Source organism: Agromyces intestinalis, from assembly GCF_008365295.1.
GTDB lineage: Bacteria > Actinomycetota > Actinomycetes > Actinomycetales > Microbacteriaceae > Agromyces > Agromyces intestinalis.
This window is the reverse complement of the sequence record NZ_CP043505.1, coordinates 2,957,821-3,012,979: the sequence shown is the minus strand read 5'-3', so window position 1 is coordinate 3,012,979 and position 55,159 is coordinate 2,957,821. Positions and strand designations below refer to the sequence as shown.

Sequence of the window (55,159 nt, the reverse complement as noted above, 5' to 3'; positions counted from 1 at the left end):
GCCGGCACCACGTCGGTCTCGGCGAGCAGGCGCTCGAGGTGGTGCGGCAGGAAGTTCGACACCCCGATCGAGCGCACGCGGCCGGTCTCGCGCAGACGCTCGAACGCCTTCCAGGTTTCGACGTAGCGGTCGCGCGTCGGGCTCGGCCAGTGGATCAGGTACAGGTCGACGTACTCGAGGCCCAGCCGTTCGAGGCTGCGATCGAAGGCGCCGGCGACCGAGTCGTAGTCGCCCTGATCGTCGTTCCAGAGCTTCGTCGTGACGTAGAGCTCTTCGCGGGGGATGCCGGACTCGGCGATCGCACGCCCCACCCCCTCCTCGTTGCCGTAGATGCGCGCCGTGTCGAGATGGCGGTAGCCGACCTCGAGGGCGTCGGTCACGATGCGCCGGGTCTCGTCGGGGTCGACCTTGAACACCCCGAACCCGAGCTGGGGAATGGAGTGGCCGTCGTTGAGCTGTACGCGGGGAACGGTGGATTCGGTCATCTGCTCATCCCATCACGCGGGTCGCGGCATCCGACAGCCCGTTCGCGGTGCGCGATCGCCCGACTGCAGCCGCCGTACGATGGAGGGCTATGCCCGCCGCGATCCCCGTGATCTCCTACCCTCCCGAGCTGCCGGTCTCAGCGCAGCGGGAGGAGATCGCGCGCGCCATCCGCGACCACCAGGTGGTCATCGTCGCCGGCGCCACCGGGTCGGGCAAGACCACCCAGCTGCCGAAGATCTGCCTCGAGCTCGGGCGCACCTCGATCGCGCACACCCAGCCCCGCCGCATCGCCGCTCGTACCATCGCCGAGCGGGTGGCCGAGGAGCTCGGCGACGAGGTCGGCGGTCTCGTCGGCTACCAGGTGCGGTTCACCGACCGAGTGAGCGAGTCGACCGTCATCAAGGTGATGACCGACGGGATCCTGCTGAACGAGATCCATCGCGATCGCGAGCTTCGCCGGTACGACACGATCATCATCGACGAGGCGCACGAGCGCAGCCTGAACATCGACTTCCTGCTCGGGTACCTGAAGCGGCTGCTGCCGCGGCGGCCCGACCTCAAGGTGATCGTCACGAGCGCGACCATCGACCCCGAGAGCTTCGCGAGGCATTTCGCGGATGCATCGGAGCGACCGGCTCCCGTGATCGAGGTGTCGGGGCGCACGTATCCGGTCGAGGTGCGGTACCGGCCGTTGGTCGCGGATGCAGGTGCATCGGATGCCTCGGACGACGATGAGGGAGCGGCCGCGGAGGACCGCGATGTGCAGCGGGGAATCCTCGACGCACTCGACGAACTCGACCGCGAGGCGCCGGGCGACGTCCTCGTGTTCCTGAGCGGCGAGGGCGAGATCCGCGACGCCGAGCAGGCGGTGCGCGCTCACACGACCCGGCGCGGCGCGGCCGGGCTCACCGAGGTGCTGCCGCTCTACGGCCGGCTGAGCTCGGCAGACCAGCACCGCGTGTTCGAGCCGTCGAAGGTGCCGGGGGTGCGACGGCGGGTCGTGCTGGCGACCAACGTGGCGGAGACGAGCCTGACCGTTCCCGGCATCCGGTACGTGATCGACGCCGGCACCGCGCGCATCAGCCGCTACTCGACCCGCTCGAAGGTGCAGCGCCTGCCCATCGAGCCGATCTCGCAGGCGTCGGCGAACCAGCGGTCGGGGCGGTCGGGGCGCACGAGCGACGGCATCGCGATCCGGCTGTACTCCGAGGACGACTACGACCGGCGGCCCGAGTACACCGACCCCGAAATCCTGCGGACGAACCTCGCCGCGGTCATCCTGCAGATGGCCTCGCTCGGGCTCGGCGCGGTCGAGGAGTTCCCGTTCCTCACGCCGCCCGACGCGCGCGGCGTGCGCGACGGCGTCGAACTGCTGCGAGAGCTGGGGGCGATCGACGATGGCGGGATCGAGCGGGAGGGGCCGCGCCTGACCCGGATCGGGCGCCAGCTCGCACGACTGCCGATCGAGCCTCGCTTCGGGCGCATGGTGCTCGAGTCGAAGGCGCAGGGCGTGAGCCGCGAGGTGCTCGCGATCGTCGCCGGGCTCACCATCCAGGACCCGCGCGAGCGACCGCTCGAGCAGCGCGAGCAGGCGACCGCCGCACATGCCCGGTTCGTCGACCCGACCAGCGACTTCCTCACCCTGCTGAACCTCTGGAACCACCTCGAGGAACGCCAGCGCGAGCTCTCGGGCAGCGCGTTCCGCCGGCTCTGCAAGGCCGAGTATCTGAACTACCTGCGGGTGCGCGAGTGGCAGGACCTGTACCGCCAGCTCGTGCGACTCGCGAAGCCGCTCGGGCTGCACGTGGCCGCTTCGACGGGCTCGGCGGGCGGGGTCGCGCCGAACCCCGACGGCATCCACCGAGCGCTGCTCGCGGGGCTGCTGTCGCAGCTCGGCATCCGCGACGACGCGCGCACCTCCTCGGGCCGCGGCGGGGCCGGGCAGGCCCGCGAGGCCGAGCGCAAGGGCCGCCGGCAGATCGCCGAGTTCCTGGGCGCGCGGGGTACCCGGTTCGCGGTCTTCCCGGGTTCTGCGCTCGCGAAGAAGCCGCCGCAGGCGCTCATGAGCGCCGAGCTCGTGGAGACCAGCCGCCTCTTCGCGCGGATGAACGCCGCGATCGACCCCGCCTGGGCGGAGCCGCTCGCCGGCCCGCTCGCCAAACGCTCGTTCAGCTCGCCGCGCTGGGAGCGCAAGCAGGGCGCCGCCGTCGCCGACGAGAAGGTCGTGCTGTTCGGCGTGCCGATCGTGCCGAAGCGGCGCATCCAGCTCGCCCGGGTCGACGCGGCGCTCGCGCGCGATCTGTTCATCCGCCACGCGCTCGTCGAAGAGGACTGGGACTGGAGCACGCTCGACCGGCGCGTGTTCGCGTTCGTGCGCCGCAACCGCGACCTTCGCCGTGAGCTCGGCGAGCTCGAGGAGCGGACGCGGCGGCGCGACATCCTGGTCGGTGACGAAGCGGTCGTCGCCTTCTACGAAGCCCGCGTCCCGGCCGACGTCACCGACACGCGCGCGTTCGAGCGCTGGTGGCGCGGCGAGCAGCGCCGACAGCCCGACCTGCTCACCATGACCGCCGCCGACCTGCTCGGCGAGGTGCCCGAGACCCGCGACGACGGATTCCCCGACCGGTGGAGGCAGGGCGACCAGACGCTGCGACTCGCCTACCGGTTCGAACCCGGCGCCGACGACGACGGCGTGACCGTGATCGTGCCGCTCGTGCTGCTGCCGCGCCTGGACGCGACCGGGTTCGACTGGCAGGTGCCGGGCCTGCGCGACGAACTCGTCACCGCGATGCTGCGAACCCTGCCGAAAGTGCTGCGCCGCCAGGTGGTTCCGGCCGCCGAGTGGGCCGCGAAGATCTCAGCCGAGCTGCCAGCGGGGCCCGAGGGCGGCGAGGCGCGCGAGCCGTTCGCCGACGTGGTCGCGAAGACGATCCGCGCGCTCACGTTCGCTCCGGTCGATCCGTCGGACTTCGACCTCGACCGGGTGCCGCCGCACCTGCGGGTGACGTTCCGCGCGGTCGACGATCGCGGCCGCACGGCCGGCAGCGACAAGGACCTCGCCGCGCTCCAGGCTCGGCTCGCGGATCGCGCGGGCAAGGCGGTCGCCGCGACCTTCGGCAGGTCGGATGCCGCGGCGGCGCGCCGCGACGGCGGGCGGCGCGGGCCCGTGGCATCCGACCTGCCCGACGACACCGGCGGGTTCACCGAGGCGACCGGTCGCACCGCGTGGGAGTGGGACGCGCTGCCGGCGCACGTCGACACCCGGCGCGGCGGCAACGTGGTGCGCGCGTATCCGGCCGTCGTCGACGACGGGGCATCCGTGTCGCTGCGGCTGCTGCCGACCGCGGAGGAGCGCGACCGCGCATCGCGACGCGGCATCCGCCGGCTGCTCGTGCTCGCGACGCCCTCGCCGGTCGCCTACGTGCAGGAGCACCTCTCGAACGAGGAGAAGCTCGCCCTCGCGGCGAGCGCGTACGCCGGGCCGCGGGCACTGCTCGACGACGCCCTGCTCGCGGTCGTGGACGCCGAGCTGCGCGCCCGGCACCCCGACGGGCTGCTGCGCACCCGCGCGGAGTTCGACGCCGTGCGCGATGCCGTCGCGGCGGTCGTCATGGACCGCATGTTCGAGACCGCGGCGCTCGCGGCGCGCATCCTGAAGCTCGCCCGCGAGGCCGACAAAGCGATCTCGAAGGCCGCGAGCCTCACCCTCATGTCGCCGCTCGCCGACGCGCGCAGTCAACTCGAATCGCTCGTTCCCGTCGGATTCATCTCGGCGACGGGGCTCGAGCGGCTTCGCCACCTGCCCCGCTACCTCGAGGCGATCATCCTGCGCGTGCGCAAGCTCCAGGGCGACCCCGGTCGTGACCGGCGATCGTTGACCGAGGTCGAGGAGGCGACGAAGGCGTTCGCCGACGCCGGCGGCCGAATCCCCATCGACCCCGACGCCGACCCGCGCCTCGTGCGCGCGAGATGGATGCTCGAAGAGCTGCGCGTCTCGCTGTTCGCGCAGGAACTGCGCACCGCGGAGGCGGTATCGATCCAGCGGATCCGCAAGGCGCTCAGCTCGTGAACCGCGGCTCGTAGGCGGGCGCGATCTCGGCGAAGCGGGCGTCCCACCAGGCGTCGTCGCGCTCGGCGTGCGCGATCGGGTCGTCGAGGTATCGGCCCAGCGCCTCGAGGTAGACGTGCCACCCGGGCCCGTACTCGGTGTCGCTGATCCCGTCGTGGCGCAGCACGAGCCGGGTGCCGCCGCCATCGGGCACGAGCCGGACCTCGAGCCGGGTCTCGTGCTCGCCGCGGACCTGCCAGGTCGTCGTGAAGCCGCGCGGCGGATCGCACACCTGCACGACGCCGACGCAGTAGACGTCGCCGCTGCTGCCGATCGCCTCCCACGTGCCGCCCACGCGGAACTCGCCGCGGTACGTCGCCATGAACCGGGCCAGCCGACCCGGGTCGGTGATCGCCTGCCAGAGCTCGTCGACGTCGGTGGCGTAGCGCTCTTCGAGCTGCAGTCGCCAGGTGTCGCCGGTGCGTTCGATGAGGCAGTCGTCGGGAGTCATGGTCGTTCCTTCCCGGGGTGCGACGTCGTGGTCGCTCGTCTGCGGTCGCGCGCGCCGCGTACGACCTCGGTGTGCAGCGCGTCGAGCGTGCGGCTCCACTGGATGCGGTACCGCTCGACGGCGGCGGCCGCGCGATCGACGCCGTCGTGATCGAGTGCGTACAGACGACGCGCACCGGCCGGCCTCGCGTTCGCGAAGCCCTGTTCGCGGAGGATGCGCAGGTGCCGAGAGACCGCAGGCTGCGTGATGCCGAACTCGGCGCGGATGGCGTCGACCACGTCGCCGGCGGGACGCTCGCCGTCGGCGAGCAATTCGAGGATGCGTCGGCGGACCGGGTCGCCGAGGACGTCGAGTGCGTGCACGGCCCAATCGTATCTGTTCATGCTTATATTTGTCAGGACTGATATCTTGGCCGCCCGATAGACTCGACGATCGTGGGAGGGTACGGCGAGCTGCTGAGGGTGCCGGGCGTCGCGCGCATCATCGCCGCACAGCTCACGGCACGGTTCCCCTCGGGGATGCTCTCGCTCGCGTTCCTGCTGCACGTCGAACGACAGATGGACTCGTACGGCGCGGCCGGGCTCGTGCTCGCCGCGACCTCGATCGGGCAAGCCGTCGCCGGCCCGCTCACGAGCCGGCTGATGGGGCGCCTCGGCATGCGGCCCGTGCTCATCACCACGCTCGTGATCTGCGCGGCCTCGGTCGTCGCGATCGGCGTCATCCCGCCGAACCTGGCGGCGTACATGATCATCGGGCTCATCGGGGGCCTCGCGACCCCGCCCGTGCAGTCGGCGGTGCGCACGATCTACCCGAAGATGGTGAACTCGCGCCAGCTCACCCCGCTGTTCTCGCTCGACGCATCGGCGCAGGAGATCATCTGGGTCGTCGGCCCCGTCGTCACGACCTTCGTGTCGACGCAGATCGGCACCATCTGGGGCATCCTGCTCGCGGCCGTGATGATGGTCGTCGGCGGCATCTGGTTCATCTCGTCGCCCGAGCTCGGGCGGGTGCGCATCCCCCGCTCGAAACGCCGGCTGGGCGCGGTGCTCGCCCGGCCCGCGGTGCTGCTCGCGACCGTCGTCGGGTTCCTGATGATCGGCGCGTGCGCCGCCGTCGAGGCCGGCGTGGTCGCGGTGTTCGGCCACGACGGCGCCGAGGCCGGCATCGTGCTCGCGATCTTCTCCATCGGCAGCCTCGCCGGCGGTCTGCTGCTCGGCCACGTGCAGATCGGCCCCTGGGCCACCGCGCGGCGCATGCTCATCGTGTTCGTCGGCATGTCGCTCGCGGCGTTCGGCATGAACCTGCCGTGGCTGTCGGTCACCCTGCTCATCGCCGGCATCGGCATCGCGCCCGCGCTCGCGGTGCTGTTCGCGATCGTGTCGGCCAGCGTGAAGTTCTCGGATACCGCCGAGGCGTACGGCTGGGTCGGCACCGGGCAACTCATCGGTGCGGCCCTCGGGTCTGCGCTCGCGGGCTTCCTCATCGATGGATACACCGCGGTCGGGGCGTTCTGGGCGGCGGCGGTGCTCGCCGGACTCGCGACGCTGGCGGGCGTCATCGGGCGCCGGTGGCATCCCGACCTGCGCGGCCGCGACGCGTCCCCGATCCCCGACACCGAGCCGGTGCCGCTGACGCCCAGCTGATCCGACGAGCTGAACAGGACGATACGGATGTCTCAGACCAGCGATCCCCTGCCCCTCGCGCCGCTCGTGAGCATGCACGACGGCCATCGCATCCCGCAGCTCGGGTACGGGCTGTACAAGGTGCCCGCCGACGACGCCGAGCGGCTCGCGCTCGCGGCCGTCGCAGCGGGCTACCGGCACCTCGACACGGCGACGCTGTACGGCAACGAGGAAGGCGTCGGCCGTGCCGTGCGTCGCGCGCCCGTGCCGCGCGACGAGCTGTTCGTCACGACGAAGGTGTGGAACGACGACCACGGCTTCGACGAGACGCTGCGCGCGTTCGACGCGTCCATGGGCCGGCTCGGCCTCGACGTGCTCGACCTGTACCTCATCCACTGGCCGGTGCCGTCGCAGGATCGGTACGTCGACACGTGGCGGGCGCTCATCCGGCTGCGCGACGAGGGCCGGGTGCGGTCGATCGGGGTGTCGAACTTCCACCCGCACCACATCGAACGGCTCGTCGACGAGACCGGCGTGGCGCCCGTGATCGACCAGGTCGAGCTGCACCCCTGGCTGCCGCAGCACGCGGTGCGCACGTTCGACACCGAACGGGGCATCCTGACCGAGGCCTGGTCGCCGCTCGCCCGCGGTCGCGTCCTCGGCGACCCGACCCTCGACCGGCTCGCCGCGAAGCACGGGCGCACGCCCGCGCAGATCGTGCTGCGCTGGCACGTGCAGCTCGGCAACGTCGTGATCCCGAAGGCGTCGAGCCCCGAGCGCATCCGAGAGAACCTCGACGTGTTCGGGTTCGCGCTCGACGCCGACGACCTCGGCGCGATCGCCGCGCTCGAGACCGGCCACCGCACCGGCCGCGACCCCGACCTCGACTGAACACCCCGCTCCCCCGCCCCGCCGGCGTGCCGGCGCCCCTGCGCGCTTTTCAGGCGTAACGGGTCGGAACGGCGACGAGCACGGCGTGTTCTCCTGAGAACGGTGCGATTTCGGCCGACGTTCCTGAACAAAGCATCGTGGGGGACGTACGGGGATGGGCGATGGTTGGGGATGGCCGGCGATCGTGTCCGAAGCGGAATCGAACCGTGACCGGACCGTCGCCCGGCGCGTCTTCACCCGGATCAGACCCGCCAATAGCCTGTGGCCATGACATCTGCAGCGACGCGTTCGTGGGCCCGACGGCTCGCCCCGGCGGCGGGGGTCGCCGCGCTCTCGGCCCTGCTCCTGGTGGGATGCTCGGCAGGCGGCTCCATGACCTCGTCGCCGGATTCCGAGGCCGGCATCCCGATGCAGCCGATGCCCGAGGGCCCGGCAGTCGACGCCGGTGGCGCCGCCGACGAGTCGGCGGCGATCGAGGCATCCGACGCCGATCGCAGCGTGATCAAGACCGGCTGGATCTCGATCACCGCCGACGACCCGATCGCGGCCGCCGACGAGGCGGCCGACATCGCGACCGACGCGGGCGGCCGGGTCGACCACCGCAGCGAGACGCCCGGCACCGACACGTCGGACGCGCGGGCGCAACTGACGCTGCGCATCCCCGTCGACCGGCTCGACGCCGCCGTCGACGACCTGCGCGAGCTCGGCACGGTCAACTCGGTCTCGATCGACGCGAACGACGTCACGCAGCAGCGCGAAGACCTCGACGCGCGCATCGACGCGCTCAGCGCCTCGGTCGACCGGCTCGAAGCCCTCATCGGCCAGGCCGAGACGACCGCCGACCTCATCGAGATCGAATCCGAGCTGACCGTGCGCCAGGCCGAGCTCGACGGCCTCACCGCGCAGCGCGACGCGCTCGTCGACCAGGTGGACTTCTCGACGCTCTCGGTCGAGCTGATCACCGAACGCGTCGCGCCGACACCGCAGCCCGCGACGTTCTGGGACGGCCTGCAGGCCGGCTGGGCGGCACTCGTCGCGTTCGGGTCGGGGCTGCTGGTGGTGATCGGCGCGCTGCTGCCGTGGCTCGTGTCGCTCGCGGTGCTCGGGGCGATCGTGCTCGGCATCGTGCTCGCGGTGACACGGTCGCGTCGTCGTCGATCGGATGCCTCGGCGGCACCTGAGCCGCGGGCGACCGACGAAGCATCCGATCGCTGACCGCCCCGCCCGGCGTAGGCTGACGGCGTGACCCCGGAAACGCTGCTCACCGACGACCTGCTCGACCGGATCCGCGACCGCGCCGCCGACTACGATGCCCGCAACGCGTTCTTCGACGACGACCTGCGCGAACTGCAGCAGGCCGGGTACCTGCGCTCGCTCGTGCCCGAAGAGTTCGGCGGTCTCGGGTGGGGTCTCGACGATGCGGTGCGCGCGCAGATCCGGCTCGCGGGCGCGGCGCCGGCGACCGCGCTCGCCGTGAACATGCACCTCGTCTGGACGGGCGTGGCGAAGGTGCTGCGCGACCGCGGCGACGACACGCTCGAGTTCCTGCAGCGCGAGGCCGGCGAGGGCGAAGTGTTCGGGTTCGGCATCTCCGAGGCCGGCAACGACCTCATGCTGTTCGGCTCGCGCACCGTCGCCGATCCGCAGCCCGACGGCGGGTACCGGTACACGGGTCGCAAGATCTTCACATCGCTCTCTCCCGCGTGGACCCGCCTCGGCACGATGGGCCTCGACACGACCTCGGACGACGCGCCCAAGATCGTCTACGGGTTCATCGACCGCGACGACCCCGACGTGCGGATCCTCGACGACTGGGACACGCTCGGCATGCGTGCGAGCCAGAGCCGCACGACCGTGCTCGACGGCGCGTACGCGGCACCCGACCGGATCGTGCGCCGACTCGAGCCCGGCCCCAACGCCGACCCGCTCATCTTCGGCATCTTCGCGTGCTTCGAACTGCTGCTCGGCGCCGTCTACACGGGCATCGGCGCCCGCGCGCTCGAGCTCGCGGTGGCAGCGGCCCGGCGCCGCACCTCGATGAAGAACGAGGGGCGCCCGCTCGCGGACGACCCCGACATCCGGTGGCGCATCGCCGACGCGGCCCTCGCGCACGACGCGATCGAGCCGCAGCTGGTGTCGCTCGCGCGCGACGTCGACGGCGTTGTCGACCACGGCGCGTTCTGGTTCGCGAAGTTGTCCGGCGCGAAGGTGCGGGCCACCGAGACCGCCAAGCACGTCGTCGACCAGGCGGTGCGGGTCGCCGGCGGGTCATCCTATTTCGCCGGCTCGGAACTCGGGCGGCTGTACCGCGACGTGCTCGCCGGGGTCTTCCACCCCTCCGACGACGAGTCGGCGCATTCGACCATCGCCAACGCGTGGCTGGGGCCGGTGGCGAGCTGAGCCGACCGGCGCGCCCTCGATAGACTGACCGCGCGGCCGTGCCGCGCCGCTGACCGAGGGAGTGCAGATGAACGGCGTGCTGTTCCTGATCGCCATGGCGATCTTCGTATTCGGCCTGTGGCTGTTCGGCGTCGCCGAGCTGGTTCCCGGGTTCGAGGCGCTGGTGTTCTTCGCAGGGATCCTCTGCGTGGCGACCGCGCTCGCGATCCCGACCACGCTGCTCGGCCGCGGCGGCGGACGGTGACGCTCCCCGTCGCCGACACGATCGTCACCTACCCCGCCGGCGACCTCGTCGCCCGCTCGCGCGTGCTGCACGTCGAGCCGACGGCCGACGGACGGCTCGCCGTCATCACCGCCGCGACGAGCTGCCACCCGGTCGACGCCTCGTGGCCCGACCAACCCGCCGACCGGGCGGTGCTGAGGGTCGGCGACGCGGGCTCGGGCGCGCCCGATTCTGCCGAGATCGAGGTGCTCGATGCGGTGGTCGGCGCGACCGACGGCGAGGTGCTGCACCTCGGCGCCGACGTGCCGGTGCGCCGCGGCACCGAGGGCTGGGCGTTCATCGTCGCGCACCTGGTCGCCGCCGACGCGCAGGTCGCCGAGGGCGACGAGGTCGAGATCGAGGCGGATGCCGCGCTTCGCGCCGAGTTGTCCGCCGGGCACACCGCCTGCCACGTCGTGTCGCTCGCCCTCAATCGCGCATTCGGCGGCCTCTGGTCGAAGCAGTGGCGCACCGACGCGCTCGGCGCCCCCGATTTCGACCAGGCTGCGATCCAGTCGTCGACCATCGTGCCGAACGGGTCGCTCGACCGGTACCGGCTCAACTCCTCGCTGCGACGCAAGGGCGTCGCGATCGCCGAGCTGCCCGGGGTGCTCGACGACGCGGCCACCGCCATGACCGCGCAACTCGCGGACTGGATCTCGAGCGGAGCATCCGTTCGCATCGAACGCTCGGGCGATGGCCTCACCGACCTGCGCGAATGGGTGTGCGAGCTGCCCGACGGCACGGCGCGCATCCCGTGCGGGGGCACGCATGTGGCATCCCTCGCCGAGTTCGCGTCCATCGCGCCCGAGTTCGCCCTCGTCGACGACGAGGGCACACCCGTGCTCGAACTGCGCACCCGCGCGACGCGCCGCTGAAGACGATGCGGCCGCCGTGCCGCCGCCACCCGCTCACGGGGTTACTATTGCCGCCGTGGGAATTCGCATCGAGAAGGTCGACCTGCCGGGAATCGGCGTGCGTCACGACCTCGTGACCGTGGGCGGTCGACGCATCAGCGTCGTCTCGCACCGCGATGGTGAGCGCGACCTCGGCGTGTTCGACGCCGACGACCCCGACGCCTGTCGCGACAGCATTCCGCTGAACGACGACGAGGCGGCGGCGCTCGCCGACGTGCTCGGCGCCTCGGTGATGCTCAGCCGCCTGACGAGCCTGTCCGACGAGACGGCCGGGCTCTACACCGAGCAGATCGCGTTGCCCACCGACTCCCCGTACCTGAACCGCACCCTCGGCGACACGAAGGCGCGCACCCGCACGCACGCCTCGATCGTGGCGATCGTGCGCGACGGCGCGGTGATCCCGTCGCCCACGCCGACCGAGCCGTTGCGGCCCGGTGACGTGATCGTCGCGGTCGGCACGCGTGAGGGTCTCGACGGCGTCTCGCGTCTGCTCGCCAACGGTCCCGGCTGAGCGGCGGTTCCATGCACGAGACCACGCTGCTCCTGATCGAGGTCGGCGCGCTGCTTCTCGGCATGAGCCTGCTCGGCCGGCTCGCGATCCGGTTCGGCGTCTCGCCGATTCCCGTGTACCTGTTGCTCGGCCTCGCGTTCGGAGAGGGCGGCGTGCTGCCGCTCGACGCGAGCGAGGAGTTCTTCCAGGTCGGCTCCGAGATCGGGGTCATCCTGCTGCTGGCGCTCCTCGGCCTCGAGTACACCGCCGAAGAGCTGTTCGGCGGGCTCAAGTCCTCGCGCGCCGCCGGCCTCGTCGACGGCCTGTTGAACGCACTGCCCGGCGCCGCGTTCGCGTTCCTGCTGGGATGGGGTCCGATCGCGGCGGTCGCACTCGCCGGCGTGACCTGGGTGTCGTCGTCGGGCGTGATCGCGAAGCTGCTCCGCGATCTCGGTCGTCTCTCGAACCGCGAGACGCCGGGCATCCTCGCCGTGCTGGTGATCGAAGACCTCGCGATGGCGTTCTATCTGCCGGTGCTCTCGGCGATCGTGGTGGGAGTGAGCCTGCTGCAGGGCGCGATCTCGGTCGCGATCGCGGTGGCCGTGGTCGTGGTCATCCTCTACGTGGCGCTGCGCCACGGGCACGTCGTATCGAGGCTCTTCCCCGCCGACGAGTTCGAGCCGCTGCTGCTCGGCGTGCTCGGCCTCACGATGCTCGTCGCGGGCCTGGCCGCCGAGGTCAGCGTGTCGGCCGCGGTCGGCGCGTTCCTCGTGGGCATCGCGCTTTCGGGCCGGGTGGCCGAGAACGCGAGCCAGGTGCTGACACCGCTGCGCGATCTGTTCGCGGCGATCTTCTTCGTGTTCTTCGGGCTGACGACCGACTGGTCGGCCCTGGTGTCGATGCTGCTGCCCGCGCTCGGGCTGGCCGTCGTCACGATCGCGACGAAGGTGCTCACCGGCATGTACACCGCACGGCGCGCGGGCGTCGGCCTGCTCGGCCAGTGGCGTGCGGGCTTCGCGCTGACCCCGCGTGGCGAGTTCTCGATCGTGATCGCGGGACTCGCGGTCGGGGCTGGGGTGACGCCCGCGCTCGCGCCGCTGGCCACGGCCTACGTGCTCATCACGATCGTCGCGGGCACGTTCCTCGCGCGCCTGCCCGATGCGGCCTGGTTCCGTGCAGCGGTCAGGAGGCAGGCGGTGCGTCCGCCGGTGTAGCGGATGCGTCGGAGCCGGCGCGGGCATCGGGCTCGGCGGCATCGGGCTCGGCGGCATCGGGCTCGGCGTCGTCCTGCTCGGCGAGCAGTTCGCGCACGCGCGGCACGACCTGGGTCGCGTAGCGCTCGATGCTCTCGCTCATCACCTCGTGCGGCAGCGTGCCGTTCGAGTACTTGAGGTCGAACCGGGTCGCGCCGATCGAGCGCATCGCCGCGGCGATCTTCTGCGCGACGGTCTCGGGCGACCCCGCGTAGAGCGCGCCGTGCTCGCTCGCCTCGGCCTCGAAGTGCGCGCGGGTCGCGGGGCCCCAGCCGCGCTCGCGGCCGATGCGGTTGATGATCACCTCGTAGTGCGGCCAGAGGGTGTCGAGGGCGGCGGCGTCGGTCTCGGCGATGAGGCCGGGCGAGTGCACCGCGATCGGCTGCGGGTCGTGGCCGAACTGCTCGAGCGCGCGCCGGTAGAGGTCGGCGAGCGGCGCGAAGCGCGCGGGGCTGCCCCCGATGATGGCGAGCACGAGCGGAAGACCGTAGTTCGCCGCACGCACGACCGACTCCGGGCTGCCGCCGACGCCGACCCAGGTCTTCAGGCGCCCGTGCTCGACGGGCGGGTACACGAGCTGGTCGGTCAGCGGGGGGCGCAGCGTGCCGGCCCAGGTCACCGGCTCCTGCGTGAGCAGCGCGGCGAAGAGCTGCAGCTTCTCTTCGAAGAGTTCCTGGTACTGGCTCAGGTCGTACCCGAACAGCGGGAACGACTCGATGAACGAACCTCGGCCGAGAATCACCTCGGCCCGGCCGTTCGACACCGCATCGAGCGTCGAGAAGCGTTGGAACACGCGCACGGGGTCGTCGCTGCTCAGCACCGTGACCGCCGAACCGAGGTGGATGCGCTCGGTGCGGCTCGCGATCGCGGCGAGCACCACGTCGGGCGCGGAGACGGCGAACTCGTGCCGGTGGTGCTCGCCGATGCCGAAGAAGTCGAGGCCGAGCCGGTCGGCGAGCACGGCCTCGTCGACCACGTTGCGCAGCACCTGCGCGTGCGGAAGCGGGGCGCCGTCGGGGCCGGCGGTCACGTCGCCGAACGTGTCGAGTCCGAATTCGTACTGACGTGGCATCCGTCGCATCCTCTCCGAGGTTCCATGCTCATGCATCGACATGCCGGAACCAGCCCCCACCCGAGACTATTCCCAGCCGCGCTGCGGCGGCCAGTGGGAGGATGGACGCAAGCCGCATGGGAATGCGGCGCAGCGTCGCGCGCGTTTTCTGCATACGGATGCATCGAATCGGATGCCTCTCGCATTCGATCTCTCGGAGAGGACACGCAGACCATGGAGCGACCCGTCATCGGGATCTTCGGCGCCGGCAAGGTCGGCACCGCGCTCGCACGGCTGCTCGTGGCATCCGGGCACCGCGTGCTCATCGCGGGCTCGCCGCGACAGACCGCCCTCGACCTGGTCGTCGGCGTCGTCGCCCCCGGCGCCGAGGTAGCGACCCCCGACGCGCTCGTCGACGCGGCCGACGTCGTCATCGTCGCCGTGCCGTTCGGCAAGGCGGCCACCGTGCCCTGGCAGCGATTCGGCGACAAGGTCGTCGTCGACGCCATGAACTACTGGCCGCCGATCGACGGCAATCTCGCCGAGATCGACGACGACCCGCGATCGACGAGCGAGATCAACGCCGCCCGCAACCCCGCCGCACGGGTCGTGAAGAGCCTCAACCACCTCGGCTACCACGAGATGGAAGACGACAGCATGCCGCCCGGCTCGTCGCTGCGGCGGGCGCTCGCCGTCGTCGGCGACGACCCCGACGCCCGCGCCGTGGTCGCCCGCATCATCGACGCGATCGGATTCGATCCCGTCGACGGCGGCGCCCTCGCGCACGGCGTCGAACTCGAGCCGGGGCATCCGATCTTCGGCCGTGAACTGAGCTGCGCCGAACTGGGCGCCCTGCTCACGCCGTCCACGCAGCCCGCCGCGCGCGCCGCCTGAGCCCTGGAGCGCTACTCGAACGCGCGGCGCTGGCGCCGACGCGCACCGAGGTCGAGCACTCCGATGCCGAGCGCGACCGCGACCAGCACCGCGACCGCGATCATGCCGAGTCCGTACGCGTCGTGGTAGACGCCGAGGTCGGGCTCGCCGTCGGCCTCGCGGAAGATCGTCGCATAGAAGAGCGAGAGCGCGACCGCCGTGCCCACCGCAGTGCCGATGCGCTGACCGAGCTGGCCGACCGAGCCGGCGAGTCCGCCCTGGCGCACCGGGATGTCGGCGAGCGCCAACGTCTGGTTCGGCGAGATCACGAGGCCGCCGCCGAAACCGCCGACCGTCATCGCAGCGGCCATCGCCCACGGCGTGATCTCGGGCGGGGTGAGCAGCGCCGCGGCCACCAGCAGGCCGATGCCGACGAGCAGGATCAGGATGCCCCACACCACGAGCTTGCGGCCCAAGCGCTCCACGAGCAGGCCGCCGCGCCACGACGTGAAGGCGCTGAGCAGCGCGAACCCGATCGACACCATGCCGGCGAACACCGGCTCGAGGCCGAGGCCGTGCTGCAGGTAGAGGGTCGTGAGCAGGAACATCGACGGCAGCGCAGCGAAGTAGACGGTCGCGAGCATGGTGCCGTTGCGGTACGAGGTGACCGAGAACAGCGACAGCGGAACGAGCGGGTGCCTGCCCGACGCGGCATACCGCCGCTCCCACGCGATGAAGGCGGTGAGCGCGAGCACGAACACGACGAGCAGCCACCACCTGGCCGGGTCGTCGGTCGGCGCACCGGTGGTGAAGAGGAAGGGCCACATCAGCGAGACCACGGTGGCCGCGAAGAGCAGCAGGCCGAGCGGGTCGAGCTCGAGGGGCTTTCGCTGCACGTGGCGCGTCTGCGGCAGCACCCAGATCGCCAGCGCGATCGCGGCGAGCGCGAGCGGGACGTTGATCCAGAAGATCCACCGCCAGCCGTCGGAAGGTCCGCCGAGCAGGATCAGGAGGCCGCCGAGCGTCGGCCCGAACGCGGTCGACAGGCCGATCGTGGCGCCGAAGATACCGAACGCGCGCCCGCGCTCGGCGCCCTGGAACAGCTCCTGTACGAGGCCGAGCACCTGCGGCATCTGGATGCCCGCCGCGACGCCCTGCACGAGTCGGGCGACGAGCAGGAACACGCCGCTCGGTGCGAGCGCGCACGCGATGCTCGCGAGGGTGAACAGCGAGAGGCCGACGACGAACAGCGTCTTGCGCGAACGCTGGTCGCCGAGCCGGCCCGCCGGCACCAGCGTCAAGCCGAAGGTGAGCACGTACCCCGAGACGATGAGCTGCAGCTCGGTCGACCCGGCGCCGAACGCCTCCTCGATCGAGGGCAGCCCCACGTTCACCTTGGTCAGGTCGAGGATGGTCAGCGCGGCCACTGCCACGCACACCCAGTACGCCCGCCAGCGCTTGGCCGGCGTCAACGGGATGGATCCGGTGGGCACCGCGTGGGACGACATCGGGTTCAGCCTAGGCGGTGCGGATTCCCAGACCGCCCCGGGTATGCTGCGAGTCGGTCGAAACGGATTGGGCCGACCCGTCGGGTCGGGTCGGCCGGAACGAGAGGATGCTCCGGATGTGCTACCCCGTCACGTGCGACGTCTGCGGCAAGGTCACGTGGGCGGGCTGCGGTGAGCATGTCGAGCAGGCCCTCGCAGGGGTGCCCGACGCCGAGCGCTGCGCCGGTCACGCTGCCACCGCCTGACCTCACCTCGCGGTCGCGGCGCGCGTGCGGTGCCGGCCGATTGGGATGACGAGCGGCGTTCCGCTCAGCGGGTCGGCGATCACCTCGCATCGCAGGTCGAAGACGCGCTCGACGAGCGGCGCGGTCACGACCGCGTTCGGCGAACCCTCGGCGATGATGCGACCGTCGCGCATCGCGATGACGTGGTCGGCGTATCGGCAGGCGAGGCCGAGCTCGTGCAGGACCATCACGACCGTGGTGCCCCGCTCTCGGTTGAGATCGGCGAGCAGGTCGAGCACCTCGACCTGGTAGTTCACGTCGAGGAACGTGGTCGGCTCGTCGAGCAGCAGGATGTCGGTCTCCTGCGCGAGAGCCATCGCGATCCAGACCCGCTGGCGCTGGCCACCCGACAGCTCGAGCACGCGACGGCGCATCAGGTCGGCGGTTCCGGTCGCCGCGAGCGCCCGATCGACCGCGGCGTCGTCGGCGGCCGTCCACCGGCGGAACCAGCCCTGGTGCGGGTACCGGCCGCGGCCGACCAGGTCGCCGACGGTGATCGAGTCGGGTGCGATCGGCGACTGGGGCAGCAGCCCGACGATGCGCGCCAGGTCGGCCGGGCGCATGGCGTGCACGGATGCCCCGTCGAGCACGACCTCGCCCGCACGCGGGGCGAGCAGGCGCGCAACCCCGCGCAGCAGCGTCGACTTGCCCGAGGCATTGGCGCCGATGATCGCGGTCATGCGGCCGGCCGGGATGCGCGTGGACACCCCGCGCACGATGTCGGCACCGTCGTATCCCAGCGTCAGCTCGCGGAGGTCGAGTTCGTGGTCGGCGCTCATGCGCGCTCCTTTCCGCTCCGCACCAGGAGCCAGGCGATGTACGGCGCGCCGACCAGACCGGTGACGATGCCGGTCGAGATGGGCGTCGGCAGTGCGTGCTGGGCCACGAGGTCGGCGACCTGCACGATGATCGCCCCAGCGAGCGCCGCCACGACGACGCGGTCGCCCGCGCGGCCGAGGAGCCGTGCTGAGACCGGGCCGGCCATGAGCGCGACGAACGCGATCGGCCCGGCGGCCGCCGTCGCCAGGGCGACCAGCGCAACCGCGAACGCGAGCAGCACCACGGTGTCGCGGTCGACGCGCAGCCCGAGGCTGCTGGCGCGATCACCGCCGAGCTCGAGCACCCCGAGCCGACGGGTCCAGGCCGCGGCGGCCGGCAGCAGCACGAGCACCGCGATCGCGAGCACGACGAGGTCGGTCTCGCTCGCCATGCCGACCGACCCCACCAGCCAGGTCATCGCCGCACGCGCGTCGGTGATGTCGGCCCGCGCGATGAGGAACGACGTGATCGACTCGCACCCGGCCGCGACGCCGACACCGATCAGAATGAACCGAGTGCCCACGAGTCCCCCGCGCCACGCGAGCAGGAACACCAGCGCGGCCACGCCGAGTCCTCCGGCGACCGCCGCCGCCGAGAGCCCGATCCCGCCGAGTCCGAACAGGGTGAGCCCGGCGACCGTCGCGGTGCTCGCGCCCGCCGAGATGCCGATCAGGTCGGGCGCTGCGAGCGGGTTGCGCAGCAACCGCTGGAATACGGCGCCGGATGCTCCGAGCGCGAGCCCGACCAGCACGGCGGTGATCGCCCGGGGCATGCGCAGGCCCCGCACGATGAAGTCGGTCGACGGGTCGCCCAAGCCGAGCACGGAGGCGAGCACGTCGAGCGGCGGCAGCAGCACGCTGCCGACGGTCATCGAAGTGACGAACAGCACCGCGCACACCGCCGCGAGCGAGCCGGTCACGATCGCCGCACGTCGGCGTCGCGACATCCGGTCGACATGGAACCCGCCTGCCGCGACCGCCGCACCCGATGCGCCCGATGCGCCCGATGCGCCCGATGCGCCCGGCGGCGTCGGCCGGGCAGGGCGGGTCTGCTCGGTGGCGCTCACAGCTCGACGCTCCGTCGCATCCGCACCAGCGCGACGAACACGGGCGCGCCGACGATGCCCACGATGACTCCGACCTGCACTTCGGCCGGCGCGATGACCATTCGCCCGAGCACGTCGCACGCGAGCAGCAGCGTCGGGCCGAGCACCAGGCTGAACGGCAGGATCCAGCGGTAGTCGGGCCCGGCGAGCAGGCGCGCCAGGTGCGGCACCATGAGCCCGACGAACGCGATCGGGCCGCACGCCGCGGTCGCGGCGCCGCAGAGCACCGCGACGATCGCGAACAGGACTCCCCGCGTCAGCCGCACTCGCGTGCCAAGCGAGCGGGCGAGATCGTCGCCGAGCGCGAGCGCGTTCAACGGGCGCGCCGCGAGCATCGCGACCACCAGGCCGCCGACGAGGAACGGCCAGAGCTGGCCGATCACCGGCCAGTACCGACCGGCCAGCGCACCGACCTGCCAGAACCGCAACTCGTTCAGCGCGTCGACGTTCATGAGCACGATGGCCGAGGTCAGCGACGACGCGGCCGCGGTGACGACCACCCCCGCGAGGGCGAGCTTGGTCGGCGTCGCCCCTTCGCGCCCGAACGACGCAATGCCGTAGACCGTGACCGTCGCGACGCCCGCGCCGAGGAACGCGAACCACACCGCTGCGCCGACCGCGCCCGAGCCGGCCACGGTCACTGCGGCGACCACGGCGAGCGCGGCCCCGGAGTTGATGCCGAGCACCCCGGGGTCGGCGAGCGGGTTGCGCGCCACCCCCTGCAGCAGCGCCCCGCTCACCGCGAGCGCCGCGCCGATGAGGAGGCCGAGCACCGTGCGCGGCACGCGCATATCGAACAGCACGGTGAGCTCGGTCGGCGTGAGGGCGCCGCCGGCGGTGATCGCCCGGGATCCGAGCAGGATGCTCGCCGCGCAGGCGGCGCCGAGTGCGAGCAGCGAGACCGCGAGGGCCGCCGCGAGCCCGAGCCCGCCGCGATGGCGGGCGGTCGGGCGAGCGGCGGTCGCGGTCATTCGACGGCCCGGCTCACTCGACGACGATGTCGGGGTTCGCACCCTCGACGAACGCGGTGAGCGACTGCAGCTGGGCGGTGTAGTCGGGGTAGGTGTGCAGCCAGTAGGCCGGCCAGGTCGTGGTCTGCCCGGCGGCGAAGGCCGCGATCTGCGACGAGATCGGCTGGTCGGCGAGCGTCTGCTCGTTCGCCGGGTGGTTGCGGTCGTCGAACAGCAGCACGTCGGGCTGATAGGCGTCGGCGTTCTCGAAGCTCAGGGTCTGCCAGTAGGGGAAGTCGGGGTCGGGCTCGCTCGGCACGATGACGTCGAGGCCCCACGACCGCAGGTCGAGCAACTCGGGCGCGTACTCGGGCACGGCGATCGCGTAGCTGTCGTCGTACGGGCTGATCGCGAGCGCGGTCAGGCCGGGCTTGCCCGCCACCGCCTCCTGGAAGGCGGCGACCGCGCCATCGAACTCGGCGCGCTGGGCGTCGATCACCGCGGTGTCGGCGCCGAGCGACTCGGCGAGCTCGGCGTACCCCTCGATGAGGTCGACGATCGAGTCGCCCTGTGCGGCGCCGACCACGGGCGCGAGCTCGGCGAGCTTCGTGCTCGACTCCTCGACGCCGCTCTCCAGGCCCGAGTAGGCCTCTTCGACCGGCCACCAGTCGCCGACGATGAGGTCGGGCTGCAGCGACGCGGCCTTCTCGACGTCGATCTTGCCCCACTCCTCGCCGAGCACCTCGATGCCCTCGAAGTCGACGCCCTGCAGGCCCACGTCGCTGTCGAGGTCGCCGTCGGCGTAGATGCCGACCGGCGTGATGCCGAACTCCATCAGCACCTTCGCGGCGTACGCGTGCGCGATGATGCGCTGCGGCACGTGGTCGGCGGTGTACGTCGTACCGTCGCCGGACACGTAGCTCCAGGCGACCTCGCCGGATTCGGCGTCGGCGGCGGGTGACGAGCAGCCCGCGAGTGCGAGGGCTGCGGCCGCAGCGGCAGCGAGGGCGGTGAGACGGCGTGCGGGCATGCGGGGACTCCGAGGTTCGGCTGGCTGAGGCAAGCCTTACCTTAGTACGACGGGATGCCCCGGTCGCAACTCGTCGCAGGGCGACCCGGGGGACCTGCAGACGACGAAACGCCCCGGCCGAAGCCAGGGCGTTTCGTGTTCTCGGTGGACCCAGGGGGATTCGAACCCCCGACCTTCTCATTGCGAACGAGACGCGCTACCAACTGCGCCATGGGCCCGAGCCGTCAATGACTCTACCATCCCGCGAGGGGTGTGAAAGACCATCCCCGGCGAGCGCGAGCGTGGTCAGACAGCGCGACGACGACGACGCAGCACGGCGTCGAGGTCGTCGATACCCGGCGTCGTCTCGCCGACGATGCCCATGCGCGCATACGGGCTCGCCGCCTCGGCCACGGCCGCCTGCCCGGCGGGCTCGGCCACGGCCGGCTCGGCGGGCCGGGCCGGCAGTCGCGGCGGCGCGGGCGCGATCTCGGCGGCCCGCTCGGCGAGCTCGGCCTCGACGCCGGCGCGCCGCAGCTGCTCGGCCGCCTCGATCGAGGCCATCGCCGCGGCGGCGATCGTGCCGCGCGACAGCGTGAGCGGTCGCGGCAGCGGCTGGGGCGTCCACCCGGGCTCGTCGACCTCGTCGGACGCAAGCTCGATCGGCTCGAACGGCTCGGCCACGACCGACTCCGTCGGCGCAGCGGCGACCGACACCATGGACCGCCCGGCACGCGCGAGTCGCGCGAGCTCGGACATGGCCACGACGATGCCCGCGGTGCCGACGAGCGCGACCACCGGCGTCAGTCCGAAGCCGAGCCCGACCAGGCCGACGACGAGCGCGAGCAGCGAGACGAGCAGCAGCAGGCTGCGACGACCCCGACGGCGGCGGAGCCTGCTGCGCTGCGCTGCGAGATCGTGGATACCGGCATCGGCGGCCGCGGCATCCGACTGCGAGACATCCTGATGCGAGACATCCGGCGAGACATCCGACTGCGAGACCTCGGGCTGCGACTCCGACCGCACCACCTCGATCGGCTGCGTGGCGAGCGCGCGCAGCGCGAGCCCGCGTGCTTCGCGAGCCGCCTGCTGGGCGGCGATGCGCTCGGCGATCGCGAGCTGCTCGGCCGCCTCGGTCTCGGCCCTGGCGGCGGCCTCGTGCTCGGCGAGGATCCGCTGCTGCGCCGCGACCTCGCGGGCCGACACCTCGAGCCGAACCGGCTCGGGCGTCTCGCTCGTCTCGGCGATGATGCGGATCGTCTGGCCCAGGCGCACCGCATTGCGCTCGGTCGCCAGGTACTGCCGGCGTCGCAACCAGCTCGGCAGCAGGTACGCGACCCAGAGGACTGCGGCGGCCGCCATCAGCACACCCCCGCCGATCACGTCCATGCGTCAACGTTAGGGGACGCCGGGCACACGGCCCAGCCGGGGGCGGGTGTGTCAGCGATCCGACACGCGAAGTGGGGTAGCCGCCGCAGCGCGATCCTCGTCGGGGATGCGCGCCGCACCGGCCGGCACCCGCCCGTCGCGCCAGCGGCCGAGCACCCCGCCGCGGCCGAGCTCCTCGGCGACGAGCGCGAACGCGAAATGGTCACGCCAGTCGCCGTTGATGTGGATGAACCGGCGCCGCAGGCCCTCGTAACGGAACCCCAGCTTCTCGACGACACGCAGGCTCGGGCCGTTCTCGGGGCGGATGCAGATCTCCATGCGGTGCAGGCGCAGCACGCTGAAGCAGTAGTCGGTCGCCAGCGCCACTGCCGTCGGCGTGATGCCGCGACCCGCGAACTCCTGCGACACCCAGTATCCGATCGACGCGCTCGACAGCGACCCGTGCGTGATCGATGAGACGTTCAACTGCCCGGCCAGCCGGCCCTCGTGCTCGATGAGGAACGGCAGCGCGCTGCCTGCCCTGGCGTGCGCGAGCAGATTGCGGATGCTCGCGCGGGTGTCGATGATCGAACCGCCGCCCGGGTAGGTCGCCTCCCACTGGCGCAACCAGGCCCGATTGTCGAGCAGCACCTGCTCGAGCGCGCGCGCGTCACGTGCCCTGACCGGACGGAGCACGACCTCGGCGTCGCGAAGGGTCGGCAGCAGCGCAGCCGGCATCTCAGCCGCGCGGGTCCGTGTCGCGCGCGACGAAGTCGGCGAGCCACGCACGCAGATCGGGTCCGAGGTCGGCCCGATCGGCCGCGAGCTGCACGACCGCCTTGATGTAGTCGAGCTTGTCACCCGTGTCATATCGCCGACCGCGGAACACGACGCCGTACACGCCGCCCGTGCCCTCGACGTCGGCGGCCATCTCCATGAGCGCGTCGGTGAGCTGGATCTCGCCGCCCTTGCCGGGCGGGGTGCGCTCGAGCACGCCGAACACCTCGGGCTTCAGCACGTAGCGGCCGATGACCGCATAGTTGGACGGCGCGTGCTCTTTCGCCGGCTTCTCGACGAGGCCGGTCACGCGCACCACGTCGGGGTCGTCGGTCGGCTCGACCTCGGCCGCACCGTAGAGGTGGATGCTGTCGGGGTCGACCTCGAGCAACGCGACGATCGACGCATCGCGTGCGACCTGCTCGTCGAGCATGCGAGTGAGCAGCGGGTCTCGGGCGTCGATGATGTCGTCGCCCAGCAGCACCGCGAACGGCACATCGCCGACGTGCATGTGCGCGCGAGCGACGGCGTGGCCGAGCCCCTTGGGGTCGCCCTGGCGCACGTAGTGCATGTCGGCGAGATCCGTGGACTCGTTGACCTTCTCGAGCTTGGCCGTGTCGCCCTTCGCCTCGAGCGTGGCTTCGAGCTCAGCGACCCGGTCGAAGTGGTTCTCGAGCGCGTTCTTGTTGCGACCCGTGATCATCAGCACGTCGGTGAGGCCCGCTGCGACCGCCTCTTCGACCACGTACTGGATCGCCGGCTTGTCGACGACGGGAAGCATCTCTTTCGGCATCGCCTTGGTCGCCGGCAGGAACCGGGTGCCGAGTCCGGCGGCCGGGATGACTGCCTTGGTGATCCGTTTCGTCATGCGGCAAGCGTACCGGGCGCGTTCCGCCCGGCGCGGCCGGTACGTGACACGGGTGTGACGCATCGATGACGGTTCGGCTCGGAGCGCAGCATCCTAGGATGTCGCCATGCCCGACGATCCGGACGTCCAGAAGCGGATCCTGCGCGCCGAGCTCCGCGAGCGCCGCCAGAACATGCCCGCCCACGAGCGCGAGCACGCCACCGAGGGGTTCACGGCACGGTTGCAGGAGCTCGTCGGCATGACCGAGGCCGAGTCCCTCTCGTGCTACCTCTCGATGCCGACCGAACCCGACACCCGGCCGTTCGTGAACTGGGCCGAGGCGCGCGGGATCCGCGTGCTCTTCCCCATCACCCGCGAGGACGGCCTGCTCGACTGGACCGTCGGCGAGGAGCAGACCGAGTCGATCGGCGTGCACGGCGTGCCGCACGCGCACGGCGAACTGCTCGGCCCGATGGCGATCAACGACGTCGACCTCATCGTCGTGCCCGCCGCGGCGATCGACGCGACGGGCATGCGACTGGGTTGGGGCCGGGGCTATTTCGACAAGACGCTCGGTTCGATGGGAAAATGTCCTCCGGTGTACGCCGTCGTGTTCGACTCGGAGTTCGTCGAGCACGTCCCCCGCGAGCGACACGACCAGCCCGTGAACGGCGTCGTGACACCGACCCGCATCGTCGCGTTCTGACCGTACGGCGCTGCCCCGAAGCATCCGACGCACCACCCGGAGAATCCCCATGCCCACGTATTCCTACCGCTGCACCGAGTGCGGCAACGCCTTCGACATCCACCAGGCTTTCACCGACGACGCGCTCACGACGTGCGAGGCGTGCGGCGGCCGGCTGCGCAAGCTCTTCAACACCATCGGCGTGACCTTCAACGGTTCGGGCTTCTACCGCACCGATTCGCGGTCGGGCGGCTCGGGCGAGGGCGGCGGGTCCACAGGCTCGGATGCCTCGTCGGGCGGTTCCGGCGCGAAGTCGGATGCCTCGTCGGGGTCGAGCTCGGGATCGAAGGATTCGGGGGCGTCGAAGGGCTCGGCGTCGAGCTCGGGGTCGTTGTCGGGATCGTCGTCGTCGGGCTCGGCTAGCGTGGCGTGATCCCTTGCACACCGAGGAACGAGGAGGGGCAATGCTCAAGGGCTTCAAGGAATTCATCCTGCGCGGCAACGTCATCGAGCTGGCGGTCGCGGTGGTCATCGGCGCAGCGTTCACGGCGGTCGTGAACTCGATCGTGGCGAACCTCATCAATCCGCTCATCGGTGCGATCTTCCGCGCCGACAGCCTCGACGACGCACTCGTCGTGACGATCCCGTCGCTGTACGGCGAGGGCGCCCAGATCAAGTTCGGTGCTGTGATCGGCGCGATTCTGACGTTCGTCATCGTCGCGGCCGTGGTCTACTTCGTGTTCGTGCTGCCGATGAACACCCTGAAGGAGCGCGCAGAGGCCAAGCGCAAGACCGGAGTCCCCGACCCCGAAGCGCCCGAGAGCGAGCTCACCCTGCTCGCCGAGATCCGCGACCTGCTCGCGGCCGAGCGCGCCGAGCGAACCCCGCGCAGCGACCGCTAGCCCGTCACCAATGCGGGGGTCGCTCCCGCGTGATGCGATCGTCGTCGGCGCTCGTGCGCCCGCGCTTGCGCGGAGCATCCGGCTCGTGAGCACCCGGCACCGCCGGCTCGGGCGACGGATCGCTGCCGGGCGCGGGCGTCAGGCGCGCGCGGCGCGACCGGCCAGCGGCGCGTTCGACGCGCTGCCGCGGGGCGCCTTCATCGGCGCACGGTTCGGTGCCTTCGGTCACGACGCCTCGGCGACCTGCTGCTCGGCCGCGTCGACCTTGCCGAGCAGGGTCGCGACCCGCACGGCGACCGCGTCGGGATTGCCGAACAGCTCGAAGCTGTGCACGCGCAGGTAGTGCCATCCGAGGCGGCGCAGCACGTCGGGCCGCAGCCGCAACGACTCGCGCAGGCTGAGATCGCCGAACGACGCGTCGGTCTCCACCACGACCGCCTTGCCCGCGTTCGCCGCGGCGAGCGCCAACCGGCCGCGGTATCCGAGCTTCACCCGCACGCCGAGCGCCTCGAGCCGGGCCGCGAGGTCGGCGAGCATCGGCTCGGCGCCGTGCGCCTCGTCGCGAGCCTGGCGCTCCTCGGTCTGGCTCAGCACCTGGGCGAGGGCGAGCACGCCGTGCGACTGGCGGTCTTCGTCGATGTGGTCGGGGCGGAACGCCGAGACCAAGTCCATCGAACGTCTCGCGCGCGTCATGCCCACCGCCAGCAGCCGGTCTCCGCCGGGTTCGCCGAGCGGGCCGAAGTTCGACAGCAGCCGGCCGTGCGGCGTGCGGCCGTACCCGACTGAGAAGATCACGCGGTCACGGCTCTGCGCAACCGCCTGCTCGAGCGTGAGCACGGTGAACGGCTCGGCGCGATCCTTCAGGATGAAGTCGGTGAGGTCGGTGCGCTTCGCGAACGCCGAGAGCACCGCCTGATGCACGCGGGCGGCGTGACGGGCGCTCGCGGTGATCACCATGAGCGACTCGCGCGGGCGCTTCACGGCGTGCTCCATGACGAGCTCGACGACCTTCGCGAGCTCGGCGTCGACGCTCTCGACCGTGCCGGTGACGGAGTCGGGCAGCCCGTTGCCGTCGACGTAATGCAGGCGCAGGCTGCCGTGCCCCAGGAACGAGCCGGCCCACGGCAGCGACTGGATGCGACCGCCGTAGAACCGCCGGTTCACGAGCTCGGCCAGGTCTTCGCCGCCCGCGCGGTAGCTGCGGGTGAGGGTCATGGTCGGCAGCAGCTCGCCGAGGCGCGCCAGCGCCGAATCGGCGTGCAGCGCATCGACGCCCTGCACCGTGCGCGGCGCGGGCGCGGGCGACGAGTCGGGGTCGTCGATGCCCGTCTCGAACAGCGTCGGCGTCTGCGTGACGGGGTCGCCGAAGGCGACCACCTGCTTCGCACGGCGGATCGCACCGAGGTTCTCGGCGAACGTCGTGGCCCCCGCGTCGACGAGGATCACCGCGTCGAACGGGATGGCGTCGTCGATCTCGCCCAGCTCGTACGGCGAGGCGAGCCACACCGGCGCGAGCAGGCGGAACAGGTGCGGTGCCCGGTCGTGCAGCTCGATCGGGCGCACCCGGTCGCCGCGGAGCATCCGACGCAGCTCATCGGCCTCGTCGGCGTGGTCGACGAGCGCAACCCGCCAGTTCTCGGCGAGCCGCCAGGCGACGAGCGGGCCGCCCGCCGACGCGTGCGCCTCGTCGACGAGCCGGAAGTCGGCCTCGAGCCGATCGAGCACCGCGGTGTTCGCGCCGAGCAGGGCCTGATCGGCGGCGAGCGCCTGCTCGAGCATCGACTGCCACCACGCGAGTTCGAGTTCGTCGGCGACGCGGCTCTCGGGCACGTGCCGCTTCGTGAGGTCGACGAGCAGCGGGTCGAGGCCGAGCTCGCGCAGGTTCGCGAGCAGCGCCGTGCGCTCCTGCAGGTTCGCCAGCACCTCGGAGTCCTCGGCGAGGCCGTCGAGCAACTCGGTGAGCTCGCGCACCGGGCGGGCGGCGAGCTGCCGGGCGGTGCCCTCGAGGCGGAGCGGCACATCGAGGGCGGCCAGGTCGGTCGTCACCGTGCGGTAGAGCACGTGCACGTCGTCGATGCCGACGGGCACGGCGGGTACGGCGCCCGCGTCGGAGTATCGCTGCCACAGGGTGCGCTGCTGCTGGATGCTGCGCAGCGCCGCGTTGACGTCGCCGACGTGCACCCCGGGGCGCACGTACTCCTGGGCGAGCCGGCGCAACCGTCGGCGGTTCGCACCCGACATGCCCTGCGCGTCGCGACGCGGGCCGGTCGCAGCGATGAGCTCGCCGAGCGGCCGGTCGTACACCGACGGCTGGAACCGGTCGAGCGTGTCGCGGATCGCGAGCAGCAGCCGCAGGAACACCCCGAGTTCGGCGATCGACTCGAACGGACGCAGTCGGGTCTGGGCGATGAGCGTACGGCCGCGGTCGAGCAGGCGCGGCACGTCGTCGCGGGCCAGTCGGCGCGCGAGGTCGTGGGCGGCGGTCGACGCCTCGGCGGTCGCGAACGTCGCGCCGTACCACGGCGAGTCGCCCGGCCCGTACTTGAACTCGCCGAGCGCCGCGGCCCGCACCAGGTCGCGGGCGACGGTGTCGCGCCCGCCGGCGAGCGCGATCAGGCAGTCGTGCTCGAGTCGGGCGGTGGTCTGCGGCGGCTTCCGCAGCAGCGCGAGGCGCGAGAGCTCGCCCAGCGCGTCGAGCACCGACACGCCGAGGGCGGGGTCGGGGCGACTGAGCGCGCCACGGTAGTCGACGAGCACCTTGCGCAGCCGCACGAGGGCGTCGTCGACGTCGGCGACGCGGGGGCGCTCGGCTTTCTCGTTGCGCGAGATCGACTGCACGAGTTCGCGGCGCAGGTTCGCCGTCGTGACGGCGGCACCGCCCAGACCGACCTGCGCGAGCCGGTGCGAAATGCCCTCGAGGCTCGCGCGCCGCGGACCGACCACGAGCACGCGGCGATCCTTCTGCACGAGCGCGCCGACCGCGTTGACGATGGTCTGGGTGCCGCCGGTGCCCGGCAGCGTCTTCACCACGAGCGACGCGCCGGCTTCGATCTGAGCGATCACCCGCTCCTGCTCGGGGTCGGCGTCGAGCAGCAGCCGGTCTCCCTGCGGGGGGCGTTCATCCTGCGGCACGATCGGCGCAGGCTCGGGGCGCACCGCTACGGCGGCGCGCGCGCTGCGGTTGCCGGCGATCGCGTCGATCACGGGGTGGTCGAGCCGCACCGCATCGGCAGCCATCGCCGGCCCGACCTCGGCGAAGCTCGACACCACGAGCCGGGGCGCCACCCGGAACCACGGCAGGTGCGATGTGAGCCCGCGCAACCGGTCGATCACGGGCTGCGGCTTGAACACGCCGTTGGTGAGCGCGAGCGCGACGAACGCGTCGGCGTCGAGCGTGATCTGGAACTGCTCGCGCAGCTCCCGTGCCAGCGCCGGGTTCAGGAACGGCTGGCCCTTCAACTTCAACTCGAAGTCGCGCCCGTACCGGCGGATCGCGAGCGGGCGCAGCAGCACCGGCGCGAGGAAGTCGTTGCCGTCGTTGCGCCACGACGCGAGCCCGATCGCCAGGTGCACCGATTCGATGCCGCGCACCGAACGCAGTTCGATGCCCTTCTGGGTGATCTCGCCCGCCGCGAGCTTCGCGTTGCGAAGTGCGAGCTCGTCGCGGATGAGGCTGGAGAGCAGAGTCGACTTGCCGGTGATGAACTGCGGCAGGCCGCCGGGATGCGTCGTCGAGAGCTCGATCCGGGTGCGCGGCGTGTCGACGAACCGCACCAGCGGCGATGAGCCGCCCACCGCGGCGAGTTCGTCCAACCACCGGCGGTGCGCGGGGTCGGCGACATTGCCGGCGACGAGGGCCGGGTCGCCCAGGCTCAGGGCGTCGGGACTGGTGGCGTTGGTCGACATGGGATCCGGGGTGAGTTCATCGGCGGCGGCATCCTGCTCGGGCGGGAGGAACCCCTCCTCGCCGTCATCACGATCGAGCCGTTGCACACGGACACCATACGTTGCCGGTGGCCGGAATCCCGGAAGCATCGCCGCAGAGCCCGCACACGGCGCTCACGCGGCGTGGCGGCCTCACGCCGGCAGCGCGACCTCGGTCGCATCGAGGCCGTGAGCGCGGGCGACCCCCTCGTTGGTCAGCTTGCCGTCGGTGGTGTTCAGCCCCTTCGCGAGCGCGGGATCGAGCGACAGCGCCTTCTGCCAGCCGAGCTCGGCGATCTTCAGCGCGTACGGCATGGTTGCGTTCGTGAGCGCCGGGGTGGACGTGGCGGGCACCGCACCCGGCATGTTCGCGACGCAGTAGAAGATCGCGTCGTGCACCCGGTACGTCGGCTCGGCGTGCGTGGTGGGGCGCGAGCCCTCGAAGCATCCGCCCTGATCGATCGCGATGTCGACCAGTACCGCACCGCGCTTCATCGAGGCGACCATCTCGTCGGTCACGAGCTTCGGTGCGGCCGCACCGGGCACGAGCACCGCGCCGACGACCAGGTCGGCATCACGCACCTGGCGCGCGATCTCGTACGGCGATGAGGCGAGCGTCTTGATGCGGTGGTCGTAGCGCGCGTCGATCTCGCGCAGCTTCGGCAGCGAGATGTCGAGCACGGTGACGTCGGCGCCGAGCCCGAGCGCGGTCGCCGCGGCCTGTTCGCCGGCCACGCCGCCGCCGAGCACGACGACCTTCGCGGGCGCGGTGCCCGGCACGCCGCCGACCAGCACGCCGCGGCCACCGCGCGAGGCGAGCAGTTCGGCCGCGCCGGCGAGCGGGGCGAGTCGGCCGGCGACCTCGCTCATCGGGGTGAGCAGCGGCAGCGAGCGGTCGGGCAACTGCACCGTCTCGTACGCGATCGCGGTGGTGCCCGCCGCGAGCAGGGCCCGGGTGAGGGGCAGATCGGCGGCCAGGTGCAAGTAGGTGAAGAGGGTGAGGTCGCGGCGCAGGTGCCGGTACTCGCTCTCGATCGGCTCCTTCACCTTGAGCACGAGGTCGGCCGACCATGCGTCGGCGGCGCTCGGCGCGATCTCGGCCCCGGCGAGGCGGTACTCCTCGTCGGTGTAGCCGGCGCCGACGCCGGCGCCGGTCTCGACCGCCACCCGATGTCCGTGCGCGGCCAGCGCGTGGGCGCCCGCTGGCGTGATCGCCACGCGGAATTCGTTGTTCTTGATCTCTGCGGGCACGCCGATGTGCATGGTCTGCTCCGATTCGCTGGATGGGCTCCCCCATCGTGCGCGTTCGTTCGCTCATCCGAAAGATCTGCCGCACAGAATTCTGTCGAGGCATCCTAGACTGATCGAAAGTTCGAAAGGATTCCCTTCGATGACGGATGCATCGCACGAATCGCGCAGCCCCGGCCCGGCGCAGCTCGACGACCTCGACCGCGAGATCATCGCCCGGCTGCACGAGAACGCCCGCATCGCGAACGTCGACCTCGCCCGCGCCGTCGGCATCTCGCCCTCGACCTGCCTGGCACGGGTGCGGTCGCTGCGCGAGCGCGGCGTCATCCGCCGCTACACCGCCGAGATCGACCCGGCCGCGCTCGGCTACTCGCTGCAGGCGCTCGTGAGCGTGCGCATCCGGCCGGGCGCCCGGCACCTGATGGAGCAGATCTCCGACGACCTGCGTCGCGAGCCCGAGGTCGCACAGCTGTTCTTCCTCGGCGGCACCGAGGACTTCCTCATCCATGTTCGCGTGCGCGACAGCGAGCACGTGCGGCAGTTCGTGCTGAAGAACCTGTCGGCCAACCCCGCCGTGGCGCTCACCGAGACGAACCTGGTGTTCGAGCACCACACCGCGCTCACTCCGGGTCTGCGTACGGTGCTCTGAGCCAGGCTACCCGCGAAGGGTCAGGATCTCGCCGAGGTCGAGTCCGTCAGGCGCCTCGAGCTGCGCGTACGTGCAGCTCGCCGGGTCGCGATCGGGCCGCCACCTGCGGAACTGCGCCGTGTGCCGGAACCGGTCGCCCTCCATGTGGTCGTACGCGACCTCGACGACGCGCTCGGGCCGCAGCGGCACGAACGAGAGGTCCTTTCCCGTGCTCCAGCGGCTGACCGCGCCGGGCATGCGAGTGGTCGCGTGCGCCTCCTGGTCGGCCCAGGCACCCCACGGATGCTGCGACCAGTCGGTCTCGACGAGCGGTGCGAGCTCGTCGACGAGTTCGGCGCGCCGGGCCATCGGGAACGACGCGGCGACGCCGACGTGGTGCAGCCGGCCGTCGTCGCCCCAGAGCCCCAGCAGCAGCGACCCGACGATCGGCCCCGCCTTGTGCCATCGGTACCCGGCGACGACGCAGTCGGCGGTGCGCTCGTGCTTGATCTTGAACATCGTGCGCTTGTCGGGCTGGTACGTGCCATCGAGGGGCTTCGCCACCACGCCATCGAGACCGGCGCCCTCGAAGCGGGTGAACCAGTCGCGCGCGACGTCGAGGTCACCGGTCGCGGGGGTGATGAAGACCGGGTCGGATGCCTCGGCGAGCGCCGCCTCGAGCAGCCGGCGCCGCTCGCCGAACGGCCGGCCGGTGAGGTCGTCGCCGCCGAGGGCGAGCAGGTCGAACGCGACGAACGACGCCGGTGTCTGCTCGGCCAGCAGCTTCACGCGGCTCGCCGCCGGATGGATGCGCTGCTGCAAGACCTCGAAGTCGAGCCGGCCGTCGCGCACCAGCACGATCTCGCCGTCGACCACGCACCGCTCGGGAAGGTTGCGTCGCAGCTGCTCGACGAGCTCGGGGAAGTACCTGGTCATCGGCTTCTCGTTGCGGCTGCCGAGCTCGACCTCGTCGCCGTCGCGGAAGACGATCGTGCGGAATCCGTCCCACTTCGGCTCGACGTGGCCGACCCCGGGGATCTCCTTCACCGCCTTGGCCAGCATCGGCTTCACGGGCGGCATCACCGGCAGGTCCATCCGTCCATCATGGTCGCCGACCGCCCGGATCGCACCCGTCGACGGGTGTTCGTGATCGGGTAGCAGCCGGGGTCGACCGGGTCAAGGGCTGGCCGAAGCATCCGGACCGACCTAACGTTGTGGTGTCGGCGCGGTGCGCGCCACGCCCGCGACGCCGTCACCGACGCCGAGCCCCGAACATGAGGAGCACCACCATGTCAGGATCCGACGCCCACGATCCGTCGCCCGAACACGACCTCGCCGATGAGGCCGTGCGGGCCGCCGAACAGCACCAACGCGCCGAGGAGGAGGCCGACGAGGCCGAGGACGTCGTCGTCCGCGACCCCGACGACGGGGGCGTCCACGAGGAGCGTGCGCAATGACCACCATCCTCGAACCGCCGCCGCAGGAAGCGCGCAGCACCGAGGTCGCACCCGCGCCCGGCATGCTGCCGCCCATCGGCCAATGGTGGCCGCTGCTCGAGTCGCCGTTGCGCCGCGAGATCCTCGAGCGGCCGACGGCGCCGCTGCCGCACCCGGTCGTGCGACGCATCCTCGACCTGTGCGACCTCGAGCGCACGCTGGTGCCGAACGGCTCGATCCGCCTCGGCGAGAACGAGTTGGCCTACCTCGCCGGCTGGCGCTGGATCGAGCGCGACTGACACCCGACTCTGCTGGGCGCCCTGCGGCGCGCCACCGGGCGCCAGCCATGGCCGCGCGGGAGACTCGGCAGGTGAGCACCGCCGAGGGGGACGGCACCCGCACCACCGACCGGTACGACCGCGACAGCGTCGAGTTCTCACGCGCGATCGCGTTCTTCGACGCCGCCTACGCGTTCGCGCTCACCCTCCTGGTGGTGAACATCGATCCGCCGCCGGCCGCCGACTGGGCGAACCCCGTGCGCTGGGTGACGAGCGGACTCGGTTGGCAGCTGTTCGGGTTCGCCGTGAGCTTCGCCGTCATCGCCGTGTTCTGGCGGGTGAACCACCGCATCGGCAGCGAGTTCACCGGGTTCACGAGCCGGACGATCACCGCGAACATCGTGAGCCTCGGGCTCATCGTGCTCATCCCGTTCTCGACTCAGGGCATCAGCGACCCCGCCACCGCCGACGAACCGCTCGCCGTCGCGGTGTACGCGGTGAACATCAGCCTCGCCGTGGTCGCGCAGAGCACGATCTACCTCGTTGCACGCGGCGACGGGCTGCTGCGGCACCCGCTTCCCCGCCGCGCCGACACCGTCACGCTCATCGACACGATGTCGACGCCCGCGGTGTTCCTGCTCTCGATCCCGATCGCGTACGTGTGGGGCGCGGAGTGGGGTCGCTGGTTCTGGATGCTGCTCATCGTCGTCGGCCCGATCAGCGGCAGGTGGGCCGCCCGCCGCGTCGCACGGATCGTCAGCGAGGAGCGCTCGGCGCCGCCGCCAACTCGAGCGTCATGAACGCGCTCAGCGGATCGAGCCGGTAGTCGGCGAACGGACCGCACTCGGCGAACCCGTACTTGGCGTACAGACGTCGCGCCGGCACGAAGAAGTCCTGCGTGCCGGTCTCGAGGCTCAGCCGCGAGTAGCCGCGACGGCGCGCCTCGTCGAGCACGTGCTCGAGCAGGCGGGCACCGAGCCCGAGGCCGCGCGCCGTGGCATCCGTGCGCATCGACTTCAGCTCGCCATGGTCGGAGTCGAGCTCCTTCAATGCCACGCACCCGAGCAGGTCGTCACCGGCCGCGAGCACCCAGAACGTCACGTTCGACGCCGAAAGCCCCGACACGTCGAGCGCGTGCACGCTCTCGGGCGGCGACTCGGCGTGCATGTCGGCGAGGTGATCGGCCAGCAGACGCAGGGCGCGCGGGTCGGCGAGGTCGCCCCGCTCGATGGTGATGCTGCGATCGGGAATGGCGAGGTCGGTCACCCGGGCGAGTCTGCCACCGTCGTGTTACGGGCGGATGTCACGTGGCGCGGTGTGCGGTACGGGTGTGCGCCTGCTGGGACGCCGGGGAACGGGTCGAGCGAACCTACTCGGACGCCTGTCGGCAGAGCGGATCGACGAGGCGAAGCGGCTCGACGAGACGGGCGTGCAGCTGCGGACGTCGAGGCGAATCGACGAGTTCCCCTCAACGGCGGCGAGACGACTGACCGATCACTCCGAGCCCCTCCTGGTAACCGGTGACCTCGAAGTCAGGGAATCGGGAGGTGAACTTGGTGGAGTCGAAGATGTTGTCGTGCTCGTATCTCGGCACGAGCTCCCGGATCTCCCGTACTTGCGGCGAGACGAGGGCGGCGGTTCCCAGAAGCCACTTCGGGAGGACCGTGTAGGCGGGTTCACGTCCGAGTGCCGCGCTCGCCATCGTGACGAACTCGCGATAGGTGGGATGCTCCGACGCGACCGGAAGATGCCAGGTCTGCCCGAACGCGCCCGCCGTATTGCCGAGCAACGCCAGCGCGCGGCTCGCATCCGGGGTCCAGATGAGCGTGCGGCGACGGTCTTCGTGCACAGGCACGAGGGGCTTCTTCCCCGCCTTCATGCGGTCAAGGATCAGCATGTTGGTGAAGCTCTGCGTCTTCCCGGGTCCATAGAACTCGGGGGCCCGGGCGATCAGGACCGGGATGTCGCCGCGCTTGATCTCCTCGAGGACCACCATGGCCATCGCCGCCCGCACCCTGCCCTTCGGTCCGACCGGAGCGAAGGGTGTGTCCTCGGTCTGGACTCGGTCGTCCTGCGGATACATGTAGGTGTTGTCGAAGTACGCGAACGCAGCACCGGCAGCCCGCGCCGCGTCCAGGGCGTTGCGGAGCATCGTCGGGAACTGCGCTTCCCACAGCGCGGTGTTCGCGGGCAGGCCGGCGGTGAAGTAGACGACATCGCTGCCGTCAACGGCGGTCCGCGTCTGCTCCGCATCAAGCAGGTCAGCCCGGGTGATGGTGTCGGTTTCGTTGACCTTGTGCGGGTTGCGGCTCACCAGCCGCAGGTCCGTTGTCTGCGTACGCGCGAGTTGCCGAGCCAGCTCCACCGCGATCTGGCCACTCGCTCCAAGGATCGTCTGCATCGCAACTCCCTCTGTCCCTCCGCGCCTCGATGCGCTATGTTAGCACTGCATACATTGTGACGGAGTGGGCAGACATGACTGCGGTCGAGAAGGCATATCACCACGGTGACCTCCGCGCGGCGCTGCTCTCCGCGGCGCTGGAGAGCGTGGAAGCGGGCGAGACGCCGTCCATGCGGGCGGTGGCCCGGCGAGCCGGTGTGTCACCCGCTGCGCCGTATCGGCACTTCGCCGACCGTGACGCGCTGGACTCCGCACTCGCCGTGCTCGGTTTCGATGAGCTCCACGACGACCTCACTACCGCGCTCGTCGAAGTTCGCTCGTCCGCGACCGCAGCGCAGACGCTCGGCGCAGTTGCCATCGCCTATGTGGACTTCGCGCTGCGTCGCCCTGCCCTGTTCCGGCTGATGTTCGGAGGCGCGTGCGATCCGGAGAACAGCGACCGCGTCCGGGCATCCGGTCGGCTGCACGCCCTGCTCGGAGGCGTCATTGCACGGTTCTTCCCCGCATCGGACGTTGTCTCCCTCTCGCAGGCGCTGTGGGGGCTCGCGCACGGCCTCGCGTTCCTCCACCTCGACGGCAAACTCCGCCCGGAACCGACCTCCGAGGTCGAGGGCCGGATCCGTTCGTCCGTCACCGCCATCATCACCCTTGCCGAGGGAGCATCCGCATGACCCGCATCCTGCACGTCGTCACCAATGTCGCCCACTACGACGACGCCTCCCACCCGACCGGTCTGTGGTTGTCCGAGCTCGCCCACGCCTGGGAGGTATTCGACAAGCGCGGCTTCGAGCAGGTCATCGTCAGCCCTGCAGGCGGACACGTGCCGCTCGAGCCCCGATCCGTGAAGTTCCCCAACTACGACAGGACGGCCAAGGCCTGGCACGCCGACCCGGCGAAGATGGCGCTGCTGGAGAACACCGAGAGCCCAGACGAGATCGACTCCGCAGACTTCGATGCGATCTACTTCACCGGCGGCCACGCCGTCATGTACGACTTCCCCGACAGTGAAGGGGTGCAGCGAATCACGCGCGAGATCTGGGAACGCGGCGGCATCGTCTCCTCGGTCTGCCACGGTTACTGCGGCCTGCTCAACACCCGGCTCTCCGACGGCAGCCTGCTCGTTGCAGGACGCAAGGTCACCGGCTTCGCCTGGCAGGAGGAGGTGCTCGCTCGCGTCGACAAGCTTGTTCCCTACAACGCGGAAGAGGAGATGAAGCGGCGCGGCGCCCTGTACGAGAAGGCCAAGATCCCCTTCGTGTCCTACGCCGTTGTTGACGGGACGCTCGTCACCGGACAGAACCCCGCGTCCGCGAAAGAGACCGCCGAAAAGGTGGCTGCGCTGCTGTGAGGTCCACCTCAGCGCGGCATCACCTTCGAGCAGCATCCCTCAGTGCCCCTGGAGGGACTCGAACCCCCAACCTGCTCCTTAGGACGGAGTTGCTCTTCCATTGAGCTACAGAGGCTGACCGGTCGAGTCTAGTCGACCGACCGAGCGACGCGGAGTGCCCGGTAGGGTGGCACGCGGCGAGCGGCGCCGGGGAGAGGAACACATGAGCGGCACGAGGTTCTGGATCGGCGCGTCGACGGTCGGCGCTCTGGGGTCGGCCGCACGCGGCGTGCGCCCGCTCGAGGTCGCCGACGACGGCTCGGCCGTGCTCGGCGAGCCGATCGACGTCGGGCCGAACCCGATGTTCCTCGCGCAGCGGGGCGACATCGTCGCGATCGTGCACGAACTCGCCGACGGACTCGTCTCGACCTGGCGGGCAGGCGACGAGACGCTCGCGCCGCTGGCCGCGCCGGCGCCGACCGGTGCGGCCGACCCGTGCCATGTCGCGTTCGACGCGACCGGGGCGTTCGTGCTCGCCGCGAACTACTCGGGCAGCCGCGTCTCGGCGCACCGGGTCGGCGACGACGCCGACGCCGCGCTCGTCTCGGCGATCGACTTCACGGGCCATGGCCCGCGCGCCGACCGCCAGGAGGCCCCGCACCCCCACCAGGTCGTGCTCGACCCCGCCCGCGACCGCGTCCTCGTGCCCGATCTCGGTGCCGATCGCGTGCGCGTCCTCCGGCTCGACGCCGACGGGCGACTCGGGCACGAGGCATCCGCCGACCTGCTGCTGCACCCCGGTGCCGGCCCCCGCCACCTCGTCGTCGTCGACGACGTCGCGATCGTGGCCAACGAGCTCGATCGCACGGTGAGCGTCGTCGACCTCGCCTCGGGCATCGAGGTCGCCACCGCACCGCTCGGGCCGGATGTCACGCCTCGCGGCCTCGGAGCATCGACGATCCGGATGACGCGGGGCGGCGTCGTGCTCGTCGGCGACCGCGATCTCGACGGCGTGCAGGCGCTGCGCTACGAGGCATCCGATCGCTCGCTGATGCACATCGGTTCGCTCGCGACCGGCGGCCGCCACCCGCGCGACCTCGAACTCACCGCCGATGAACGCCATCTCGTGGTCGCCGACCAGGGATCCGACTCGCTCGCAATCCTCGCGCTCGACGCGACCGGGGTGCCCGAGCGGGTGGTCGCGACTCTGCCGACCGAGGCACCGGCCTGCGTGCTGCGCGCCTGAGCGCGCTCGCGTCGCGTCCGCACCTCCGCAGTGCGCGGCCGCGGCGCGCGAACCCGGCGGGGCGCGAGCTGCGCGGGGGCGCAGTGCCCGCGCGCGACAGGGGTCTAGGCCGGCGGATAGAGGTACAGCGCGGATCCCGCCGGGATCGTCCGCACGTGGTAGGAGTGGTCGCTGTTCTGGTTGTACTCCTCGATGGTGACCGTGCCGTCGCCGTTCACGGCCTGCACGTACGCCACATGGTTGTACGGGAACCACGCGACCGCACCGACGATCGGCTCGCTGCTGGTCTGACGACCGCGCGACACCCACTCGTCGGCCCACGCGTACGCGCTGCCCGAGGCGAGGTTCGACCAGTCCCACTTCCACGGCGCCGAGGTGACGCCTTGGTCGCGGTTCATGCGCCACGCGACGAAGTCGACGCACTCGCGGAAGTAGTACCGCAGCGGCGAGAGCCCCCCGCCGAAATCGTCGGGCGTCTGGTCCCACCAGGGGTAGTCATCCCCCTCGGCCTGCTGGGCCGGGGTGTAGTACGCGCCGGCGTGGTTCGCGACGCTCGCCGCCCACGCGGCGCGATCGGCGGCCTCCTGCTCGGCGGCGACCCGGTCGATCTCGGCCTTCGTCGTCACGTCGTACGCATCGGTCGAGACGGCCGCTTCGCTCGCGAGGGCCGACACGTCGAGCGCCTGCGCACCCGCCAGCGTGGTGCGGAAGAAGCTCGACGGCCCTCCCTCGCCGGTGCCCGGCACGAACGCATACGCCGGCAGCGCGACGGTGCCGACGATCGCGGGCACCACGAGCACGGTCGCGAACACCCTCGCCGGGCCGTTGCGACGGCGGCGCTCGGCGACCGGACGAGCGGTTGCGGCCCGGCCGGCGGGCGGAGCGGAAGCGGCGGGGCGAGCGGATGCCCCCGGCGCGACAGGTGCCGCGGACCTGGTCGACGGGGCGGCCTGCGGCGGCCGCGAGGCATCCCCCCGACGCGTCTCGGCGCGCGAGGCGACCGACGGAGCCGCGACCGACGGGGCCGGAGCCGTCGCCGCGACCGACGGGGCCGCGACCGACGGGGCCGGAGCCGTCGCCGCGCCGACGACCGGCGCCCTGCGCGACGATCGCGATGCCTCCGCACGCCTGGCTTCGGCCCGCGACCCGGGCACCCCCGACTGCGGGACACGGGAGGCCATCGCGGTGGCGGACTGCGGCATGAGGTTCAACGGCGGTGCCGGCTGCTGCGCGGCACTCTGCGGCGCGGCACTCGGCTGCGGCGCGAAGGGCACCGGCGGCGGAGTGGTGCGCAGGTCGCGTCGGGCGGGGTGGCCGCCGGGCGTCGACACGGTGAAACCGGCGGGCGCGGACGCCTCGGCACGGTATCCCGACGACTCGGCGCGGCGCAGATCACGCCTCGACGGCTGGGGGCCGCCGATGTCGTCACCGCTCAAGAGCTGCACCTCCGGGGGAACAGCCGCGTCGCGGTGCAGCACGACGCGGGGGCTCGATACTCGTCTCGAAGCGGGACTCGGTGCTTCGAACTCGTCCAACCCTAGAGCACGGGCGCCGTGATGTCACGATCACGCGGCCTGCAGGTACTCACCCCATTGCGGCATGGGCCGCTCGAACCCGCGGACGACCCAGTCGTTCCCGCGCGGCATCTGCGGGGTGAATCGCAGCTCCCATCCCATCTCGGCCGGCGTGTGGTCGCCCTTCGCGTTGTTGCAGCGCAAGCAGCACGCGACGAGGTTCTCCCACGTGTCGCGGCCGCCGCGCGAGCGCGGCAGCACGTGGTCGATCGTCGCGGCCGACTTGCCGCAGTACGCGCACCGGTGCTCGTCCCGCCGCAGTACGCCGCGTCGGCTCACCGGAATGTGATGCACGCGCGGCGGTCTCACGTAGCGGGTGAGCACGATGACGCTCGGGCGGTCCCACGGGCCGCTGGCGCCGAGAACGGGGTGGTCCTCGTCGCAGACGATCACGGTGGCCTTCTGATGCATCACGAGCAGGAGCGCCCGCTTGAACGAGACGACGGCGAGCGGTTCATAGCCCGCGTTCAGCACGAGTGTGCGCACGGAGTGCCTTTCGATCGGTGCTGGATGGCTTCCAGCCGCGTGAACAGGTCACGATCCGAGCGGATCGGGGTGCGGATGTCGCGACACGCGCCGAGGGTGCGAACACCCGCGGAGACGAAGAACGGGCACCGTCCAGTGGACAGTGCCCGTCGGCATGGTGGTCGCGGCCTCCGCGAGGCTGACTGCTGCGGCGCTGATGGAAGAGCGCGCGCGCATCCGTGGAATGGATGCCTCGCACTCGGATCATCGCCCGCCTCCCCGGATGGCTCGGGATCGTCGAGGTACAGGCTAGACCGGAAACGGCGTGCCGGTTCCCCCCGGCACGCCGTTCCCTGTGCGCAGTCACGCGATGTTCACATCCGCGTCGCCGCTCAGACGCCGATGCGTACGATGCGGTAGTCGCTCGTCCAGATCGGCTGGACGCGCACCGACGCACCCTCGTACGGCGCGTGCAGGATCATGCCGCCGCCGGCGTAGAAGCCGTCGTGACCCGACATGATCACGAGGTCGCCGGGCACCGCGTCCGCCTCGGAGATCGTGCTTCCTGCGTCGCCCTGGCCCGACGATGAGTGCGGCAGCGAGATGCCGAACTGCGCGAAGACGTACATCACGAAGCCCGAACAGTCGAAGCCGGCGGGAGTCGCGCCGCCGTAGACGTACGGTGTGCCGATGTACTGGGTGGCGACGTTGTACACGGCGCCGAGGTCGTAGGACGGGTACGGCGGGTTCGCGAGGAAGTCGCTCACCGAGGGGCCGCTGTACCCCGCGGCGTAGGAGGCCATCTGCGCTTCGGCGGCCTGACGGGCTGCCTCGGCGGCCGCCGCTGCCTCGGCGGCGGCGGCCTCGCGAATCTGCTCGCCGGTCGTCGTGTCGAGGCCGTCGGTGGTCACCGGCGCGGCGATCACGTCGGCGGCGACGTCGACGGACTGCGGATTCGCTTTGGTGAGTCGGGCCTCGGCGGATTCGGCGAACTGCGGCCCCTCGGTGCCGGGCACGAACGCGTACGCGGGCAGGGCCAGCGTGCCGACGATGCCGGCCGAGATCGCCATCACGGCGACGTTCGCGACGCCGCCACGGCGCAGTCGCCGGGTCGATGCCAGCGGTGCCGGCGAGGGCGCGGCGCGGCGACCGCTGGTCACGGCCGCGCCGAGGTCGGCCGTCGCCGCCCGCGCGTCGTCCCGGACTTCAGCCGGAGCGAGCGGGATGTGGGGAGTGGTTCGAGTCTTCGCGGCCTTCGTGGTCGATCGGAGCGATCGCCTGGGGCCGGTGCCGCTGATGCGGCGCCAGGGGGAACGAGCCAAAAGAAGGTACCTCCGTCGCCCGCGGCCCTCGGGCCGGCCCACCTGGCTCGCCTTGCGGCGCTTCACGGGTTTCCAGATCGAGCGGTGGAACCAGGGGCGTCTCGACCTCGGCCCGCCGACTGGCTTCTGCCGACGAACTCGAACGAGGATACGTGACGACCCCTCGAATGTCACATCCGGATAACGGAACGGTCTCGATTCGGGACGTTCGGCCCCCGTGCACCCCGCGGCGAACGCGAGGCGGCGGGCGACGGATCAGTCGCCGATGAAGAGGTGCCCGGCGACCTCGGCCGGCAGCTCGAGGCCGCCCTCGACGCCCTCGACCGAGACCCTGACGTAGGCGCCCGCGGGCGTGAACTCGGCCGTCGCCCCTGGCACGATGCCCGCCTCTTTGAGCTGGGCGAGCAACTCGGGGTCGAACTGAACGGGCTCGGCGAGCCGGCGCACGACGCCGCGGACGGGCTGGTCGGTGGTCGACAGCGTGTCGAGCACGTTGCGCACGCCGTGCAGGAAGCGCTCGGCAGGCGGCAGCCCAAGCTCTTCGAGGCCCGGGATGGGGTTGCCGTACGGCGACTCGGTCGGCCCGCCGAGGAGTTCGACGAGGCGGCGCTCGACCTGCTCGCTCATCACATGCTCCCAGCGGCATGCCTCGTCGTGCACGTACTCCCACTCGAGGCCGATGACGTCGGCGAGCAGGCGCTCGGCGAGCCGGTGCTTGCGCATGACGTGCACGGCCTTGCTGCGCCCGGCGGGCGTGAGCTCGAGGTGACGGTCGTCGGAGACGACGACCAGGCCGTCGCGTTCCATGCGGGCGACGGTCTGCGACACGGTGGGCCCGGAGTGCCCCAGCCGCTCGGAGATGCGCGCGCGCAGCGGCACGATGCCTTCCTCCTCGAGGTCGAGGATGGTACGCAGATACATCTCGGTCGTGTCGATGAGATCGGTCACGCCACCCCTCCGTTCGTCGCCCGACCAGCCTACCCGTGATCCGGAGGCCATCGGGCGAGCCGCCCGGTCGTCGCTCGCTAGAATCGTGCGCATGCCGAGCCTCGTCATTCCCAGCGATCTCCTGCCCGCCGACGGACGATTCGGCTGCGGCCCGTCGAAGGTCCGGCCCGCGCAGCTCGCCCACCTCGCCGAGGTCGGCCCGAGCCTGCTCGGCACCTCGCATCGGCAGGCCCCGGTCAAGCAGCTCGTAGGCCGCGTGCGCGAGGGCCTCGCCGATCTGTTCGCACTGCCCGACGGCTACGAAGTGGTGCTCGGCAACGGCGGCTCGACCGCGTTCTGGGACATGGCCGCATTCGGTCTCATCGAGCGGCGCGCCCAGCTGTGCGCGTTCGGCGAGTTCGGCTCGAAGTTCGCCGCGGCGGCGAAGGCCCCGTGGCTCGAGGCTCCCGACGTGCGCACCGCCGACGCCGGCACCCGCAGCGACCCCGAGGCGGTCGCCGGCGTCGACGTCTACGCCTGGCCGCACAACGAGACCTCGACCGGCGTCATGGCTCCGGTTCGCCGGGTCGCGGGCGACGACGGCGCGCTCACCGTGATCGACGCCACCAGCGCCGCGGGGGGCGTCGCCGTCGATGCCGCCGAGTTCGACGCGTACTACTTCGCACCGCAGAAGAACTTCGCCTCCGACGGCGGGCTGTGGTTCGCGCTGCTCTCGCCCACGGCGATCGAGCGCGTCGCCCGCGTCGCGGCGAGCGAGCGGTACATCCCCGAGTTCTTGTCGCTGCAGAACGCGGTCGACAACTCCCGCCTGAACCAGACCCTGAACACGCCGGCGCTCGCGACCCTGCTGCTCATGGAGAGCCAGCTCGAGTGGATGAACGCCGAGGGTGGGCTCGGCTGGGCCGACGCCCGCACGCGTGAGAGCTCCTCGGTGCTCTACGACTGGGCCGAGGCGTCGACGGTCGCCACCCCGTTCGTCGCCGATCCCGCCCATCGCTCGCAGGTGGTCGTGACGATCGATTTCGACGCGTCGGTCGACGCGGCCGCGATCGCCAAGGTGCTGCGCGAGAACGGCATCGTCGACACCGAGCCCTATCGCAAGCTCGGTCGCAACCAGCTGCGGGTCGCCACGTTCGCGGCGATCGAACCCGATGACGTGCGCGCACTGACCGCATCGATCGACTACGTGCTCGAGCGGATCGGCTGAACGCGTGCGCCTCTGGCTCAGCGAGCGCGAGCGCCGGCCCGATCCGGCTCCCGCGCGGGCCGACGCGCGCAAGGCGCTGCTGGTCGGCACCGTGCTGTGGGCGATCGCGTTGGTCGCCTCGCTGGCATTCGCCGACGCCCTCGACTCCGCGGGGCTCGGCTGGGTGAGCACGGCCTGCTGGATCGCGCTCGCCCTCGGCCTCGTCGGGCTGGTGGTCGTGCAGGTGCTGCGGCGACGAGGTCAGTCGCCGGATGCCTCGGATGCCTCGGATGCCTCAGGCTCGTCGGATGCCTCGGGCTCAGTGCCGTCGGATGCCTCAGGCTCGCCGGATGCCTCGGGCTCGTCGGATGCCTCGGGCTCGGTGCCCTCGGACTGAACCGTCTCGTCGTCGTCCGACCCGTCGGCCTCGACCTCGAGCGGCTCGCCGACCTCGAACGGATCGTCGGACTCGTCGAGCACGTCGATGTCGATGCCGTCGAACTCGTGGGCGTCGTCGTCACCGTACTCGGCGTCGTCGTCGCCGTCGTCATCGAGGTCGTCGCCCTCGTCGGCATCGGCCGGGTCGGAGCCCTCGTCCAGATCGGCGTCGTCGAGATCGGCGTCGTCGAGATCGGCGTCGTCGCCCGACGTCGACGCCTCGGCGGCGACGACCTGGGCGGCGCGGTACTCGGCGAGGCGTTCGGACCACGGCACCCACTCGGGCGCGAGGAGCGCCCGGTCGCCCGGCATCAGCTCGGTCTCGAGCACGGTCGGCTCTGCGCCCTCGACCCGCGCGAGCGTCACGCTCCAGTGCCAACCGGGGTAGCCCGACAGATCGGCCGCGAAATGCAGGGTCAGCACGTGCTCGCCTTCGACGACGTGGCCGATCACCGAACCGACCGACTCGGGCGCGGTCACCTCGAGCAGCGCGCGCTGCGCGAGGGCCACCGACGCGAGCAGCACGTCGTCGGCCACCGGCGCGGCGGCCGGTTCCTCGACGATCGGCGCCTCGACCTCACGCTCGTCGATCGCGATGGACTCCTCGGGCTCAGGCATCCAGTTCGTCCGCCACCTTGCGCAGCAGCGCCGCGATCTGTCGGCCGCGCGCCTTGTCGGGGTAGCGGCCGCGGCGCAGGTCGGTGCCGGCCGCGTCGAGCCACTTCACCAGGTCTTCGACGACGACGGCCATGTCGTCGGCCGATCGGCGGTTGATCTTGCTGAGGCTCACGGGCGCCTCGAGCACCCGCACCGAGAGGGCCTGGGCGCCGCGCTTGCCGTCGGCGATGCCGAACTCGAGCCTCGTGCCGCTGCGCACCGTGGCTCCGGCGGGCAGCGCGGACGCGTGAAGGAAGACCTCCTGGCCGTCATCGGTGCTGATGAAGCCGAATCCCTTCTCCTCGTCGTAGAACTTGACCCTGCCGGTGGGCATCGTATGGAACCTCGCTCGTCGTTTCGGGGCACGCCGGATCGCACCGCCCTGCCCTCCAGTCTACGGTGGGCGCCGGGCGCCCGCCCTGTCCTATCCTTAGTGTTGTGTCCTCCCAGAGCCCCGTCGCCGAACACCGCACCGAGCGCATCCTCGCGTACATGGTCGCGGGCACCGTCGGCGTCTCGATCGTCGCGTTCTTCGCCGTCATGATCGGCACCCTCGCGAACGCGAACACGACGGGTTGGATCCAAGAGGGCATCTGGCCGTTCGTGGTGATGCTGCCCTGGTTCGGTCTGCCGCTCGGGTTCCTGCTGCTCATCGCACTCCTCATCGTGAACGGCGTCCGTCGCGGGCGCGAATCACGAGGATCGGCCTGACGGCCGACCATGCTCGAGCTCGCCGCCAGGCTCCGCGCGATGTCGCGCGACACCCTTGCGGCTGCGCTGGCAGCACGTGAGTTCGACCGGTCGGGCATCGACGACCTGTTCGACCTGGCCGACGCGCTCACCACGCCCGATTCGCTCGACCACGCCATCGCCCGACTCGACCGGCCGCACCTCGCCCTGCTCGCCGTCGCCGCGACGCTCGCCCAGGGCGAGTCGCCGATGACGACCGGCGCCATCTCCGACGAACTGCGGCGGCTCGAGGCATCCGCTCGGCTCGTCGAACGCGCCGACGCACTCGTTGCCGACCTCGCCGGGCTGCTCCTGCTGGTCCTCGACGACGACGGCGGCGTGCAGGTGCCGGGCGCCGTCGTGCAACGGGTCGTGCCCCGCCTCGGCGCCGACCTGCCCGAGCCCGCCGCGCTCGTGGCGCCCGCACCGCCCGTGCTCGAGGCGGTCGACGCCGTCGACCGCACGCTGCTCGCGCGTCGCGCCGCCGAGGCCGCGTATGCGACGATCGCCGCGACCGCCGAGCTCATCGCCGCGCTCGGGCTCCAGCCCGCGCGCGAACTCGCCAAGGGCGGACTCTCGCTCCCCGACTCCAAACGCATCGCCGAGGCGACGGGGCTGCCGCTCGACGAGGTGCCCGCGCTCGCCCGCCGGGCGACCGAGGCCGGTCTCATCACCCGCGAGGGCGCGTACTGGTACGAGTCCGAGCAGGGTGCCGCGTGGGTGCTCGGCGACGCCGCGAGCCGGTGGCGGCTTCTCGCCCAGTGCTGGCGCGACCGCATCCCCGCGCCGCTGCGCGAGCTCGTGGCGCGACGCACCGGAAGCCTGTCGGCGGCGGCGCTGCGCGATGACGTCGCGTGGTTCTATCCCGCTGGCGGCCCCTGGCTCGACGAGGGGCTGCGCCGGCTCGCCGACGAGGCTGACGCGCTCGGCCTCGCGGTCTCGCGCGAGCCCGTCGAGAGCGCCCGGCTGGTCCTGGCCGGAGACCTCGAGCGCGCCGCCGCCGAGCTCGCAGCGCATTTCCCGAAGCAGGTCGACCGCGTCTACCTGCAGCACGATCTGTCGGTCGTCTCCCCCGGGCCGCTCGAACCCGCACTCGACGCCCGCCTGCGCGGCTTCGCCGACGTCGAGGGTCGCGATCTCGCCTCGAGCTATCGCGTGAGCGCGGCATCCGTGAACCGCGGGCTCGCGGCGGGCGAATCGGCCGAGTCGATCCGCTCCTTCCTCCAGTCGATCTCGCTCACCGGCGTGCCGCAGCCGCTCGAGTACCTGGTCACCGAGGCCGCGCGCCGGTTCGGAGCGGTGCGGGTCGCGGCCGCCGACCCCTCGGATGCCCCCGCCAAGGCGGCGGTGCGCTCCGACGACCCTGCGCTCATCGGCCAGCTCGAGGTCGACCAGTCGCTCACGCCCGTCGCGCTGCGACGTTCGGGCGAGCACCGCCTGCTGTCGAGGTTTCCGCCCGACGTCGTGTTCTGGGCCCTCTCCGACGCGAAGTACCCGGTCGCCGCCGAGGACGCGAGCGGGCGGATCCTGCGGCTCAGCCGCCACCGCCTCGCCGCTGCACCCCCGCAACCGTCGGCGCCCGGCGACCCGATCGGCGAGCTGCTCGACCGGATCCTCGTCGCCACCGAGGATCCCGGCACCGAGCAGGCCTGGCTCGCTCGCCAACTCGAGGCGGCGGCCCGCTCGAAGGAGACGCTGACGGTCACCGTGCGCATGCCCGGCGGTCAGACGGCCGACTACCTCCTCGCGCCGGCGAGCGTGGCGAACGGCCGGCTCCGCGCACGCGACCGGAAGGCCGACATCGAGCGCACACTGCCGTTGTCGGCGATCGCCGCGGTGGGTCCGGCGCCCGCTGGCGCCTGAGCGCGCTGCGCGGCATCCCCTGGCCCCATCCCCTCTGGCCCCAGCGGCCGTGCTCCCATCGAACGGGCGTAGACTGGTCGGCTATGTCAGACGGCCCCCTCATCGTGCAGAGCGATCGCACCGTGCTCCTCGAGGTCGCGAACCCGCTCGCCGAGGATGCGCGCCACGACCTCGCGATCTTCGCCGAGCTCGAACGCGCACCCGAGCACATCCACACGTACCGCATCACCCGCCTCGGGTTGTGGAACGCCCGCGCCGCGGGCCATACCGCGGAAGACATGCTCGGCACGCTCGAGAAGTACGCGAAGTTCCCGGTGCCCCAGACCGTCGCCGTCGACATGCGCGAAACCGTCGCCCGCTACGGCCGGCTCGTGATCGACCGCACCGACGACGGTGCGCTGCGCCTGCAGAGCTCCGACATCGCGGTGCTCACCGAGGTGTCGGGCGCGAAGCGCATCGCCCCCCTGCTCGGCGAGCGCATCGACGACGAGAGCTTCCTGGTCGCCCCGTGGGCGCGGGGCGCCCTCAAGCAGGAACTGGTGAAGCTCGGCTGGCCCGCCGAAGACCTCGCCGGCTACACCCCCGGAACTCCGCACGAGATCGACCTCGACGAGACGGGCTGGCACCTGCGCGACTACCAGCAGAAGGCCGTCGACAACTTCTTCGACGGCGGGTCGGGCGTGGTCGTACTGCCGTGCGGCGCGGGCAAGACCCTCGTCGGCGCCGGCGCCATGGCGACCGCGAAGACCACGACGCTCATCCTCGTGACCAATACCGTGTCGGCCCGCCAGTGGCGCGACGAACTGCTGCGCCGCACCTCGCTCACCGAGGAGGAGATCGGCGAGTACTCGGGCCAGGTGAAGGAGATCAGGCCCGTCACGATTGCGACGTACCAGATCCTCACCGCGAAGCGGAAGGGCGAGTACGCGCATCTGTCGCTGCTCGACGCGCTCGACTGGGGCCTCATCGTGTACGACGAGGTGCACCTGCTGCCGGCGCCCGTGTTCAAGCTCACCGCCGAGCTGCAGGCGCGCCGCCGCCTCGGCCTCACCGCGACGCTCGTGCGCGAGGACGGCCGTGAGGGCGACGTGTTCTCGCTCATCGGCCCCAAGCGATTCGACGCCCCGTGGAAGGAGATCGAGGCGCAGGGCTTCATCTCGCCCGCCGCCTGCTACGAGGTGCGCATCGACCTGCCGCAGTCCGAGCGGCTGCAGTACGCGGCATCCGCCGACGACGAGCGCTACCGGCTCGCGGCGACCGCACCCGCGAAGCTCGACGTCGTGCGCCAGCTCGTGGCGCGCCACGAGGGCGAGCGCATCCTCGTGATCGGCCAGTACCTCGACCAGATCGACGAGCTCGCCGAGGCCCTCGACGCGCCGCAGCTCACCGGCTCGACGCCCGTCGACGAGCGTGAGCGGCTCTACCAGGAGTTCCGCGACGGCCGCACGAAGGTGCTGGTCGTCTCGAAGGTCGCGAACTTCTCGGTCGACTTGCCCGAGGCGACCGTGGCGATCCAGGTGTCGGGCTCGTTCGGCTCTCGACAGGAGGAGGCGCAGCGCCTCGGACGCCTGCTGCGCCCCAAGGAGTCGGGCCTGTCGGCGAACTTCTACACGCTCGTCGCACGCGACACGGTCGACCAGGACTTCGCGCAGAACCGGCAGCGGTTCCTCGCCGAGCAGGGTTACTCGTACACGATCCTCGACGCGCACACACTCGACGCGGCGGCCTGAGCGCTTCCCGGCATTCGCCGCGACGCGTGCCCGGGGACGCGCGGCCCCGCACGGGACAGCGGGCGACGCGTAGCGGGCGCCCGGCGGGCTGTGCCCGCTCAGCGCTCGCGCGCGTAGCGCAGTAGGAGCAGATCGCCCGCGGGCAGCGCGTGCACGAGCCGCATGCGGCGCGCCGCCTCGGCCGCACCCCGCACGATGCGCCCCGCGTCGCCGCCGACGAGCGTCGGGCTGAGGCTCAGGCACAGCTCGTCGACGAGCTCTGACTCGAGCAGGCTGCCGAACAGGTGCGGCCCGCCCTCGCAGAGCACCTGCGAGAGGCCCGCGGAGGCGAGCGCGGCGAGGGCCGCGCCCAGGTCGACGGATGCCTCGCCGCAGACGATCACATCGGCGACCTCAGCCAGGGCGGCCCGGCGGGCGGGGGGCGAGGCAGCGCAGGTGATCACGAGCGGGCGGGTGACCGCCCCGGCGAAGAACGGATGCGCCGCGTCGATGTCGAGCGCGCGCGAGACCGTCGCGATCCGCGGCTGGTGGGGCAGCCCGTGCTCGCGCCGCCACGCGACGCCCTCGCGGCCGACCCGAACCCCGCCGTACCCTTCGACGCGCACCGTGCCGAGCCCGACCAGCACGACATCGGCGAGCGCGCGCAGCACCCCCATCGCGAGCCGATCGCTCGCGTCCCCGAGTCCGCCGCTGCGGTCGTCGAGCGTGACCGCGCCGTCGAGGCTCATCACGAAGTTCATGCGCACGCGGGGGGTCGTGCGATCGTCGATCGCGTACGCGTCGAGCAGGGTCGCGCGGTCGACGGCGGGCGAGGCATCCGGCCGGTTCATCGACGCCGCCCGCTCACCGGTTGTGCTCCAGGAAGACCGGCTCGCGCCACCCCTCGATCGCCTCGACCATGCGCATCGCGTCGACCGTCTCGCGCACGTTGTGCACGCGCACGATGCGGGCGCCTTTGAGCACGCAGTACACGGCGGCGGCCAGCGACCCCTCGACGCGCTGCGATCGGTCGCGGCGGCCGAGGCTCTCGCCGACGAAGTCTTTATTCGACAACGCGACGAGGGTGGGGTACCCGAGTGCGGTCACCTCGTCGAGGCGCCGGGTGAGGGTGAGCGAGTCGAGCGTCTGCTTGTTCAGGTCGTGGCCCGGGTCGACGATGATGCGATCGGATGCCACGCCTCGCGACTCGGCGAGCGCGACCCGCTCGCGAAGGAACGCGACGACGTCGGCCACCACGTCGCCGTACCGAGGCGACGGGTAGGGCTCGCGCGGGGCGGCGAGGCTGTGGGTGACCACCACGGAGGCCTCGGCCGCGGCCACGACATCGGCCATCGCCGGGTCGTGCAGGCCGGTCGTGTCGTTGATCACGTGGGCGCCGGCGGCGAGTGCGGCGCGTGCGACGTCGGGATGGAAGGTGTCGACCGACAGCACCGCACCCGAACGGGCGAGCCCCGCTACGACGGGAACCACGCGCTCGAGCTCCTCTTCGATCGGGATCGCCGGGCCGGGTGCGAACTTGGCTCCCCCGATGTCGACCCAGTCGGCTCCGGCCTCGACCGCGCGGAGCCCGGCCTCGACCGCGAGCTCGGTCGCATCGGTGCGCCCCTGGTCGTAGAACGAGTCGGGCGTGCGGTTCACGATCGCCATCACCGCGACCTGGCGTGCGAAGTCGAAGGTGCGCGGGCCGATGCGGCGCACGAGCGCGTCGGCCGCGGGCGCGGAGGTCGGCCCGCTCACGGCGTCTCCGGTCCGGCGAGCGCGGCGAGGGGCACCGTCGGGTCGGCGAGCTCGGCGGCCGAGACGGTGCGCTCCGAGCGGATGAGCCGCTGCACGTCCTCGTTGACGTCCCACACGTTCACGTTCATGCCGGCCACGACCTTGCCGTCCTGCTGCCAGAACGCAACGTACTCGTCCCCGGCGCCCGCGTCGAGGTCGCCGCGGATCACGGGCGCGTTGCCCGCGGCGAGCTGACCGTAGCCCGAGTACTCCATGCCGAGGTCGTACTGGTCGGTGAAGAAGTAGGGGATCTCGCCGTACTCGACGGCTTCGCCCGCGAGGATCCGGCCGACGACCTTGCCGCTCGCGTCGGCGTTGGCCCAGTGCTCGACCCGCAGCCGGTGACCGAGCCGCCGGTTCCACACGTTCGCCACGTCGCCTGCGGCGAACACGTCGACCGCGCTCGTGCGGAACGAGGAGTCCGTCGCCACGCCGTTCTCGAGTTCGAGCCCGCCGGATGCCGCGAGGCGCGTGTCGGGCGTCGCGCCGATGCCGAACACGACGAGGTCGGCGTCGACCTCGTCACCGGTGCCGAGCACCACGGCGCGGGCCCGCCCGCCCTCGCCGCGCACGGCCCCGACTCCCGCACCCGAGACGAACCGCACGCCGTTCGCCTCGTGCAGCGCACGGAACCGGGCGCCGAGCTCGGGCCCGATCGCCGCGACCAGCGGCACCTCGTCGCGCAGCACCACCGTGACGTCATTGCCGTACCCGCGGGCCGCCGCGGCCACCTCGAGCCCGATCCATCCACCGCCCACGAGCACCACGCGGCGGTCGCCGCGACGCAGCGCGGTGCGCAGGCGGGTCGAGTCGGGCAGGCGACGCAGCGTGTGGATGCCTCGGAGCCCCGCCCCTGGTCCGTCGAACCGCCTGGGGATCGCGCCCGTCGCGATGAGCAGCCGGTCGTATTCGACCACCTCGTCGCCGACCTGGAGCGTGTGCGCGGCGGGCACGAGCCCCGTCGCGGGCGTGCCGCGACGCACGTCGACGTCGTGCTCGCGGTACCACGCGGCATCCAGCGGGTACACCGCCGACGAGGCATCCGAACCCTGCAGGTAGCCCTTCGAAAGCGGCGGCCGCTCGTACGGAAGCCGTGGCTCCTCGGCGATCACGACGACCTCGCCGCCGAACCCCGCACCGCGCAGCGACTCGGCGGCGCGCGCCGCCGTGAGTCCTCCGCCGGCGATGACCACTCGCTCCGATGACGCCATGTCCCGAGTCTTCCACCCGGGCGAAGGAGCGGCCAGCCCTCCAGCCCGCGTGGATTGCGCGGAAAGCGGACACTCGGTCGTTTGTCAGGAAGAGTGCAGCCCGTCCGCAGCAGAATGACCCCATGAGCGACGGACCTCGCATTCTCATCGTCGACGACGAACCGAACATCCGCGACCTGCTCACCACGAGCCTGCGATTCGCCGGATTCGCCGTCCGCGCCGTCGGAAACGGCGCCCAGACCATCTCGGCCGTGCTCGAGGAGGAACCCGATCTCATCATCCTCGACGTGATGCTGCCCGACATGAACGGGTTCAGCGTGACGAAGCGGCTCCGCAGCGCGGGGTACACCGCACCCATCCTGTTCCTCACCGCGAAGGACGACACCGAAGACAAGATCACCGGCCTCACCGTCGGCGGCGACGACTACGTCACCAAGCCGTTCAGCCTCGACGAAATCGTCGCGCGCATCAAGGCGATCCTTCGGCGCACCATGCACGCCGAGGAGGACGCGGTGATCCGCACCGGCGAGCTCACGATGGACCAGGACACCCACGAGGTGCTCGTGGGCGATGTGCCGGTCGAGCTGAGCCCCACCGAGTTCAAGCTGCTGCGGTACCTCATGCTGAACCCGAACCGGGTGCTGTCGAAGGCCCAGATCCTCGATCACGTCTGGGAGTACGACTTCAACGGCGACGCGGGCATCGTCGAGAGCTACATCTCGTACCTGCGTCGCAAGCTCGACCAGCACTCGACCGAGCCCCTCATCCAGACCAAGCGGGGATTCGGGTACATGTTGAAGAGTTCCAAGGGTTAGCGGGGCTCCGGCACAGGACCGGTACAGGGAGCCTCCGTAGACTCGCCGAGCCATGCACCAGACCCTTTCCGAGCGGTGGAACCGCATCTCGCTTCGCACGAAGATCACCGGCGTGACCGTGCTGGTGCTGACGCTCGGTCTGCTCGTGTCGGGCATCGGCACCGCGGCGATGCTGCGCGGGTACGTCGAGAGCCAGATGGAGGCGAAGCTGCGCTCGATCGCCGGCGGTTCGCTCGAGAAGTACTTCGAGTCGTCGGGCGAGGGCGAGGGCAGCGGTGACGGCGACGACGACTGGGCGGTGAGCCTCGGCAAGCTCGACTTCCGCGACTCCGACGACGTGTTCGTGGCCGTCTACCGCACCGACGGTACGTACCGGGGCAACAACTGGTCGCTGCGCGCCCGCGATGAGCTGCCCCAGATCCCGCGCACCCTGACGCTCATCAAGGTGCTCGAGATCAACGACGGCGACTACCGCATCCTCGAGCTCCCCGACGGTGCAGGGCACCCCTCGTTCCGTGCGATCGTGTCGCTGCAGACGGCCGACCAGCCCGGTCACGACGTGCCCGTGCTGATCGCGATCTCGACCGTCGAGAGCGAGCGGCTGCTCGCGGCCTACCTCACCATCTTCTTCGGCTTCGGGTTCGGCGTGGTGCTCATCGGAGCGTTGCTCACCCGCATGCTCGTCACCTCGACGTTCGCGCCGCTGCGCGAGGTCGAGCGCACCGCCGCGGCCATCGCCGACGGTGACTTCAGCCAGCGCCTCGGCGGCGCGACGCCGAACACCGAGGTGGGTCGGCTGAACCGGTCGCTCAACACCATGCTCAATCGAATCGACCGCGCCTTCCGCGACCGGGCGCGCACCATCGACCAGATGCGCCGCTTCGTCGGGGATGCCTCGCACGAGCTGCGCACCCCGCTGGTGTCGGTGCGCGGCTACGCCGAGCTGTACCGCATGGGCGCCCTGCAGACGCCCGAAGAGGTCGCGCAGGCCATGGATCGCATCGAGAAGGAAGCGGTGCGCATGGGCGGCCTGGTCGAGGACCTGCTGGCCCTCGCCCGCCTCGACGAGGCCAAGCCGCTCGAGCTCGCCGAGGTCGACCTCGTGCCGCTCGCCCGCGACGCCGCGCTCGACACCATGGCCGCCCACCCTGATCGTAAGGTGACCGTGATCGCGCCGGGCGACGGCGGCGAGGGCGTGCGCGTCGGTGCGGTACCGGCGCTCGCGGTCGACCTCGAACCCGACGCCCCCCGCGGTACCCGAGCCGGCGGAATCGCGTTCGCGGGCGCCACGCTCGCGCGCCTGCGCGGTCGCCGCCTGCGCGACCAGGGTGGCAAGCGCGGCGTGGCGGGGTCGACCGCGACCGGTGCGATCGCGGTGCCGGCCGGTGCCGGCGCCTCCGGCGACCAGGCGCCCGGCAGCGCGAGTGCGCCCGTCACCGGCGCGAACTCGCGGCCGCAGATCGCGACGGATGCCCCGTCGGAGCTCGTGCGTCCCGCGATCGTGCTGGCCGAGGAGAACAAGATCCGGCAGGTGCTCACGAACCTCGTCGCGAACGCGATCCGCTTCACCCACGAGGGCAGCCCGCTCGAGATCCGGGTCTCGGTCGATGACGCAGCCGATCGCGCGACGTTCGAGGTGATCGACCACGGCGAAGGCATTCCGCCGCAGATCCGCGAGAAGATCTTCCAGCGGTTCTGGCGCGCCGACACTTCGCGCACGCGCGAGACGGGCGGCTCGGGGCTGGGCCTCGCGATCGTGTCGTCGATCGTCGCCGCCCACAACGGCACGGTCGACGTGGTCGAGACGCCCGGCGGAGGGGCGACGTTCCGCATCTCGCTGCCGCTGGCGGGCTCGCCGTCGGCGCCGCAGCCGGTCGGCTGAGCGCTCCTCCACAGCGACGCACGGCAGGCGCGTTCCCTCCGTCGGGCGGATGCCTCGGCGAGCCGGCCGACGCGATCTCTAGCCTGGCGACGTCCGCATGCTTCGCGGGCCACACCGAAGGGATCCAACGATGACCGTCTTCCACGTCGACAGCGAGCAGGTGCGCGCCGCGACCCAGTCAACGCAGGCGGCGGTCAGCCGCGTGCAGGCCGAGGTCGACGCGCTCATGGGCCGGCTCACCGCGCTGCAGCAGAGCTGGTCGGGCCAGGCGTCCACCGCGTTCCAAGGCGCGGTGGCCGACTGGCGAGCGACACACGCCCAGGTCGAAGAGCACCTCGCCGCGCTGAGCCACGCCCTCGGCGTCGCCGCCACCCAGTACGTCGATGCCGAACAGGCGAACACGCGGCTCTTCCTGCGCTGAACGCGGCGCGTTCAGGCCCCGTCGGAGGCGCGCAGTCCGGCGACCACCGTCTCGGCGAGCCGCACGATGGAGTCGCGAGCCGCGGAGTAGTCGTTCGGCGGCAGATACTCGACCGTCGCCGCCGGTACCTCGGGGAACTCGACCCGCACCCAGTCCCCGCCCGTGCGGACGTCGAGGGTGCACTCGGCCGCCGGGTCCGCGCAGCGCAGCAGTGCGTCGCCGGGCTCGACCCCCGCCACCTGCACGACCTCGGCGCCGCCGGCGAGCCACGCCTCCTCGCCCCGGTCGAACCCCCACGAGCCGCCCGGCAGCACGCCGACCTCCCCGAATCCGGCGTCCCGGTCGGTGAAGAAGATCGAGCAGCGCATCGCGCCGGTCTCGTGAGCGGCCCAGAAGTACTGGCCGACTCTCGGCCCGTCCCAGCTCTCGCCGAAGCCGATCGGCGCGAGCCCGGTGATCGCCGCGACCGAGGTCGCGGGTGCGAGGTCCTCGCACGCGCCGGCCCGCGCCGACTCCCCCGGCGTCCAGCGCGGCCCCGGCTCGGTCGCGGCGAGCGCGTCGACCATGGGGTCAGCGACCCCGCGGAACCCGGCGAG

General features: G+C 71.7%; 55 protein-coding genes, 2 tRNA genes and 1 pseudogene (2 of these 58 running past the window's edge). 29 read left to right on the top strand and 29 right to left on the bottom strand.

The window, feature by feature from the left end; translation table 11 throughout:
• On the bottom strand, positions 1–485 hold the 5' portion of the coding sequence (locus FLP10_RS13710; RefSeq protein WP_149161379.1) for an aldo/keto reductase. 355 nt of this gene lie to the left of the window's left edge; the window shows 485 of its 840 coding nt (coding positions 1–485); its start codon is at positions 483–485; the stop codon falls past the left edge of the window.
• 47 nt (positions 486–532) lie between these two features.
• Between FLP10_RS13710 and hrpA the strand changes: the two genes are divergently transcribed.
• Positions 533–4,555 carry an ATP-dependent RNA helicase HrpA gene (hrpA, locus tag FLP10_RS13705; RefSeq protein ID WP_281286428.1) on the top strand — a complete coding sequence of 1,341 codons (4,023 nt, stop codon included), beginning with the start codon at positions 533–535 and terminating at the stop codon, positions 4,553–4,555.
• On the opposite strand, the gene FLP10_RS13700 is transcribed toward hrpA, so the two are convergent.
• Complete coding sequence (locus FLP10_RS13700; protein ID WP_149161377.1) at positions 4,545–5,045, bottom strand: SRPBCC domain-containing protein; 501 nt, start codon at positions 5,043–5,045, stop codon at positions 4,545–4,547. The two genes, hrpA and FLP10_RS13700, sit on opposite strands and share 11 nt — an antisense overlap.
• Entirely contained in the window at positions 5,042–5,407 is a 366-nt protein-coding gene (locus FLP10_RS13695) for an ArsR/SmtB family transcription factor (protein ID WP_149161376.1), read from the bottom strand. Before FLP10_RS13695 ends, FLP10_RS13700 begins: the two co-directional genes overlap by 4 nt.
• A 72-nt stretch (positions 5,408–5,479) precedes the next feature.
• Between FLP10_RS13695 and FLP10_RS13690 the strand changes: the two genes are divergently transcribed.
• The 8 genes from FLP10_RS13690 (at position 5,480) to FLP10_RS13660 (ending at position 12,841) form a co-directional block, all read left to right on the top strand.
• Positions 5,480–6,688: an MFS transporter gene (locus tag FLP10_RS13690; protein WP_149161375.1), complete on the top strand. Its 1,209-nt coding sequence runs from the start codon at positions 5,480–5,482 to the stop codon at positions 6,686–6,688.
• 27 nt (positions 6,689–6,715) lie between these two features.
• Positions 6,716–7,558, top strand: a complete 843-nt coding sequence (locus FLP10_RS13685) for an aldo/keto reductase (protein ID WP_246150028.1) — start codon at positions 6,716–6,718, stop codon at positions 7,556–7,558.
• A gap of 267 nt (positions 7,559–7,825) precedes the next feature.
• Positions 7,826–8,773 (top strand): DUF4349 domain-containing protein, encoded by a 948-nt coding sequence (locus tag FLP10_RS13680; RefSeq protein WP_149161374.1) that lies wholly within the window; start codon positions 7,826–7,828, stop codon positions 8,771–8,773.
• Positions 8,774–8,800: 27 nt separating this feature from the next.
• The gene (locus tag FLP10_RS13675; protein WP_149161373.1) at positions 8,801–9,958 is read left to right on the top strand and encodes an acyl-CoA dehydrogenase family protein; all 1,158 of its coding nucleotides are present in this window, start codon (positions 8,801–8,803) and stop codon (positions 9,956–9,958) included.
• 67 nt (positions 9,959–10,025) lie between these two features.
• Positions 10,026–10,202 (top strand): hypothetical protein, encoded by a 177-nt coding sequence (locus FLP10_RS17500; protein WP_168209201.1) that lies wholly within the window; start codon positions 10,026–10,028, stop codon positions 10,200–10,202.
• Positions 10,199–11,098 (top strand): alanyl-tRNA editing protein, encoded by a 900-nt coding sequence (locus tag FLP10_RS13670; RefSeq protein ID WP_149161372.1) that lies wholly within the window; start codon positions 10,199–10,201, stop codon positions 11,096–11,098. Before FLP10_RS17500 ends, FLP10_RS13670 begins: the two co-directional genes overlap by 4 nt.
• 55 nt (positions 11,099–11,153) lie before the next feature.
• Positions 11,154–11,648, top strand: a complete 495-nt coding sequence (locus FLP10_RS13665; protein ID WP_149161371.1) for a cation:proton antiporter regulatory subunit — start codon at positions 11,154–11,156, stop codon at positions 11,646–11,648.
• Positions 11,649–11,659: 11 nt separating this feature from the next.
• Positions 11,660–12,841, top strand: coding sequence for a cation:proton antiporter (locus tag FLP10_RS13660; RefSeq protein ID WP_149161370.1), 1,182 nt, complete (start codon positions 11,660–11,662; stop codon positions 12,839–12,841).
• Here the strand turns inward: FLP10_RS13660 and FLP10_RS13655 are convergent.
• The gene (locus FLP10_RS13655) at positions 12,810–13,952 is read right to left on the bottom strand and encodes an LLM class flavin-dependent oxidoreductase (protein WP_149161369.1); all 1,143 of its coding nucleotides are present in this window, start codon (positions 13,950–13,952) and stop codon (positions 12,810–12,812) included. The genes FLP10_RS13660 and FLP10_RS13655 overlap by 32 nt on opposite strands.
• A gap of 213 nt (positions 13,953–14,165) precedes the next feature.
• Here FLP10_RS13655 and FLP10_RS13650 point away from each other — a divergent pair, with 213 nt between their 5' ends.
• Positions 14,166–14,825 (top strand): NADPH-dependent F420 reductase, encoded by a 660-nt coding sequence (locus tag FLP10_RS13650; protein ID WP_149161368.1) that lies wholly within the window; start codon positions 14,166–14,168, stop codon positions 14,823–14,825.
• 11 nt (positions 14,826–14,836) lie between these two features.
• On the opposite strand, the gene FLP10_RS13645 is transcribed toward FLP10_RS13650, so the two are convergent.
• Positions 14,837–16,312: an MFS transporter gene (locus FLP10_RS13645; protein WP_149161367.1), complete on the bottom strand. Its 1,476-nt coding sequence runs from the start codon at positions 16,310–16,312 to the stop codon at positions 14,837–14,839.
• A 116-nt stretch (positions 16,313–16,428) separates the two neighbouring features.
• On the opposite strand from FLP10_RS13645, the gene FLP10_RS17865 reads away from it, so the two are divergent.
• Positions 16,429–16,557 (top strand): hypothetical protein, encoded by a 129-nt coding sequence (locus FLP10_RS17865; protein WP_149161366.1) that lies wholly within the window; start codon positions 16,429–16,431, stop codon positions 16,555–16,557.
• 2 nt (positions 16,558–16,559) lie between these two features.
• Here FLP10_RS17865 and FLP10_RS13635 read toward each other — a convergent pair whose 3' ends face one another.
• The 8 genes from FLP10_RS13635 to galU form a co-directional block, all read right to left on the bottom strand.
• Positions 16,560–17,375 carry an ABC transporter ATP-binding protein gene (locus FLP10_RS13635; RefSeq protein WP_149161365.1) on the bottom strand — a complete coding sequence of 272 codons (816 nt, stop codon included), beginning with the start codon at positions 17,373–17,375 and terminating at the stop codon, positions 16,560–16,562.
• A complete protein-coding gene (locus FLP10_RS13630; protein WP_149161364.1) occupies positions 17,372–18,481 on the bottom strand; it encodes a FecCD family ABC transporter permease in 1,110 nt (369 codons plus the stop codon). The genes FLP10_RS13635 and FLP10_RS13630 overlap by 4 nt, the downstream gene beginning before the upstream one ends.
• Positions 18,478–19,491 (bottom strand): FecCD family ABC transporter permease, encoded by a 1,014-nt coding sequence (locus FLP10_RS13625; protein WP_149161363.1) that lies wholly within the window; start codon positions 19,489–19,491, stop codon positions 18,478–18,480. Before FLP10_RS13625 ends, FLP10_RS13630 begins: the two co-directional genes overlap by 4 nt.
• Before the next feature lie 13 nt (positions 19,492–19,504).
• Positions 19,505–20,500, bottom strand: coding sequence for an ABC transporter substrate-binding protein (locus FLP10_RS13620; RefSeq protein ID WP_149161362.1), 996 nt, complete (start codon positions 20,498–20,500; stop codon positions 19,505–19,507).
• Positions 20,501–20,645: 145 nt separating this feature from the next.
• Positions 20,646–20,718 (bottom strand) — tRNA-Ala (locus FLP10_RS13615).
• A gap of 67 nt (positions 20,719–20,785) precedes the next feature.
• Positions 20,786–21,868: a hypothetical protein gene (locus FLP10_RS13610; RefSeq protein WP_149161361.1), complete on the bottom strand. Its 1,083-nt coding sequence runs from the start codon at positions 21,866–21,868 to the stop codon at positions 20,786–20,788.
• Positions 21,869–21,919: 51 nt separating this feature from the next.
• Positions 21,920–22,585 carry a GNAT family N-acetyltransferase gene (locus FLP10_RS13605; RefSeq protein ID WP_149161360.1) on the bottom strand — a complete coding sequence of 222 codons (666 nt, stop codon included), beginning with the start codon at positions 22,583–22,585 and terminating at the stop codon, positions 21,920–21,922.
• A gap of 1 nt (position 22,586) precedes the next feature.
• On the bottom strand, positions 22,587–23,492 hold the full coding sequence (gene galU, locus FLP10_RS13600) for a UTP--glucose-1-phosphate uridylyltransferase GalU (RefSeq protein WP_149161359.1): 906 nt from the start codon (positions 23,490–23,492) through the stop codon (positions 22,587–22,589).
• A 106-nt stretch (positions 23,493–23,598) separates the two neighbouring features.
• Between galU and FLP10_RS13595 the strand changes: the two genes are divergently transcribed.
• From FLP10_RS13595 to mscL, 3 genes are read left to right on the top strand one after another with little or no spacing between them, the layout of a single operon-like run.
• On the top strand, positions 23,599–24,177 hold the full coding sequence (locus FLP10_RS13595; protein ID WP_149161358.1) for a 5-formyltetrahydrofolate cyclo-ligase: 579 nt from the start codon (positions 23,599–23,601) through the stop codon (positions 24,175–24,177).
• Between the two features lie 49 nt (positions 24,178–24,226).
• The gene (locus FLP10_RS13590; protein WP_149161357.1) at positions 24,227–24,589 is read left to right on the top strand and encodes an FmdB family zinc ribbon protein; all 363 of its coding nucleotides are present in this window, start codon (positions 24,227–24,229) and stop codon (positions 24,587–24,589) included.
• Positions 24,590–24,620: 31 nt separating this feature from the next.
• Positions 24,621–25,058: a large conductance mechanosensitive channel protein MscL gene (gene mscL / locus FLP10_RS13585; protein ID WP_149161356.1), complete on the top strand. Its 438-nt coding sequence runs from the start codon at positions 24,621–24,623 to the stop codon at positions 25,056–25,058.
• Positions 25,059–25,283: 225 nt separating this feature from the next.
• Here the strand turns inward: mscL and FLP10_RS13580 are convergent, their stop codons facing one another.
• Together FLP10_RS13580 and ald are read right to left on the bottom strand one after the other, a co-directional pair.
• Complete coding sequence (locus FLP10_RS13580) at positions 25,284–29,051, bottom strand: DEAD/DEAH box helicase (RefSeq protein ID WP_425457596.1); 3,768 nt, start codon at positions 29,049–29,051, stop codon at positions 25,284–25,286.
• A gap of 84 nt (positions 29,052–29,135) precedes the next feature.
• Positions 29,136–30,245, bottom strand: a complete 1,110-nt coding sequence (gene ald, locus FLP10_RS13575) for an alanine dehydrogenase (protein ID WP_149161355.1) — start codon at positions 30,243–30,245, stop codon at positions 29,136–29,138.
• Between the two features lie 127 nt (positions 30,246–30,372).
• Between ald and FLP10_RS13570 the strand changes: the two genes are divergently transcribed.
• Complete coding sequence (locus tag FLP10_RS13570; protein ID WP_149161354.1) at positions 30,373–30,879, top strand: Lrp/AsnC family transcriptional regulator; 507 nt, start codon at positions 30,373–30,375, stop codon at positions 30,877–30,879.
• Positions 30,880–30,885: 6 nt separating this feature from the next.
• Here the strand turns inward: FLP10_RS13570 and FLP10_RS13565 are convergent, their stop codons facing one another.
• Entirely contained in the window at positions 30,886–31,953 is a 1,068-nt protein-coding gene (locus FLP10_RS13565) for an ATP-dependent DNA ligase (RefSeq protein WP_149161353.1), read from the bottom strand.
• A 194-nt stretch (positions 31,954–32,147) separates the two neighbouring features.
• On the opposite strand from FLP10_RS13565, the gene FLP10_RS17495 reads away from it, so the two are divergent.
• From FLP10_RS17495 to FLP10_RS13555, 3 genes are all read left to right on the top strand, one after another.
• Entirely contained in the window at positions 32,148–32,315 is a 168-nt protein-coding gene (locus FLP10_RS17495) for a hypothetical protein (RefSeq protein ID WP_168209200.1), read from the top strand.
• Positions 32,312–32,593: a hypothetical protein gene (locus FLP10_RS13560; protein ID WP_149161352.1), complete on the top strand. Its 282-nt coding sequence runs from the start codon at positions 32,312–32,314 to the stop codon at positions 32,591–32,593. The genes FLP10_RS17495 and FLP10_RS13560 overlap by 4 nt, the downstream gene beginning before the upstream one ends.
• Before the next feature lie 71 nt (positions 32,594–32,664).
• Positions 32,665–33,372 carry a TMEM175 family protein gene (locus FLP10_RS13555; protein WP_210418407.1) on the top strand — a complete coding sequence of 236 codons (708 nt, stop codon included), beginning with the start codon at positions 32,665–32,667 and terminating at the stop codon, positions 33,370–33,372.
• On the opposite strand, the gene FLP10_RS13550 is transcribed toward FLP10_RS13555, so the two are convergent.
• Positions 33,329–33,838 carry a GNAT family N-acetyltransferase gene (locus tag FLP10_RS13550; protein WP_425457595.1) on the bottom strand — a complete coding sequence of 170 codons (510 nt, stop codon included), beginning with the start codon at positions 33,836–33,838 and terminating at the stop codon, positions 33,329–33,331. The two genes, FLP10_RS13555 and FLP10_RS13550, sit on opposite strands and share 44 nt — an antisense overlap.
• Before the next feature lie 202 nt (positions 33,839–34,040).
• The gene (locus tag FLP10_RS13545) at positions 34,041–34,973 is read right to left on the bottom strand and encodes an NAD-dependent epimerase/dehydratase family protein (RefSeq protein ID WP_149161350.1); all 933 of its coding nucleotides are present in this window, start codon (positions 34,971–34,973) and stop codon (positions 34,041–34,043) included.
• Positions 34,974–35,047: 74 nt separating this feature from the next.
• Here FLP10_RS13545 and FLP10_RS13540 point away from each other — a divergent pair, with 74 nt between their 5' ends.
• Together FLP10_RS13540 and FLP10_RS13535 are read left to right on the top strand one after the other, a co-directional pair.
• The gene (locus FLP10_RS13540; protein ID WP_149161349.1) at positions 35,048–35,644 is read left to right on the top strand and encodes a TetR/AcrR family transcriptional regulator; all 597 of its coding nucleotides are present in this window, start codon (positions 35,048–35,050) and stop codon (positions 35,642–35,644) included.
• Positions 35,641–36,321 (top strand): type 1 glutamine amidotransferase domain-containing protein, encoded by a 681-nt coding sequence (locus tag FLP10_RS13535; protein ID WP_149161348.1) that lies wholly within the window; start codon positions 35,641–35,643, stop codon positions 36,319–36,321. Before FLP10_RS13540 ends, FLP10_RS13535 begins: the two co-directional genes overlap by 4 nt.
• A gap of 43 nt (positions 36,322–36,364) precedes the next feature.
• On the opposite strand, the gene FLP10_RS13530 is transcribed toward FLP10_RS13535, so the two are convergent.
• Positions 36,365–36,436, bottom strand: a tRNA-Arg gene (locus FLP10_RS13530).
• Positions 36,437–36,523: 87 nt separating this feature from the next.
• Here FLP10_RS13530 and FLP10_RS13525 point away from each other — a divergent pair.
• Entirely contained in the window at positions 36,524–37,546 is a 1,023-nt protein-coding gene (locus FLP10_RS13525; protein WP_149161347.1) for a lactonase family protein, read from the top strand.
• A 104-nt stretch (positions 37,547–37,650) separates the two neighbouring features.
• Here FLP10_RS13525 and FLP10_RS13520 read toward each other — a convergent pair whose 3' ends face one another.
• The 4 genes from FLP10_RS13520 to FLP10_RS13505 form a co-directional block, all read right to left on the bottom strand.
• Positions 37,651–38,982 carry a CHAP domain-containing protein gene (locus tag FLP10_RS13520; RefSeq protein WP_149161346.1) on the bottom strand — a complete coding sequence of 444 codons (1,332 nt, stop codon included), beginning with the start codon at positions 38,980–38,982 and terminating at the stop codon, positions 37,651–37,653.
• A gap of 129 nt (positions 38,983–39,111) precedes the next feature.
• Positions 39,112–39,606 carry an HNH endonuclease gene (locus FLP10_RS13515; protein ID WP_149161345.1) on the bottom strand — a complete coding sequence of 165 codons (495 nt, stop codon included), beginning with the start codon at positions 39,604–39,606 and terminating at the stop codon, positions 39,112–39,114.
• Positions 39,607–39,977: 371 nt separating this feature from the next.
• Positions 39,978–40,745, bottom strand: coding sequence for a C40 family peptidase (locus FLP10_RS13510; protein WP_246150027.1), 768 nt, complete (start codon positions 40,743–40,745; stop codon positions 39,978–39,980).
• A 417-nt stretch (positions 40,746–41,162) separates the two neighbouring features.
• The gene (locus FLP10_RS13505) at positions 41,163–41,855 is read right to left on the bottom strand and encodes an iron-dependent transcriptional repressor DtxR (RefSeq protein ID WP_149161344.1); all 693 of its coding nucleotides are present in this window, start codon (positions 41,853–41,855) and stop codon (positions 41,163–41,165) included.
• A gap of 91 nt (positions 41,856–41,946) precedes the next feature.
• Here FLP10_RS13505 and serC point away from each other — a divergent pair, with 91 nt between their 5' ends.
• On the top strand, positions 41,947–43,062 hold the full coding sequence (serC, locus tag FLP10_RS13500) for a phosphoserine transaminase (RefSeq protein ID WP_149161343.1): 1,116 nt from the start codon (positions 41,947–41,949) through the stop codon (positions 43,060–43,062).
• 4 nt (positions 43,063–43,066) lie between these two features.
• Positions 43,067–43,285: pseudogene (locus tag FLP10_RS17860) on the top strand (DUF2530 domain-containing protein); the annotation flags it as partial.
• Between the two features lie 17 nt (positions 43,286–43,302).
• On the opposite strand, the gene FLP10_RS13490 reads toward FLP10_RS17860, so the two are convergent.
• Together FLP10_RS13490 and FLP10_RS13485 are read right to left on the bottom strand one after the other, a co-directional pair.
• Complete coding sequence (locus FLP10_RS13490; protein WP_149161341.1) at positions 43,303–44,097, bottom strand: DUF3027 domain-containing protein; 795 nt, start codon at positions 44,095–44,097, stop codon at positions 43,303–43,305.
• A complete protein-coding gene (locus FLP10_RS13485) occupies positions 44,090–44,470 on the bottom strand; it encodes a cold-shock protein (protein WP_149161340.1) in 381 nt (126 codons plus the stop codon). Before FLP10_RS13485 ends, FLP10_RS13490 begins: the two co-directional genes overlap by 8 nt.
• Before the next feature lie 104 nt (positions 44,471–44,574).
• Here FLP10_RS13485 and FLP10_RS13480 point away from each other — a divergent pair, with 104 nt between their 5' ends.
• The 3 genes from FLP10_RS13480 (at position 44,575) to FLP10_RS13470 (ending at position 48,458) form a co-directional block, all read left to right on the top strand.
• Positions 44,575–44,847 (top strand): multidrug ABC transporter ATPase, encoded by a 273-nt coding sequence (locus FLP10_RS13480; RefSeq protein WP_149161339.1) that lies wholly within the window; start codon positions 44,575–44,577, stop codon positions 44,845–44,847.
• A gap of 39 nt (positions 44,848–44,886) precedes the next feature.
• A complete protein-coding gene (locus tag FLP10_RS13475; RefSeq protein WP_149161338.1) occupies positions 44,887–46,728 on the top strand; it encodes a helicase-associated domain-containing protein in 1,842 nt (613 codons plus the stop codon).
• 83 nt (positions 46,729–46,811) lie between these two features.
• Positions 46,812–48,458, top strand: coding sequence for a DNA repair helicase XPB (locus tag FLP10_RS13470; RefSeq protein WP_149161337.1), 1,647 nt, complete (start codon positions 46,812–46,814; stop codon positions 48,456–48,458).
• A 98-nt stretch (positions 48,459–48,556) separates the two neighbouring features.
• On the opposite strand, the gene FLP10_RS13465 is transcribed toward FLP10_RS13470, so the two are convergent.
• The 3 genes from FLP10_RS13465 to FLP10_RS13455 are packed head-to-tail and all read right to left on the bottom strand — an operon-like array spanning position 48,557 to position 51,445.
• Positions 48,557–49,288: a dihydrofolate reductase family protein gene (locus tag FLP10_RS13465; RefSeq protein ID WP_149161336.1), complete on the bottom strand. Its 732-nt coding sequence runs from the start codon at positions 49,286–49,288 to the stop codon at positions 48,557–48,559.
• A gap of 13 nt (positions 49,289–49,301) precedes the next feature.
• Positions 49,302–50,195, bottom strand: a complete 894-nt coding sequence (gene folP, locus FLP10_RS13460) for a dihydropteroate synthase (protein WP_425457591.1) — start codon at positions 50,193–50,195, stop codon at positions 49,302–49,304.
• Positions 50,192–51,445 carry an NAD(P)/FAD-dependent oxidoreductase gene (locus FLP10_RS13455; RefSeq protein ID WP_149161335.1) on the bottom strand — a complete coding sequence of 418 codons (1,254 nt, stop codon included), beginning with the start codon at positions 51,443–51,445 and terminating at the stop codon, positions 50,192–50,194. The genes folP and FLP10_RS13455 overlap by 4 nt, the downstream gene beginning before the upstream one ends.
• 122 nt (positions 51,446–51,567) lie before the next feature.
• Between FLP10_RS13455 and FLP10_RS13450 the strand changes: the two genes are divergently transcribed.
• The 3 genes from FLP10_RS13450 to FLP10_RS13440 all read left to right on the top strand — a co-directional run bounded on the left by FLP10_RS13450 (position 51,568) and on the right by FLP10_RS13440 (position 54,563).
• Complete coding sequence (locus FLP10_RS13450) at positions 51,568–52,260, top strand: response regulator transcription factor (protein ID WP_149161334.1); 693 nt, start codon at positions 51,568–51,570, stop codon at positions 52,258–52,260.
• A 52-nt stretch (positions 52,261–52,312) separates the two neighbouring features.
• Positions 52,313–54,142 (top strand): sensor histidine kinase, encoded by a 1,830-nt coding sequence (locus FLP10_RS13445; RefSeq protein WP_149161333.1) that lies wholly within the window; start codon positions 52,313–52,315, stop codon positions 54,140–54,142.
• Positions 54,143–54,272: 130 nt separating this feature from the next.
• Positions 54,273–54,563, top strand: a complete 291-nt coding sequence (locus tag FLP10_RS13440; protein ID WP_149161332.1) for a WXG100 family type VII secretion target — start codon at positions 54,273–54,275, stop codon at positions 54,561–54,563.
• 11 nt (positions 54,564–54,574) lie between these two features.
• Here FLP10_RS13440 and FLP10_RS13435 read toward each other — a convergent pair whose 3' ends face one another.
• Positions 54,575–55,159 carry the final stretch of a hypothetical protein gene (locus FLP10_RS13435; RefSeq protein ID WP_149161331.1) on the bottom strand. It continues 600 nt past the right edge of the window, so 585 of the gene's 1,185 nt are visible here — the last part of the coding sequence; the start codon falls outside the window, past its right edge; the stop codon is at positions 54,575–54,577.

What these genes read in the sequence shown, in the direction of transcription:
- FLP10_RS17500 (WP_168209201.1), top strand. Translation starts at nt 10,026, where the DNA reads ATGAACGGCGTGCTGTTCCTGATCGCCATGGCGATCTTCGTATTCGGC.
- FLP10_RS13645 (WP_149161367.1), bottom strand. Translation starts at nt 16,312, where the DNA reads ATGTCGTCCCACGCGGTGCCCACCGGATCCATCCCGTTGACGCCGGCC.
- FLP10_RS13650 (WP_149161368.1), top strand. Translation starts at nt 14,166, where the DNA reads ATGGAGCGACCCGTCATCGGGATCTTCGGCGCCGGCAAGGTCGGCACC.
- FLP10_RS13465 (WP_149161336.1), bottom strand. Translation starts at nt 49,288, where the DNA reads ATGAACCGGCCGGATGCCTCGCCCGCCGTCGACCGCGCGACCCTGCTC.
- FLP10_RS13545 (WP_149161350.1), bottom strand. Translation starts at nt 34,973, where the DNA reads ATGCAGACGATCCTTGGAGCGAGTGGCCAGATCGCGGTGGAGCTGGCT.
- FLP10_RS13540 (WP_149161349.1), top strand. Translation starts at nt 35,048, where the DNA reads ATGACTGCGGTCGAGAAGGCATATCACCACGGTGACCTCCGCGCGGCG.
- FLP10_RS13440 (WP_149161332.1), top strand. Translation starts at nt 54,273, where the DNA reads ATGACCGTCTTCCACGTCGACAGCGAGCAGGTGCGCGCCGCGACCCAG.
- FLP10_RS13450 (WP_149161334.1), top strand. Translation starts at nt 51,568, where the DNA reads ATGAGCGACGGACCTCGCATTCTCATCGTCGACGACGAACCGAACATC.
- mscL (WP_149161356.1), top strand. Translation starts at nt 24,621, where the DNA reads ATGCTCAAGGGCTTCAAGGAATTCATCCTGCGCGGCAACGTCATCGAG.
- FLP10_RS13455 (WP_149161335.1), bottom strand. Translation starts at nt 51,445, where the DNA reads ATGGCGTCATCGGAGCGAGTGGTCATCGCCGGCGGAGGACTCACGGCG.
- FLP10_RS17865 (WP_149161366.1), top strand. Translation starts at nt 16,429, where the DNA reads ATGTGCTACCCCGTCACGTGCGACGTCTGCGGCAAGGTCACGTGGGCG.
- FLP10_RS13445 (WP_149161333.1), top strand. Translation starts at nt 52,313, where the DNA reads ATGCACCAGACCCTTTCCGAGCGGTGGAACCGCATCTCGCTTCGCACG.
- FLP10_RS13685 (WP_246150028.1), top strand. Translation starts at nt 6,716, where the DNA reads ATGTCTCAGACCAGCGATCCCCTGCCCCTCGCGCCGCTCGTGAGCATG.
- serC (WP_149161343.1), top strand. Translation starts at nt 41,947, where the DNA reads ATGCCGAGCCTCGTCATTCCCAGCGATCTCCTGCCCGCCGACGGACGA.
- FLP10_RS13655 (WP_149161369.1), bottom strand. Translation starts at nt 13,952, where the DNA reads ATGCCACGTCAGTACGAATTCGGACTCGACACGTTCGGCGACGTGACC.
- FLP10_RS17495 (WP_168209200.1), top strand. Translation starts at nt 32,148, where the DNA reads ATGTCAGGATCCGACGCCCACGATCCGTCGCCCGAACACGACCTCGCC.
- FLP10_RS13560 (WP_149161352.1), top strand. Translation starts at nt 32,312, where the DNA reads ATGACCACCATCCTCGAACCGCCGCCGCAGGAAGCGCGCAGCACCGAG.
- FLP10_RS13620 (WP_149161362.1), bottom strand. Translation starts at nt 20,500, where the DNA reads ATGCCCGCACGCCGTCTCACCGCCCTCGCTGCCGCTGCGGCCGCAGCC.
- FLP10_RS13485 (WP_149161340.1), bottom strand. Translation starts at nt 44,470, where the DNA reads ATGCCCACCGGCAGGGTCAAGTTCTACGACGAGGAGAAGGGATTCGGC.
- FLP10_RS13565 (WP_149161353.1), bottom strand. Translation starts at nt 31,953, where the DNA reads ATGGACCTGCCGGTGATGCCGCCCGTGAAGCCGATGCTGGCCAAGGCG.
- FLP10_RS13635 (WP_149161365.1), bottom strand. Translation starts at nt 17,375, where the DNA reads ATGAGCGCCGACCACGAACTCGACCTCCGCGAGCTGACGCTGGGATAC.
- FLP10_RS13605 (WP_149161360.1), bottom strand. Translation starts at nt 22,585, where the DNA reads ATGCCGGCTGCGCTGCTGCCGACCCTTCGCGACGCCGAGGTCGTGCTC.
- FLP10_RS13490 (WP_149161341.1), bottom strand. Translation starts at nt 44,097, where the DNA reads ATGCCTGAGCCCGAGGAGTCCATCGCGATCGACGAGCGTGAGGTCGAG.
- FLP10_RS13570 (WP_149161354.1), top strand. Translation starts at nt 30,373, where the DNA reads ATGACGGATGCATCGCACGAATCGCGCAGCCCCGGCCCGGCGCAGCTC.
- FLP10_RS13475 (WP_149161338.1), top strand. Translation starts at nt 44,887, where the DNA reads ATGTCGCGCGACACCCTTGCGGCTGCGCTGGCAGCACGTGAGTTCGAC.
- ald (WP_149161355.1), bottom strand. Translation starts at nt 30,245, where the DNA reads ATGCACATCGGCGTGCCCGCAGAGATCAAGAACAACGAATTCCGCGTG.
- FLP10_RS13590 (WP_149161357.1), top strand. Translation starts at nt 24,227, where the DNA reads ATGCCCACGTATTCCTACCGCTGCACCGAGTGCGGCAACGCCTTCGAC.
- FLP10_RS13680 (WP_149161374.1), top strand. Translation starts at nt 7,826, where the DNA reads ATGACATCTGCAGCGACGCGTTCGTGGGCCCGACGGCTCGCCCCGGCG.
- FLP10_RS13700 (WP_149161377.1), bottom strand. Translation starts at nt 5,045, where the DNA reads ATGACTCCCGACGACTGCCTCATCGAACGCACCGGCGACACCTGGCGA.
- FLP10_RS13595 (WP_149161358.1), top strand. Translation starts at nt 23,599, where the DNA reads ATGCCCGACGATCCGGACGTCCAGAAGCGGATCCTGCGCGCCGAGCTC.
- galU (WP_149161359.1), bottom strand. Translation starts at nt 23,492, where the DNA reads ATGACGAAACGGATCACCAAGGCAGTCATCCCGGCCGCCGGACTCGGC.
- FLP10_RS13625 (WP_149161363.1), bottom strand. Translation starts at nt 19,491, where the DNA reads ATGACCGCGACCGCCGCTCGCCCGACCGCCCGCCATCGCGGCGGGCTC.
- FLP10_RS13470 (WP_149161337.1), top strand. Translation starts at nt 46,812, where the DNA reads ATGTCAGACGGCCCCCTCATCGTGCAGAGCGATCGCACCGTGCTCCTC.
- FLP10_RS13525 (WP_149161347.1), top strand. Translation starts at nt 36,524, where the DNA reads ATGAGCGGCACGAGGTTCTGGATCGGCGCGTCGACGGTCGGCGCTCTG.
- FLP10_RS13610 (WP_149161361.1), bottom strand. Translation starts at nt 21,868, where the DNA reads ATGGACGTGATCGGCGGGGGTGTGCTGATGGCGGCCGCCGCAGTCCTC.
- FLP10_RS13660 (WP_149161370.1), top strand. Translation starts at nt 11,660, where the DNA reads ATGCACGAGACCACGCTGCTCCTGATCGAGGTCGGCGCGCTGCTTCTC.
- FLP10_RS13535 (WP_149161348.1), top strand. Translation starts at nt 35,641, where the DNA reads ATGACCCGCATCCTGCACGTCGTCACCAATGTCGCCCACTACGACGAC.